Source organism: Streptomyces sp. LUP30 (genome assembly GCF_001746365.1).
Classification (GTDB): domain Bacteria; phylum Actinomycetota; class Actinomycetes; order Streptomycetales; family Streptomycetaceae; genus Streptomyces.
Genome location: NZ_MJAJ01000003.1, coordinates 115343 through 172853, shown reverse-complemented (window position 1 = coordinate 172853; position 57511 = coordinate 115343). Strand labels below are relative to the sequence as shown.

Below are 57511 nucleotides of genomic sequence, written 5' to 3'. Positions count from 1 at the left end.
GGTCCGTGCCCAGGTCGGTGACGATCCGCACGCCGCCGCTCGCCGCGGGGACGACCTCGCGCACCGTGGTGTAGCGGTGTAGCCGGGCGCCCAGTTGTTCGGCACGGGCGGCGGCTGCCTGGATCGACGCCTCCGGCCTGATGACGGTGCCCAACCGGTCGAGGACAGCGGTGTGTCCGTCCGGGAGCCGGTGCTGCGGGTAGCGGCGGCCGAGTTCCTCCCGGTCCAGTACCTCGTGATCCAGCCCATGGGCGGCGCTGGTGGACAGGAGGAGGCGCATGGACGGAGAGGCGCTCTCTCCCATCACGAGACTGCCGCTGCGGCGTCGCAGCGACCGGCCCGTCTCCGCCTGGAGCTGCTCCCACATCCGGTCCGCCAGCCGCAGCAGCGGAATGTACGCGGGCTCGCCGAGGTGGGCGGCTCGGTAGATCCGGCTCTCGCCCCCGGCCGCGCCTCGGTCGTGACCCGGTGCGTAACGGTCGTAGCCGATGACCTCGGCGCCGCGGGCGGCCAGTCGCCACATGGCCTGGCTGCCCATGCTGCCGGCACCGATCACGGCGACGCGCTTCGGAATGCGCATGAGATCGCTCCGCTCGATGGTGTGGTCTGGGTGGAAGTCGCCCCAGCACGCTGCGGATACCGCGCGGACCTTTGCAGTTCGGATCCTGCTGGGGATGGCGTTCACTTTCCGCCCCGCGGAACCCGCAGGTCAACCCACACTGTGTTCCGCTTCAGGGCCTTCTCGAGACGGTCTGTCACTGCGGACGACCGGACCGCTCGAATGACGGCCCGCCTCTTGTCACGATGAGTGGCCGGTGCGAAGGTGAGCCCCATTCCGTCGGATGAAAGACCCCTTATGCCGCCCAGACACCATGCAAGCGGGCACTTTCCTACCCTTAGGGAGGTACTGGGCCTGCCCGTGCTCGCCGAGGGCATGCCTCGCGTGCTGGCCGGCGAGGCACGGCTGGACAGCCCGGTGCGCTGGGTGCATGTCACCGAGCTGCTCAACCCCGCGGACTTCCTGGAGGGCGGCGAGCTGATCCTGACGACCGGCGTGCCGCATCCAGAGGACGCCTCCGAGCTGCGCGGCTACGTCGACCAGCTCGCGGACGTCGACGCGGCCGGCCTGATCGTGGAGCTCGGCTACCGGTACCAGAAGGTGCCCCAGGAGCTCGTGGCGGCGTGCCGTGCCCGTGATGTTCCGCTGGTCGAACTGGCCCGTGGCGTCCGGTTCGTCGACGTCACGCAGACGGTGCACGCGCTCATTCTGGACGCCCAGGGGGCCCTGCTGCGCCGCGGGCGGGACATCCAGGACATCTTCACGGCCTTGACGCTGCGGGGCGCGGACCCCGAGCAGCTGGTGCACACCACCGCGGAGCTCACCGGAGCGCCCGTGGTGCTGGAGGATCTCACCCACCGGGTCCTGATGTGCGAGCTGCTCGGCCGGCCGTACGAACCGGTGGTGTCGGCCTGGTCGCGGCGTTCGCGGGCCGCCCCGACGCCGGAGAGGCTCACGCCGAGCGGCCCGGAGGGGTGGCTGATCGCGCCGGTGCAGGACCACCACGGGCCGTGGGGACGGCTGGTCCTGCTGGAGGACCGGCTGAGCGCCGAGCCCGACCCGGAGCACGTCCTGGTGCTGGAGCGTGCGGCGGTCGCGCTGACCATGGCGCGTCTGGCGGGGCAGGCATGGTGGGAGCGCCGGGCCCACCGCTCCGTACTGCGGGACCTGTACGAACGGCGTTTCCGCTCCCCCGCGGACGCCCGCGCCCGCGCCGAGGCACTGGGACTGCCCACCCTCGGACACCGCCTCTTCGCCGCGGTCATCCGCCACCCGTACACCGGCACCGCGGGGGAGCACCTCGACGAACGGATCGCGAAGGCGCTGACGCACACCGGTGTCCGCGCCCTGGTCGGCGAGACGGCCCCGGGCCGCATCGGTGTGCTCATGGCTCTGGCACAGGCGAGCGCCTGGCAGCCGGTCGCCGAGCAGATAGGCCGTCTGACCCGGGAGGAGCTCGGACCGCGGGCCGTCGTCGCCGTCGGCCCCGGGGTGACCGACCTCGGCGGGATCGCCCGGTCGTGGCAGGAGGCGGAGCAGACGGCCGAGGCCATCACACCGGCCTCCCCGGAGCGGTGGTTCTACGTCCCCGCCGACGTCCGGCTGCCGGAGTTGCTGGGCGTCCTTCGGGAGGACACCCGTCTTCAGCGGTACGCGGAACGGCAACTGACCCGCCTCATCGAGCACGACGACCGCAACAACGGCGATCTGCTCCCGGCACTGCGCGCCTATCTGGCGGCGGCCGGGAACAAGTCGGTCGCGGCGAAACGCGCCGGCATGTCCCGGCAGGCGTACTACCAGCGTCTGCACACCATCGAACGGCTCCTCGGCTGCGACCTGGAATCAGGTCTGGAGCGCACGTCCCTGCACGTCGCGGTGCTGGTTCTGGACGCGGGAGAAGCAGCGGCAGAGGGCGCGCGGGGATGACTGGTGGGCGGCGGCGTCGTTCCTGCCGCCCACCGCGGAAGAACTTGGTTCAGAGAAGCGCGATCAGCCGGTCGGTGAACTCGGCGGTGGTCGCGGCTCCGCCCAGGTCACGGGTGCGGGTATCGGTCTTGGCCAGGACCGACGCGATCGCGTCCGTGATGTCCCTGGCCGCGGCCGGGTGGCCGAGGTGGTCGAGCATCATGGCCGCGGACCAGATCGCGCCCAGCGGGTTGGCGATGCCCTGGCCCGCGATGTCGGGCGCTGAGCCGTGCACCGGCTCGAACATCGAGGGGAAGTCACCCTCCGGGTTGAGGTTGGCCGCCGGGGCGACGCCGATGGATCCGGCGACCGCGGCCGCGAGGTCGCTGAGGATGTCGCCGAAGAGGTTGGAGGCGACGACCACGTCGAAGCGGGCGGGGTCCAGGACGAACTTGGCCGCCAGAGCGTCGATGTGCTCCTGGTCCCAGGTGACGCCGGGGTGTTCGGCGGCCCGCTCGGCGATCAGCTCGTCCCAGAACGGCATGGTGTGAATGATGCCGTTGGACTTGGTTGCGGAGGTGACCTTCCCTCTGCGGCGCGCGGCGAGCGAGAACGCGTAGTCGGCGACACGGGTGACCCCGGCCCGGGTGAACACCGCTTCCTGGACGGCCAGCTCCTCGGGCGTGCCCTGGTTCAGCCGGCCGCCGATCTCGCTGTACTCGCCCTCGACGTTCTCCCGCACGACGACGAGATCGACCTCGCCCGGCCGTGCGCCGCGCACCGGACTGTCGATGCCCGCGAAGACACGGACGGGCCGGAGGTTGACGTACTGGCGGAAGCTGCGCCGTATCGGGATCAGCAGCCCCCACAGCGAGACATGGTCCGGGACCCCCGGGTAGCCGACGGCGCCCAGCAGGATCGCGTCCTTGTCGCGCAGCTGGTCGATACCGTCGGCGGGCATCATGGCGCCCTCCCGCAGGTACCGCTCGCACGACCAGTCGTACGACGTGTAGGAGAGGCTGAAGCCGTGGCGGCGGCCGAGGACGTCGAGCACCTGCTGGGCTGGGGGCAGTACCTCGGCGCCGATGCCGTCGCCGGGGATCAGGGCAATGCGGTGGTTGGTCGTCATGCCGTCGATTGCAGCAAGGCGGTCCGCGGGGCGTCCAAGACGCAAAGCGGATATCCCTGATAAGCGGCGCCTATCAGCTGCCGGCAGCCGGGATGGCGGCCGCCAGGAACGCGGCAGCCGCCGGCGACAGGCTGCCGCGGCGGCTGACGAGAGCGATGTCCAAGGTGGTCTCCGGCTCGATGTCCAGCACGCGGGCGCCCAGCCGCTGGGCGAGGTCCCGCCAGGAATCCATGATCACCGCGAGCCCGACACCGGCCAGCACCAGGGGCATGAGCGACACCCGGTGCTCGGTCTCGGCGGCGATGGTGAACTCGATGCCCTGGTCCAGCAGCGCGTCGACGTAGGCGCGCATCCCGGTGCCCGGCTGTCCGACGATCAGCCGCTGTCCTGCGAGCTCCTGGCACTCCACCGCCGTCCGGCCGGCGAACGGGCCGTCGGTCGGCACCATCAGCACGAAGCGCTGCCGCTCCAGCGCGTGGGAGACGACCTCCTTGTCGGAGAACGGCCCGGTGGATGCCAAGAGCCCTAGCTCCACGGCACCCGTACGCACCATGTCGGTCACCTCACGCGCGGTGAACGCCGCTTTGATGGCCACGGACACGCCGGGATACCGGTGGGTGAAGGTACTCACCAGATGCGTAAGCGGCTCCACCGCCTGCGACGGCACGGATGCCACGTCCAGGCGCCCCTCACGCAGCTCGTGCACCGCCGCGACACTCGCCCGCGCCGTCTCCAGACTCCGCACGGCCTCCCGGGCAGGCTCGATCAGAGCCCTCCCGGCCTCCGTCAACACTGCCCTGCGCCCGATGCGACGGAACAACTCGGAACCGAGATCACGCTCCAGTGCACGCACGGCCTGCGACAGCGACGGCTGCGACACGTACAGAGCCGAGGCCGCACGGTTGAACCCCCCACGATCAACGATCGCAAGGAAGTACTCCAGCTGCCGAATGTCCATTACGCACACTCTGCCCCTCGATAAGGCAGCCGACGACTCGATGGGTCCGGACCAACGTTCCCTGAGCGCCGTGTTGCCCTCTCACCGCGGTGATGGGCATGGACGAGGCGATCGTCGCCACCACGCAGGCCCGCCACGGCCCGGACGCGAGGCAGCGGTGTCGAGGCCTGTGCGCTCGCCACCAGACGGACCGTCGCCGCGGTGACGACCGCACAGGAGCCCTCGGTGCGGTGGGTCTGTCATCGCCGCGCCGCTCCCGATGTGCCGGCCTCCACCGCGGCCGCCCATGCCTGGAGTCCCTGGTCCACCGCCGTCTCGTCGATCACCAGGGCCGGGATCATCCGCACGACCTGGTTCCAGGCGCCGCACAGAAGCAGCAGCAGGCCCTGGTCGACAGCGGCACGCTGCACGCGGGCGGCGGTCTCGGGGTCCGGGCTGCCGTCCTCGGTGACGAACTCGGTGGCGAGCATGAGGCCGAGGCCGCGTACGTCGCCGATGCCTGCGGTCCGGTCGGCCACCGCCTCCAGGCCCTGGCGAAGGCGCTTGCCCATCGCCTCGGCGTTCTCGACGAGCTTCTCGTCGTGGACGATGTCGAGGGTGGCGCAGGCCGCCGCGCAGGCGACGGCGTTGGCGCCATACGTACCGCCCTGCGATCCCGGCCACGCCTTGGCCATCAGCGCCTCGGAGGCGGCGATGCCTGCCAGCGGGAAGCCGCTGGCCAGTCCCTTTGCGGTGACGAGGATGTCGGGTGTGACCTCGAAGTGCTCGTGTCCCCAGAACCGGCCGGTGCGGCCCACTCCGGTCTGCACCTCGTCGAAGATCAGCAGAAAGCCGTGCCGGTCGGCCCGCTCCCGCAGGCCCTCCAGAAAGGCGCGGGTCGCGGGCACGTAACCCCCCTCGCCGAGCACCGGCTCGACGATGACGGCGGCCGTGTCAGCAGGTGAGGAGATCGTCTGGAGTGTGTAGTCCAGCTCCTGCAGGGCGAATCGTGTCGCGGTCTCCTCGTCCCAGCCGTAGCGGAAGGCGGCAGGGAAGGGGGTGACCACGACACCGCTCATCAACGGGGAGAAGCCGGACCGGAAGCGGGTGCCGGAGGTCGTCATCGAGGCGGCGGCCACCGTACGACCGTGGAAGCCGCCATGGCAGACCAGGATGTTCGGCCGACCGGTGGCCTGCCGGGCCAGCCGCAGCGCCGCCTCCACCGCCTCGCTGCCGGAGTTGGTGAAGAACAGGCTGTCGAGCCCCTCGGGAAGGACCTCGCCCAGTTTGCCGACCAGCCGCTGCAGCGGCTGGTGCATGACCGTCGTGTACTGGCCGTGGACGAGGGTGCCCACCTGTTCCCGGGCAGCCGCCACGACCCTGGGGTGGCAGTGCCCGGTGCTGGTCACGCCGATGCCGGCGGTGAAGTCGAGGTAGCGGCGGCCGTCCTCACCGTAGAGGTGGACGCCCTCTCCCCGGACCGCCACCACGGGCGTGGCCTGGCGAAGGTGCGGCGACAGTGCAGTCATGTTCGTCTCCCGGCGGATCGTCGGTCTGGCTCCGGTCCGGTCGAGCATCTCCGCGTACCTCGATGACACCAATGCTCGATCTGTCCGCCCGCGCCGCGGCATCTGGACGTTGTGTCAGCCGCACCGGGCAGCACGCCCCGCTCACCCTGCTCAGCGGCCCTTACATAGCTCTTGCGCAGGTCAGTGAGGCTTGTCAGGGTGACGGAGCACCCAGGGAGGTCCCATGCGCGAGAAGCACCACACGGCTGCGAGGCCCGTCGCCGACGGTCCTGACGCCTCCCTGGCAGGCCCGGACATGGCCACCGCCGGCCGTCCGCTCACCGTGGCCGACGTTCTGACCCTTCCCGTCCTGTCCGCCGGGCAGCCGCAGGTCGTCACCGGAACAGACCTGCTCGACCGCCCCGTCCGCTGGGTTCACATGACCGAGCTGACCGACCCTGCCTCTTTCCTCAAGGGCGGCGAGCTCGTACTGACCACCGGTATGCCCCTCCCGGAGGAGCCGGCCGGAGTACGCCGCTACGTGAACGAACTCGCCGACATCGGTGCGGCGGCCTTGGTCATCGAACTGGTCCGCCGTTACCACCGCCCGCCCGACGCCCTGGTCCGTGCCTGCGAGGCCCGCGGGCTCCCCCTCGTGACCCTGGCAAAGGACGTCAACTTCCTCGAGGTCACGCAGGTCGTCCACGCTCTCATCCTCGGCAACCAGGCCGAGGAGATGCGCCGGACCCAGCGCATTCACGAGGCGTTCACCGCCCTCACCCTGCGCGGCGCCGTGCCCGAGGAGGTCGTACGTGCCGCCGCTGAGATGAGCGGCCACACCGTGGTACTGGAGAACCTGGCCCACCAGGCACTGATCTGCGCGCCCTCCGCAGGCACGGTCGAGGCAGCTCTCAGCGACTGGGAACGGCGCTCACGAGCGACACCTCCCGCCGGTCACGCATCCGTGTCCGGACCGGACCGCTGGCTCGCGACATCCGTGGAGTACCAGGGCGAGAGCTGGGGCCGGGTGGTCATGCTGCCCGCCCCTTCGGGCCGGCCCACCCCCTCGGCATTCGGCCCCACGGCCGTGACGGTCCTGGAGAGAGCTGCGATGGCCCTCACCATCGCCCGCGTCATCCAGCCCGTGCCCTGGGAACGCACCGCACAGCGCAATCTCCTGCGCGACCTCGTCGGACAACGTCACCACTCTCCTGCGGACGCCGAGGCCCGGGTCGCCGCACTGGGTCTGTCCACCAAGGACTGCAGCTTCATGGCCGTGCTCGCGGACTTCCCTCAAGAGACCGACGCGACGGAAAGCGAGGCCCTCCTCTGCGAAGAGCTGAAGAAGCAAGGGACACAGGCCCTCGTCGGCGTTCTCGGCCCCACGCGCCTCGGCATCCTCCTGTCCCTGCGCCCCGGCCGGTCCTGCCCACCCGTGGTCGAACACTTGAGCCGCACCGTACTCGAGTTGGCGCCGGGGGCCACCGTCAGCGCAGGCAGCGAGGCGACAGACCTCTTCGGTGTCGCCCGGTCCTTCCGCGAGGCGACCCGCGTCACCGAAGCCACCGAGCCCGGCCAGCCGCTCCCGCCGGGACGCGCCTACCACAAGCCATCCGACATCGGCCTGCGCCGCCTGCTCTTCGCACTCCGGGAAGACACCCGGATCCAGGACTTCACCGAGCGCCGGCTCAGCCGGCTCCTCGACCATGACGCCCGCCACGGGACGGACCTGCTGACGACCTTGCGCCACTATCTTGACGCGGCAGGCAACAAGACCCAGGCAGCCCGCTCCGGCTGTCTGTCCCGCGAGACCGTCTACCAACGTCTGCGCAGCATCGAGCGGATACTCGACTGCGATCTCGAGTCCGGCGAACACCGCACCGAACTGCACGTCGCACTCACCGCGCTCGACGTCCTACGGGTGAGGTGAGCCGGAAGGACGAAGCGGTCCGCACACGACACGTGGACCGCGTCTCCACGGTCGGCTTCAGGCGCCCCCGACAGGGTCAAGCGGACCCGTCCGCGCCGTCGCGCTCCTTCATCGAGCGGGGGTTCGATGCACTGGACCCACAAGGGAGCGGAGGACGCCCGAGGGCGATCAGTGAGCGGCTGCGCGAAGACATCCGCCTCGCAACAACCAGCCTCAACTTCGTGAGGGCCGGCATGACACGCCCGCAACAGATGAGCAGCAGGTCAGACGCCCTTAGCCACAGGCTCCAGAACAGCCACGCACTCCACGTGATGCGTCATCGGAAACAGATCGAAAGCCCGCAGTGTCCGCACCCGGTATCCGCCGTCGCGGAAGTACCCCAGGTCACGGGCCAGGGCCGCCGGGTCGCAGGCCACGTAGGCGATCTTCCGTGCGCCCAGGGACGACAGGTGCTCCACCGTCTTCTTGCCCGCGCCGGCCCGCGGCGGGTCCAGGACGATGAGGTCGACCTCGGTGATCCCGGTGCGCGGGAGGACGCTCTCGACCTTGCCCTGCTCGATCCGCACCCGGTCGAAGCCCGCGAGGTTGTGCCGGGCGTCCTCGACCGCGCGCTTGCCGGACTCGATGCCGAGCACCGCGCCCTTCTCCCCGAGGCGGTCGGCGAGCGCTCCGGCGAAGAGGCCGACGCCGCAGTACAGGTCGAGCGCCATGTCGCCCTTGCGCGGCAGCAGGCCCTGCATGACGGCCTTCACGAGGGTGTCGGCGGCCTGCGGGTGGACCTGCCAGAAGCCGCCGCTGCCGACGCGGTACGTCCGGCCGTCGGCACGCTCACGGACGAAGGCGCGGCCGTGGACGCGGTGGATGCCGCCGTCGTGCTCCTCGACGCGCATGACGGAGACGGGCTTGTCGAGCTCGACGAGGGGCAGACGGGCGCCGGGCCGGGGTTCGAGGATCACCATGCGGTCCTGGGAGCCCGTCGCGGCGATGGCGTCGACGGACTCCATCCCCGCCCAGTCACGCTGCTCGATGCCCAGCTCGCTGACGCCCTCCGCGGCGATCATGCAGTGCTCGATCGGCTCGACCTCGTGCGAGCGGTGGCGTCGCAGGCCGGCGTTGCCGTCGGCGTCCACCGCGTACTGCACGCGGGTACGCCACTGCGGCACCTGTCCGGCGGGCAGCTTGTCGCCCTCGGCCGGCATCACGGTGCCGTCCCAGCCGGCCTCCTCGGGCGTGAGGCCCGCGAGCCGCTGGAGCTGCTCTGCGATCACCTCGCCCTTGAGGCGGCGCTGCGCGCCGGGCTTGGCGTGCTGCCAGTCGCAGCCGCCGCAGCGGCCGGGGCCGGCGTAGGGGCAGGGGGCCTCGACGCGGTCCTTGGACGGCTCCAGGATCCGTACGGCGTCGGCCCGCAGGAAGCGGGCGCCCTCCTCGCCGTCGGTGACCCGGGCCACGACCCGCTCGCCGGGCAGCGTGTGCCGGACGAACAGCACCTGTCCGGCCTCGGTGCGGGCGATGCAGTGGCCGCCGTGGGCGACGGGGCCGATCTCGACCTCGTACTCCTCGCCGACGAGGGACACCGCCTGCGACTTCTTCGGTTCTGCCTGCATGGCGGGGAGACTCCACAACGTCGAACGAGGAACGGCCGGACAACAGCCCACCAGTCTACGTGGCTGTCGTCCGGCCGTTCACCACGCGCCGGTGCGCGGGGCGGGGGTCAGTGCTTGTCGTCCGGCCCCGGGGCGCCCGGCGAGCTGCCGGAACCCGACGCGGAACCCGACGGCTCCTTGGGACGGCCCACGTGTGCGGGGCCGCGGCGCACGGAACCCGGGGCGTTCCACTCCTGCCGCTTGCGCGCCCGCTTCCTCGCCGCCTCGGAGGACTGCAGCTGGTAGGGGACGGACGTGACCATGACGCCCGGCGTGAACAGCAGCCGGCCCTTGAGCCGCAGTGCGCTCTGGTTGTGCAGCAGGTGCTCGTACCAGTGGCCGACCACGTACTCGGGGATGATCACCGACACCGCGTCGCGCGGCGACTCCCGGCGCAGGCTCTTGACGTACTCGATGACCGGCCGTGTGACCTCGCGGTAGGGCGAGTCCAGCACCTTCAGCGGCACGTCGATCCCGCGCCGCTCCCACTCCGCGCGCAGCGCCTTGGTCTCGGTCGGGTCGACGTTGACGGTGAGCGCCTCCAGGGTGTCGGAGCGCATCAGCTTGGCGTAGGCGAGGGCGCGCAGCGTCGGGCGGTGGATCTTGGAGATCAGCAGCACCGAGTGGACGCGCGAGGGGCGGACGCTGTCGTCGCTGGGGCCCTCGGGAGCGGCGATCTCGGCGGCGACGCCGTCGTAGTGGCGGCGGATCGCGGTCATCGTCCCGTAGAAGATCACCATGCCGAGCAGGGCGACCCAGGCGCCGTGCGTGAACTTGGTGAGGAGGACGACGACCAGCACCAGGCCGGTGAAGAAGGCGCCGAAGGTGTTGATCGCACGCGAGCGGACCATGTGACGGCGCTTGGCCTGGTCGGTCTCGGTGGCCAGGAGGCGGTTCCAGTGGCGGACCATGCCGGTCTGGCTCAGCGTGAACGACACGAACACGCCGACGATGTAGAGCTGGATCAGCCGGGTGGAGTCGGCGCCGTAGATGACGACCAGCAGCATGGCCGTGCCGGCGAGCAGCACGATGCCGTTGGAGAAGGCGAGACGGTCGCCGCGGGTGTGCAGCTGGCGGGGCAGGTAGCGGTCCTGGGCGAGGATCGAGCCGAGCACCGGGAAGCCGTTGTAGGCGGTGTTGGCGGCCAGGAACAGCACCAGGGCCGTGGCGGCGGCGAGCACGACGAAGAAGAAGCTGCCCTTGCCGAAGACGGCCTCGGCGACCTGGGTGATCACCGGGTTCTGCACGTAGTCGGCGCCGACGCCGACCCCGTCCTTCAGCAGGTCGGTGGCCGGGTTCTCGGCCATTCGGACCTTGGTGACCAGGGCCAGGACGATGATCCCGCAGAACATGGTGACGGCCAGCAGCCCCATCGCCGCGAGCGTGGTGGCCGCGTTCTTCGACTTGGGCTTGCGGAAGGCCGGGACGCCATTGGAGATCGCCTCGACGCCGGTGAGCGCGGCGCAGCCGGAGGAGAAGGCGCGCAGCAGCAGGAAGACCAGTGCGAAACCGGCCAGGCCCTGATGCTCGGCCTTGATCGTGTACTGGGAGGTGGGGGCATGCATCGTGTCGCCGAGGACCAGCCCGCGGAAGGCCCCCCAGGCGATCATGATGAAGACGCCCGCGACGAAGACGTAGGTGGGGATCGCGAAGAGCTTGCCGGACTCCTTGACGCCGCGCAGGTTCATCAGCGTCAGCAGCACGATGACGGCGACGGCGCAGGCCACCTTGTGCTCGACGACGAACGGGATCGCGGAGCCGAGGTTCTCGATGCCGGAGGAGATGGAGACGGCGACGGTGAGGACGTAGTCGACGAGGAGCGCGCTGGCCACCGTCAGCCCGGCCTTGGGGCCGAGGTTGGTGGTGGCGACCTCGTAGTCGCCGCCGCCGCTGGGGTAGGCGTGGACGTTCTGTCGGTAGGAGGCGACCACCGTGAACATCAGCACGACGACCGCGAGGGCGATCCACGGGCTGAAGTGGTAGGCCGACACGCCCGCGATGGACAGGACCAGCAGCACCTCCCCGGGCGCATAGGCCACGGAGGACAGCGGGTCGGAAGCGAAAACGGGTAGGGCGATGCGCTTCGACAGGAGCGTTTCTCCTAGTCGATCACTGCGCAGTGCACGCCCGATCAGAATCCGTTTGGGCACGTCGGTCAGTTTGGACACAACAGAGGATCGTAGGCCTTCGAACACGGGACCGCCCACCCTCCCCCGGGCTCAGCCGGGTGACAGGCCGCCGCGTCTGCCTCCCGAGTGAAATCGGCCGGCCCCGAGTTGCGGTTTCCGCAGCCTCGTCGATCGTCATGTCTATATGACAATCCCCCGCCCGCTGACGCCCTTCGGAGGGTCCATGCACACGACCGCGGAGATCATCGGCGCCGTCGGCACCCTCGTCGGCCTCGGAATCCTTACCTTCCTCAGTCTCTGGAGCATCAGCCGCCGTTAGATCGGGCCCTGGATCGGGCGAACCGCGCGTCGACCGTGCACGGGGGGTGCCCTGCAAGGACCGCGCCTGTGTAGCTTGGGCGGCGGTCTGAGACCCTGTTCAGGGCCGAGCGCCATGGCCAGGCCAGAAAACTTATGGACTTCTTTACTTCTTGACCTCGGAAGGACGGTCGTGCACATCGTCATCATGGGCTGCGGCAGAGTGGGTTCCGCTCTCGCGCAGACCCTGGAGCAACAGGGGCACACGGTCGCCGTGATCGACCAGGACCCCACCGCCTTCCGACGACTCGGCTCCGGTTTCGGCGGCCGTCGTGTCACCGGGGTCGGCTTCGACCAGGACACCCTGCGCGAGGCCGGCATCGAGGAGGCCGGCGCGTTCGCCGCCGTCTCCAGCGGCGACAACTCCAACATCATCGCCGCCCGCGTGGCCCGCGAGATGTTCGGCATCGAGAACGTCGCCGCCCGTATCTACGACCCGCGCCGCGCCGAGGTCTACCAGCGTCTGGGCATTCCCACCGTCGCCACCGTGCGCTGGACGGCCGACCAGATGCTGCGCCGGCTGCTGCCCTCGGGCGCGGAGCCGCTGTGGCGCGACCCCACCGGCGGCGTCCAGCTCGCCGAGGTGCACGCCGCCGCGTCCTGGGTCGGCCACAAGATCAGCAAGCTGCAGGAGGAGACGGGCGTCCGCGTGGCGTTCCTGACCCGCCTCGGCGAAGCGATCCTGCCCACCTCGCAGACGGTCCTCCAGGAGGGCGACCTGGTGCACGTGATGCTGCGCACCGACGAGGTCGAGAAGGTCGAGGCCTCGTTCGCCGAGGGCCCGAAGGAGGACGGTCACTGATGAGGGTCGCCATTGCCGGAGCCGGCGCCGTCGGCCGTTCGATCGCCGGCGAACTGCTGGAGAACGGCCACGAGGTCCTGCTCGTCGACAAGGCGCCGACCGCCATCTCGGTCGAGCGCGTCCCCCAGGCGGAGTGGCTGCTGGCCGATGCCTGCGAGATCACCTCGCTGGACGAGGCCGCGCTCCAGCGCTGCAACGTGGTGATCGCCGCCACCGGCGACGACAAGGTCAACCTGGTCGTCTCGCTGCTGGCCAAGACGGAGTACGGCGTCCCGCGCGTCGTCGCACGCGTCAACAACCCGAAGAACGAGTGGCTCTTCAACGAGTCCTGGGGCGTTGACGTGGCCGTCTCGACCCCGCGCCTGATGTCGGCCCTGGTCGAGGAGGCGGTGAGCGTCGGCGACCTGGTCCGGCTGCTCCGTTTCAGCCACGGCGACGCCAACCTGGTCGAGCTGACGCTGCCCGAGGAGTCGGCGCTGGCCGGCACCCAGGTCGGCGACGTGGAGTGGCCGGAGGACACGTCCCTGGTCACCATCATTCGCGGTACCCGGGTCCTGACCCCGACCCGCGAGGACTCGCTCGAACCGGGCGACGAGCTGCTCTTCGTGGCCGCCCAGGCCCGGGAGGAGCAGCTGGAGGACCTGCTGTCGGTCCGCAAGGACGCAACCGACACCGCCGGCTGAGCCTCGGCGGTCCGGCCCGGACCCGTGCGGCCCGGACCGGACCGAGGGATACGACGATGGGGGCGCCCGGAGATCTCCGGGCGCCCCCATGCGGTTGCCATTTGCTCAGCCCGTCCGGCGTTCGAGAACGAGGCCCGTTCAGAACCGAAGCGGGGGCCGGGGGCGGCAGCCCCCGAGGCGGTCACCCCGGCACCGGGACTACCCCTCCCGACGGTGTCGCCCACCGGCCTCCGACGCCTCGGCGTCCCCGGCGGCGTCCCCGGCGGCGGCAGCGGCCTTCTCCTCCGCCTCCATCTCCGCGAACACGTCGATCGGCGCGGGCGCCTTCGCCAGGAACACCCAGGTCAGCCAGACGGCGAGCAGGAACGGCGGGATCTTCAGCGCCACGAGCACCCAGCCCAGCTGCGCGGTGTTCGCCCACCAGTAGAGCGGGAAGAGGATCGCGCACTTGGCGAGCAGGATCAGCCCCCACGCCCAACTGGCCTTGGCGTACGCCTTCTTGCGCCCCGGGTTACGGGTCCGCCAGGAGAGGTTCTCCTTGAAGACCGGGCCCAGGATCAGCCCGATCAGCGGCACCCCGCACAGGGTCGTGATGATGTAGGCAAGGGCCAGGCCCAGCGTGTAGAGCATGCCCGGCAGGTAGAAGTCCTTGGCGTTGCCGGTCATCATCGCGAAGACGACGCCGAACGCGACGCCGAAGACCCCGCTGAACGCGTGCTTGACGGTGTCCTTCATGGCCAGGCGGACCACGACCAGGACCAGCGACACCGCGAGCGCGGCGATCGCGGACATGTGCAGGTCCTTGTTGATCGTGAAGATCGTGACGAAGAGCAGGCCGGGCACCACCGTCTCGACCATTCCGCGGACGCCGCCGAACGCCTCGAACAGCGCGGCCTCGGTCACCGCCCGGGCGTCGGCCGCGGCGGTGTCCTCCGCGGTCGTGTCTTCGGTCGGCTTGTCGAGCGACGTCACCGGCTACTCCCTACCCAGGGGTCTCAGTTCGTACTTGGGGTTGAACAGCACCCGGCGGCCGCGGCTCATGGAGACCCGGCCCGATGCGATGAGCCTGCGCCCCGGTTCTATGCCCACGATGGAGCGCCTGCCCAGCCACACGACGTCGAGTGCCGCGGTGCCGTCGAACAGCTCGGCCTCCAGGGCCGGGACTCCGGCGCGCGGTCGCAGGGTGACCGTGCGCAAGGTACCAGTAACGGTGACGATCTGCCGGTCCTGGCAGTCTCCGATCCGCGTGCAACCGGCCGTCTCGGCGTCCTCTCGCAGCTCCTCGGACTCCAGGTCCTCCTGCGACGAGGAGAGCCGGTCCAGCATGCGCCGGAACCGGCCGACCGGCTTTTCGGAACGAGGAACAGCGCTCATATCTGAAGCGTACCGGGGCCCGCCGACAGAGCCGTAACCGCGGCGGTACCTGTCCGCCCGACCGGCGGCCGTCGACATGGCCGCTCGCCGTTCTCCGTACCCGCGGCCGTGCCCGAGGCCGTTCCGGGGCCGTGCCCGAGGCCGTTCCGGGGCCGTGTCCGAGACCGTCCCGGGGCCGTTCCGGGGCCGTCCCAGGGCCGTGTCCGCGCCGCGTCGGCCTCCCGGCCCGGGGCCACCTCCTACCGCTCGAACCGGTACCCCATCCCGGGCTCCGTGACGAAGTGCCTCGGATGCGAGGGATCCGCCTCCAGCTTGCGTCTGAGCTGTGCCATGTACACCCGCAGATAGTTCGTCTCCGTCCCGTACGACGGCCCCCACACCTCCTGCAGCAGCTGCTTCTGGCCGACCAGGCGGCCGGAGTTGCGCACCAGCACCTCCAGCAGATGCCACTCGGTGGGCGTCAGCCGTACGTCCTTCCCGGCCCGGTTCACCTTCTTCGCGGCGAGGTCCACGGTGAACTCGTCGGTCTCCACGAGGACCTCGTCCTCGCCGCCGCCGGCGGGTTCGGCGCGGCGGACGGCGGCCCGCAGCCGGGCCAGCAGCTCGTCCATGCCGAACGGCTTGGTGACGTAGTCGTCGGCGCCCGCGTCCAGCGCCTCGACCTTCTCGTCGGAGGAGTGGCGGGCGGACAGCACCAGGATCGGCACCCTGGTCCAGCCGCGCAGCCCCTTGATGACCTCCACCCCGTCCATGTCCGGCAGCCCGAGGTCGAGGACGACGACGTCCGGGTGGCGGGCGGCGGCGAGCCGGAGGGCGGTGGCGCCGTCATGAGCGGCGTCGACGTCGTACTTGCGGGCCTTGAGGTTGATCACGAGGGCGCGCACGATCTGCGGCTCGTCGTCGATGACGAGCACCCTCGTGGGAGCCTGGGGTGTCCCCCCCGCCGGGCTCAGCATGAGGCCTGCCTTTCGGGTCTTGCGGGTTGCGGCTCGGGGTCCGGGCCGGCGGGTGGCTCGGCGTCCGGGCCGGGTTGCGGCTCGGCGAGTGGTCCGGCCGCGCGAAGGGTGAGGACCATGGTGAGTCCCCCGCCGGGGGTGTCCTCCGCGTCGAGGGTGCCGCCCATGGCCTCGGCGAAGCCGCGGGCGACCGCGAGGCCCAGCCCCACCCCGGCACCGCGCGGAGCGTCGCCGTACCGCTGGAAGGGGGCGAATATCCGCTCCTTGGCCTCGTCGGGGACGCCGGGCCCGCGGTCCACGACCCGCACCTCCACCCGGTCGGACAGGGCGCTCGCCGACACCAGCACGGGTGCGCCGCCCGGGCTGTACTTGACGGCGTTCTCCACCAGGTTGGCGACCGACCGCTCCAGGAGCCCGGCGTCCACGGCGACCATCGGCAGCGTCTCGGGGATGTCCAGCTCGACGCTCACCTGCGGGTCGGGCACCCCGCCGAGCGCCATCGGCACCACCTCGTCGAGGTCGGTCTCGCGGATGATCGGCGTGACCGTGCCCGTCTGGAGGCGGGACATGTCCAACAGGTTGCCCACCAGGTGGTCCAGACGGTCCGCGCCGTCCTCGATGCCTTCCAGGAGCGCTGCCCGGTCCTCCTCGGACCAGGCCACGTCGTCGGACCTGAGGCTCGAGACCGCGGCCTTGATCCCGGCCAGCGGCGTGCGCAGATCGTGGCTGACGGCGGCCAGCAGCGCCGTGCGGATGCGGTTGCCCTCGGCCAGCGTGCGCGCCTGGTCGGCCTCCTCCTGCAGACGCCGCCGGTCCAGCACGACGACGGCCTGCGCGGCGAACGCGGCCAGCACCCGCCGGTCCTCCGCGGGCAGCACCCGCCCGGTGAGCGCCAGCGCCGTGCGGTCGCCGACCGGCACCTCCACGTCCGCGTCGTCGGGCCGTTCGACCGGCGTCCCGAAGCCGACGTGGCCGGCCCGGGTCCACGGCTCGTGGTCGCCCGCCCGCTCCAGGAGCGCCGCCGACTCCATCCCGAAGGTCTCCCGCACCCGCTCCAGCAGCGCCTCCAGACTGGTCTCGCCCCGCAGGACGTTGCCCGCCAGGTAGGACAGGATCTCCGACTCGGCCCGCAGCCGGGCCGCCTGGTGGGTGCGCCGGGCGGCCAGGTCCACCACCGACGCCACCGAGATCCCCACACCGACGAAGATCACGATGGCGACGATGTTCTTCGGGTCGGCGATGGTCCAGCGGTGCAGGGGCGGTGTGTAGAAGTAGTTCAGCAGCAGCGAGCCCACGGCCGCCGAGGCCAGCGCGGGCAGCAGGCCGCCCAGCAGCGCGGCCGCCACCGTGAGGGCCAGGAACAGCAGCATGTCGTTGGCGAGACCGAGGTGGACGGTGCTCAGCAGCAGCGCCAGCAGCACCGGCCCGGCCACCCCGACCAGCCAGCCCCAGACGATCCGGGCCCGCCCGAGCCGGGCACCGCGGGCCACGGGCAGTCCACGCCCCTTTGCGGCCTCCTCGTGGGTGACGATGTGGACGTCGAGGTCGGCCCCGGACTCCCGGGCCACGGTCGCGCCGACCCCGGGGCCGAAGACGTACTGCCAGGCCTTGCGGCGCGAGGAGCCGAGCACGATCTGGGTGGCGTTGACCCCGCGGGCGAAGTCGAGCAACGCGGCCGGTATGTCGTCGCCGACCACGTGGTGGAAGGTGCCTCCGAGATCCTCCGCGAGGGTGCGCTGCACCGCCAGTTCCTTGGGCGAGGCCGAGGTGAGCCCGTCGCTGCGCGCTATGTACACGGCGAGCACCTCGCCGCCGGCGCCCTTCTCCGCGAGCCGCGCCGCCCGCCGGATGAGCGTGCGCCCCTCCGGGCCGCCGGTCAGCCCGACCACGATCCGCTCGCGCGAACCCCAGATCGCCGACACCCGGTGCTCGCTGCGGTACTGCTGCAGGTACTCGTCGACCCGGTCGGCGACCCACAGGAGGGCCAGTTCCCGCAGGGCCGTGAGGTTCCCGGGCCGGAAGTAGTTGGACAGGGCCGCGTCGACCTTGTCCGGCTTGTAGACGTTGCCGTGCGCCATCCGCCGGCGCAGGGCTTGCGGCGACATGTCCACCAGTTCGATCTCGTCGGCGCGCCGGACGAACTCGTCGGGCACCGTCTCCTGCTGGCGGACGCCCGTGATGAACTCGACGACGTCCCCCAGGGACTCCAGGTGCTGGATGTTGACCGTGGAGATCACGTCGACGCCGACGGCGAGCAGTTCCTCCACGTCCTGCCAGCGCTTGGCGTTGCGGGACCCCGGAGCATTGGTGTGGGCGAGTTCGTCCACCAGGGCGACCTTCGGAGCGCGGGTGAGGACGGCGTCCACGTCCATCTCGGTGAAGACGGCGCCCCGGTGGCGCAGCTCGCGGCGCGGGACCTCCTCCAGCCCGTGCAGCATCACCTCGGTGCGTGGGCGGCCGTGGTGCTCCACGAACGCGACCACGCAGTCCGTGCCCCGTTCCACCCGGCGATGGGCCTCGGACAGCATGGCGTACGTCTTGCCCACGCCCGGTGCGGCGCCGAGGTAGATCCGAAGCTTGCCGCGTGCCATGGCCTCATTGTCTTCCTGTCATTACTGCCTACGCAGCGTCGACCTTACGGCCAACCCTTCCGGGACGAGGGGCGAGCCGAGGGGCGGGGCGCGCCTTTGACGCAACCCTGACGCGTGACGGACAGCGGCGCCCCTCAGCCCTTCATCGGACGATCCCCCCGCATCGGTTCACGCGGGATTGTCCCCGTGGGTCAGCGTCTCCCAGGCGACGAAGAGGTTGTTGCTGCCGGCCGGACGGTTTCGCAGGGTCAGCGTCTGCGTGTTGCTCATCGCGATGCCCAGCCGGTTGTGCAGCGCGTTGTAGCCGACCTCCGTGACAGGACCTAGCCCCAGGTTCAGCGAGCCGCCGCACAGCCAGCCCGGGACGGCAGCGCCGAGCTGGTATCTGGCCTGGAAGCCGAGGGCCTGCCGCAGCCGCTCCCCCACATCGGTGCCGTACAGATCCTGGCCCTGGATCCGGCTGGTCTCGGCGACGTGCGAGATCGCGGAGATACCGTACCCGGTGTGGGTGAGATCCCGGCAGGTCTCCTGGGTCAGCCCGGTCACGAAGGTGCCCTGCCCCTGCCAGTAGGCGACGATCTTCTCCCGGGTGTTCAGGTTCTGGCCGGGCACGGTCTTCGGGAGCTCGCCGTCGGAGGCCAGGTAGACGTAGGCGGCGGTGCGGGCGCGGAACTTCGCCATGGCCTTGTCGTACGACGTCCTGTCCTCGAGGAAGACGGAGATGCCGATCGCCGCCTCCGTCATCGACAGCTCCCAGTTGCCGTTGGAGTTCGAGCCGTTGATCACCTCGGGCAGGTACACGTCGCGCAGCATGGCCGCGAAGCGGCCGGAGTTCGTCCAGCTCCCCGAGTACGTGTACTTGACGATCTCGGCGGCCCGCGGCCAGGTGGAGCCCGCCCAGCCGGTCTGCAGCGGGGCGTTGCTGTCGGTGTGGTCCTTGATGACGCCCGACCAGGCGTCCATCAGCGCGATGGCCTTCTTGGCGTACCGCTCGTCCCGCGTGACGTACCAGGCGAGGGCGTCGGTGTAGGCGGCGAGGGCGTCCTCGCGCTCGTCCGTGCAGCCGTGGTTCGGGTTGGAGTAGGACCCGCACTCGACTACGGCACGGGGTGCGGGGGTGCGATTCAGGTCGGCGTACTTGCTGGCCAGGAGTTGGTCGAAGGCTCCCTTCCACGGCTGGGCCGCGGCGTTGACCTTGTCCCGGACGAAGTCCAGTTGCGCCCGGGAGACGGCGACTCCGGGGTGGACGAAAGCGGTGGGAGCGGCTTGGGCCCGTGAGGCGTTCGGGGACGCCAGGGCGCCCACGACCAGCGAGGTGACGGTCACCAGGAATGCGGCTCGACGCACGAAGGCTCCGTTTCCCGTTCTCGTATGTGAACTCGGAGCGCCCTTATGAACTCGGGCGTTGAGCGGAGACCGTAGGTCCGGACCAATGGACCGTCAAGCCTTCACGCACGGAAAACCGGGAGGGCGGGGAGCATGCCGAAGGGCCGCACCCCGGTGAGGGATGCGGCCCTGTCAGCCGTGCGTTCTCCGCCGACGGATCGAGCGGTCGGCGCTTCAGCGGGTCAGCGGACCTCGGTGATCTCCGGTCCGCGCTGCAGCTGGCCCATGCCGCCGGAGAAGCGGGAGCTCTCGTCCTGCTGCACGCCCTCGGGCACCATCTGGGCGTCGTTCGGCAGCTTGAGGACGATCGGGTCGCGAGGCGCCATCGGGCCCTCGCCGCGCACCACGACCGTGTCCCGGAAAATCTGCTCCAGCAGACCCGCCGCCTGCGGCTGAACGGCGCCCTGACCCGAGATCACCCCGCGCAGGAACCAGCGCGGGCCGTCCACGCCGACGAACCGCACGACATGGAAGCCGCTCGTGCCGTCCGGCAGCTGCACCGGCACCTGGGCCCGCAGCTCCCAGCCCAGCGGGCCCTCGACCTCGTCGACGATGCCACCCTGCTGGGTGATGCCGGAGCCGATCTCCTCGCGCACCTCGCCCCAGATGCCCTCGCGCTTGGGAGCGGCGAAGGCCTGCAGCTGGATGGCGCTGTCGCGCAGCACGACCGTCGCGGCGACGATCGCGTCGCCGGCGACCTCGACGCGCAGCTCCATGCCGTCGACCCCGGGCACGAAGAGTCCGCCGAGGTCCACGCGGCCCTCGGCCGGGTCGCGTACCTCGGAGTCGTCCCAGGGCCCGTCGGGCCGCGGCTCCGGCTCGAGCCGCACGCGCTCGCGCACGCCCTCTACGTCGTCCGCCTCAGTGTCGACACTGTCGACGACCTGCTCGGCCTCGCCGGCCGCGTCCTCGGCGGCACCCTTCTTGTTGCGACGTCCGAACACGTCACTGTCCTTCCCGATCGGATACGACCGAAGCGTATCGATTCCCACCCGTCGCGCCGCCCTCGGCGGCCTGACCGCTTGTATCGCTTGCACCGCCCACAGCGGCATGCCCGCCGGTGGACCCGAAGCCCCCTGCGGCCCGCGCCGATTCGGGAAGCTCCGCCACCTCCTGGAAGCGGACCCTCTCGACCTGCTGGACGACCAGTTGGGCAATCCGGTCGAAGCGCTCGAACCGCACGGTCTCGTGCGGGTCGAGATTCACCACGATCACCTTGATCTCCCCACGGTACCCGGCATCAACCGTCCCCGGGGCATTCACGAGGGCGACGCCGCATCGGGCGGCCAGCCCCGAGCGCGGGTGCACGAAGGCCGCGTACCCCTCGGGCAGGGCGATCGACACCCCCGTGGGCAGTACGGCCCGCTCCCCCGGCGCCAGTTCCCGGCTCCGGGTGGTGCGCAGATCGGCCCCCGCGTCCCCGGGGTGCTCGTACGCCGGAAGCGGTACGTCGGGGTCGACGCGTCGGATCAGGACGTTCAGCGCGTCTCGGCTCACGGGTTCACCTCGAAGGCGCGGGCGCGCCTGATCCGGTCCGGGTCGCTCATCGCGGCCTGGATCTCCTCCTCGCGGCCGTGATGCACGAAGTGCTCGACCGCGACCTCCACGAAGAGCGCCTCGGCACGGACGGCCAGGGGCCCGTCGGGGCCGCCGATCCGGCCGGTGGCACTCGAGTAGATCTTGCGGCGGGCCACCGCCGTCACCTCGGCCGCCAGGTGCAGCGTCGCACCGACGGGGACGGGCCGCAGGAAGTCGGTCTCGAGCCGTCCGGTGACCGCGATCGTCCGCAGCAGCCAGTTCAGCGAGCCGAGGGTCTCGTCGAGAGCCGCCGCCAGGATCCCGCCGTGCGCGAGACCGGGCGCTCCCTGGTGAGCGGGCTGCACGGTGAACTCGGCGGTGACGCTCACCCCCTCGCCGGCCCGCGTCTCCAGGTGCAGCCCGTGGACCTGACCGCCGCCGCATCCGAAACAGTGTTCGTAGTGGGCGCCGAGAAGCTCACCGGGTGCGGGAGCGTCGGGGTGACGCGCGGGTTTCACGGCGTCGGCCGGAGGCTCGAGAGCTGCGGAAGTACCACTCACAGCCGCAGACCTTACCCGCGCGTCCGCGATATCCGGACACCGTGCCAAGCTTGGCTCCATGCAGCTTTCCGCCGCCCCTTACGAAGAACGCCTCACCGCCCCGCGCTCGTGGTGGTTCGTCTCGTTCCTCGTGGGCGTCTCCATGGCCCTGATCATGTTGCCCTTCGGCACCCTGCCGTTGCTCGGCGGCCTGGTCGGCGGCACCGCTGTCGCGGCCGTCGTGGCCAGCTCCTACGGCTCGCTGCGCATCCGGATCGTGGGCGACTCCCTCATCGCGGGCGAGGCGAAGATCCCGGTCGCCGCCCTGGGAGAGACGCAGATCCTGGACGCGGAGGAGGCGCGCGCCTGGCGCACCCACAAGGCCGACACCCGCGCCTTCCTGCTGCTGCGCTCCTACATCCCCACGGCCCTGAAGGTGGAGGTCACCGACCCGGACGACCCCACGCCGTACCTGTATCTGTCGACGCGGGAGCCGGAGCGCCTGGCGCAGGCCCTGGCGGCGGCGCGGGAAACGACGGCGTAAACCGGGAACACCCCTGACCGGGAGAACCCCGGTCGCCGTCGGCGACCCGGGCAGCCCTCGGACGTCAGTGCCCGGGCTCACCGGGGAATCCGGGGATGTCCCCCATGGTCAGCGGGTCCGCGGGTTTCTCCAGCGCCGGGAGTTCCCGCAGTTCGTCCCAGGGCACCTGCATCTTGCGCAGATCGGCCCGGACCTTCGCGGCGACCCGTCTGGTGTCCCGCCGGTTCATGACCGCGCCGACGACGGCGCCCACCATGAAGGGCATCAGGTTCGGCAGGTCGCGGACCATGCGCTTCATGATCTGCTGGCGCAGCTCGCGCTTCATCTGACCGCCGAGGGCCGAGTTGATCGAGGACGGCTTCAGCACGTCGACCCCGCGTTCGCCCGACCACGAGCGCAGATACGCGGTGCTGCGGTCCTTGAGGTTGCCCGCCGGCCGCACGCCGTAGACCTCGTGCAGTTCGGCGATCAGTTTGAGTTCGATCGCCGCGACCCCGGTGATCTCCGCGGCCAGTTCGGTCGGCATCGCGGGCGGCACGGGCAGCATCGCCGCCGCGCCGATGCCCGCGCCGACGGTGGACGTCGCGTTCGCCGCGCCCGCCACGAGTTTGTCGGCGATCTCCTCCGGCCCCAGACCCGGGAACTGCCGGCGAAGCGTCTGAAGGTCCCGTACGGGGACCCGGGGGGCGAGGTCGATGATCCGGTCGGCCAGGTGCCCGAGGGCCGCCCTGGCCCGGTTGCCGCCCTTCCGGGCGCCTTCCCGGGCCAGGCCCGTGGCCTTGTCCCGGATGACCGCCGCCCTCCGCCTTGCGACGGGGGCGGCGCTCTGCGCCGGCGCCGGGTGGTCACTCCGGTCCGCCGCGGGTTCGAGCGAGGCAGATCCCGCCGGGACTGCTCCCGTACCGGATGAGCCTCGCTCGTCGTCACGCACGCCGTGAGGGCCGTCGAGCGACGGCCCTTTGTCCGTTCCCCGCAGGGGGAAGCGGCGCTTCCGAGGAGGGGTCGAGCCAGTCACGGCCGACCCCGCCTCAGTCGCAGTCGCGGCAGATCGGCTGGCCGTTCTTCTCCCGGGCCAGCTGGCTGCGGTGGTGCACCAGGAAGCAGCTCATGCAAGTGAACTCGTCCTGCTGCTTCGGCAGCACCCGGACGGCCAGTTCCTCGTTCGAGAGGTCTGCGCCGGGCAGTTCGAGACCTTCGGCGGCCTCGAATTCGTCGACATCGACTGCGGAGGCGGACTTGTCGTTCCGCCTGGCCTTCAGCTCTTCAAGGCTGTCTGAGTCGACGTCGTCGTCGGTCTTGCGTGGGGTGTCGTAATCGGTAGCCATTTCGCCTCTCCCCCTCTGGGTGTCTGCGGTGTCTCCAGCGCACGTAACGCGTGAGAGGCCGGACTTGTGCCCGCCTCGAGGCGGAGATTTTGCCTCACATCAAGGTCTGTTACTCAATCGACACCCAACCGAACTCCTCACGAGTGATCGGCTTGGATGGCGATCGGGACCGTACACGGTCCGATTGCCGCACTTCAAAGGCGCCTCACCGTGTACTTCCCGTGATCAGGACCCCCGAAAACCCGGATTTTCCGGGCTTTACACGGACAGTCATGATCACGGAGAGTAGATGGCCGGAAATTCGCCCCTGTGATCGATCACACACGGAGAGAACTGTCGTAAGCCCAGAAAATTCCGCGCAAAGCGAACATCCCCGCGTGTGTCGGCGACATGATCTCAGACAGGGAACGTGACTCGCATCACGAGCCCACCCCCCTCGCGCGGCTGGGCCACGATATGGCCGCCGTGCGCCCGGGCCACGGACCGCACGATGGACAGACCGAGCCCGACCCCCTTGTCGCTGCCCGTCCGCTCCGTACGCAGCCGACGGAACGGTTCAAACAGATTGTCGATCTCGTACGCCGGCACGACCGGGCCGGTGTTCGACACGACCAGAACCGCCTGGCCGTGCCGGACGTCGGTGGTCACCTCGACCCAGCCGTCCTCGGGCACGTTGTACCGCACGGCATTCTGCACGAGATTCAGCGCGATCCTCTCCAAAAGGACGCCGTTGCCCTGAACGATCGCGGATTTCTGCTCCCCGCGGATCACCACGCCCTTGGCCGTCGCCTCTCCGTGCACCTGGTCGACCGCCTGCTCGGCGACCTCCGCGAGATCCACCGGCTTGCGCTCCACGATCTGGTTGTCGCTGCGGGCGAGCAGCAGCAGGCCCTCCACGAGCTGCTCGCTGCGTTCGTTGGTCGCCAGCAGCGTCTTGCCCAGCTGCTGCAGCTCCACCGGCGCTCCCGGATCGGAGAGGTGCACTTCCAGCAGGGTGCGGTTGATCGCCAGCGGTGTTCTCAGCTCGTGCGAGGCGTTGCCCACGAAACGCTGCTGAGCGGTGAACGCGCGCTGCAGGCGCTCCAGCATGTCGTCGAAGGTGTCGGCCAGCTCCTTGAGCTCGTCGTCCGGGCCGTCCAGCTCGATACGACGGGACAGGTCCGAGCCCGCCACCGCGCGCGCGGTGCGGGTGATCCTGCCGAGCGGGGACAGCACGCGGCCGGCCATGGCGTAGCCGAACGCGAAGGCGATGATCGCGAGGCCCAGGAGGGCGAGCAGGGAGCGGCTCAGCAGATCGTCGAGAGCGTGCTGGCGCTGGATGGCGTCGCACTGCTTAAGCACCGAGTTGATGTCTTCCTCGGGCGCGGAGTTCACGGCGGGACAGCTCAGGCTGCTGACCTTGAGGTTGAGTCCGCGAATCTGCAGGGCCTGGCCGCCGCCGCCCTCGTGCAAGGCCTGCGCCGCCAGCAGGTAGATGATCGACAGCAGCATGATGCCGGCGATCAGGAACATGCCGCCGTACAGCAGGGTCAGCCGTATGCGGATGGTCGGGCGGAGCCACGGGAAGGGCAGCTGCGGGCTGCGGGGGTCCCAGGTGGGCTTGGGGGGCGCCTGGGGCGGCGCGGGTGTCGATGCCACGGCGGTCAGATCCGGTAACCCGAACCGGGGACGGTGACGATCACCGGCGGTTCGCCCAGCTTGCGGCGGAGCGTCATCACGGTCACCCGCACGACGTTGGTGAACGGGTCTGTGTTCTCGTCCCACGCCTTCTCCAGGAGCTGTTCCGCGGAGACCACCGCGCCCTCGCTGCGCATCAGCACCTCCAGGACGGCGAACTCCTTGGGCGCGAGCTGCACCTCCTTGCCGTCGCGGAAGACCTCGCGGCGGTTCGGGTCGAGCTTGATGCCGGCCCGCTCCAGGACGGGCGGAAGCGGCACGCTGGTGCGCCGGCCGAGCGCACGCACGCGTGCGATCAGCTCACTGAAGGCGAAGGGCTTGGGGAGGTAGTCGTCGGCGCCGATCTCCAGGCCCTCGACCCGGTCGCTGACGTCGCCGGAGGCCGTGAGCATCAGCACGCGCGTGGGCATGCCGAGTTCGACGATCTTGCGGCAGACGTCGTCGCCGTGCACCAGGGGGAGGTCGCGGTCGAGGACGACCACGTCGTAGTCGTTGACTCCGATGCGCTCCAGGGCGGCCGCACCGTCGTACACGACGTCGACGGCCATGGCCTCCCGGCGCAGTCCGGTGGCCACCGCATCGGCGAGCAGCTGCTCGTCCTCGACGACGAGTACGCGCACGTCGCAGTCCTTCCTGTGTCCACCCGCGTAGCGTCCGTGGACGCACGCGGGTGGGGGTCTCGGTGAGTGTTGCGTCCATCCTGCCCTTTTCGGCCATAAGTCGGCGGTAAGACGGGTGGGCGGTACATGAAGGGCGGGTGTGAGGCCCGGGAATGCGAGATTTTCTCGTCCGGTTGAGGTTTCCGCGGAAGGGAGCGAGGGGAGGACGGCTTTACACCCCGCGATCACGCTCTGCATGTGCCGCTGCACCATGTGGCACTCCGCGGTCCGCTTGCCGCAGAGCGGGCGTGGGTGTCCGGCACCGTCGCCGCCCGGCAGGGCAGCGCTGGGCACCTGTGAGAGACGTGATCGCCCCTTCCCAACCCGGCACACCCCCGTGCCATCGACCCACGACCCAGGACGAGGGGGCGCAGCATGGACGCATTCACCGCAGGACTTCTGCAGCGCATAAGGGCGACGGAGACCGACCTGACGCGGGCTCGCGACGAGGGCGACGACTTCCTCGTCGAGGTGGAGCAGGCCGAGCTCGACGACCTGCGTCGCCTCGCCGCCGAGCACGGTGTGGAGGTCGGCGCGACGAGCGTCTAGCGGTAGGCGCGTACGCGAAGGGGCCCCGGCGAATCCAGCGCCGGGGCCCCTTCGCGTGTCCGCGCGACGGCGGCTCGGCCTGCTCAGTCGTGCCAGGCCCCGAAGTCCTCCAGCAGGCGCTGGAGGGGCTCGAAGACGCCCGGGGTGGCGGCGATCGCGAGATCCCGTCCGGGGCGCTCTGCGGGCCGTCCACCGGTCAGCGCGCCCGCTTCCCGGGCGATCAGGTCGCCCGCGGCGAGGTCCCAGGCGTGCAGTCCGCGCTCGTAGTAGCCGTCGAGCCTGCCGACGGCCACGTCGCACAGGTCGACGGCGGCCGAGCCGCTGCGCCGGATGTCCCTCAGCAGCGGGATCAGCCGCTGCGCGACGTCCGCCTGGTGGGAGCGGACCTCGGTGACGTAGTTGAAGCCGGTCGAGACCAGGGCCTGGTCGAGGGGTGCCGTCGGACGGCAGGCCAGGACGCGTTCCCCGTCCCAGGCGCCGGTTCCCCGGGCGCCGCCGCCGCGCACGGCGTGGAACGTCTCCCCGCGCATGGGGATTTCGACGACGCCGACCACGGCCTCGCCGTCCTGTTCGGCCGCGATGGAGACGGCCCACGTGGGCAGCCCGTAGAGGTAGTTGACCGTGCCGTCGAGGGGGTCGATCACCCAGCGGACGCCGCTGCTGCCCTCGCTGGAGGCGCCCTCCTCGCCGAGGAAGCCGTCGTCAGGGCGACGCTCGGCGATCAGACCGGTGATCAGTTTCTCGGCCGCGATGTCCATCTCGGTCACGACGTCGATGGGGCTGGACTTGGTGGCGGCGACCGCGAGGTCGGCCGGGCGGCCGTCGCGCAGCAGCTCACCGGCGCGGCGGGCGGCCTCCCGCGCGAGCGCGAGCAGTTCCGTGTGCAGGTGGTCCGTCACGCCGTTCCTCCCGCGTAGGGGCTGTCGGCGCCCGCGGCGGCGGGCCTGGGCGCGCGGGCGGGGCAGCAGCCGACCGGGCACAGGTGGTGGCTCGGCCCGAGCGCTCCGAGGGCGCACGGGGTGGCCGCCAGGCCGCTCTCCACCGCGGCGCGCTCCAGCACGAGCTCGCGGACCGCGGCGGCGAAGCGGGGGTCGGCTCCGACGGTGGCGGAACGGCGCATCGGCAGGCCCAGCTCGCGCGCCTTCGCCTCGGCCTCCGTGTCGAGGTCGTAGAGGACCTCCATGTGGTCGGAGACGAAGCCGATGGGTGCGACGACGACCGCCGGGACTCCGGCCGCGTGCCGCTCCTCCAGGTGGTCGCAGATGTCCGGCTCCAGCCAGGGGATGTGCGGGGCGCCGGAGCGGGACTGGTAGACGAGCTGCCACGGGTGGTCCACGCCGGTGCGCTCGCGCACGGCGTCGGCGACCAGCCGCGCGGTCTCCAGGTGCTGCTTCACGTACGCGCCGCCGTCGCCGTGGTCCTCGACCGGGCCGGAGGCGTCCGCGGCCGCGATCGGGATGGAGTGGGTCGAGAAGGCCAGGTGCGCGCCGTCGCGGACGTCCTCGGGGAGGTCGGCCAGCGACCGCAGCACGCCGTCGATCATGGGCTCCAGGAAGCCGGGGTGGTTGAAGTAGTGCCGCAGTTTGTCGACCCGGGGCGGTTCGAGGCCCTCGGCCTCCAGCGCGGCCAGCGAGTCGGCGAGGTTCTCGCGGTACTGGCGGCAGCCGGAGTAGGAGGCGTAGGCGCTGGTGGCGAGGACGAGGACGTGGCGGCGGCCGTCGGCGACCATCTCGCGCAGGGTGTCCGTGAGGTACGGGGCCCAGTTGCGGTTGCCCCAGTAGACCGGCAGGTCCAGGCCGTGTTCGGCGAAGTCCTTGCGCAGGGCGTCCAGCAGGGCGCGGTTCTGGTCGTTGATGGGGCTGACTCCGCCGAACAGGAAGTAGTGCTGCCCCACTTCCTTGAGGCGTTCCTTGGGGATGCCGCGCCCGCGGGTCACGTTCTCCAGGAACGGGACCACGTCGTCCGGGCCTTCCGGGCCGCCGAACGAGAGCAGGAGCAGGGCGTCGTAGGGGGTGGCATCGAGCGCGTCTGGCATGAGTCGATCCTGCCACCCGACTCCGACAGCCCGGAAACGAACGGGGGCCGGGCGTGCCCCGGGCGCGAGCCCGGCGCGCCAGGGTGCGTTAGGGTTGCCTAAGTTCGATCGTCAGCTGTATGAGCTGTATTCACGCCTTACCGGTTCTGCCGGGCCGGTGCACCCCGCCGAGTCCTGCCGAGCCGCCTTCCCTCGCGCCGCGCCGAGCCGTCACGCGCGCGTGAGCCGGACCACCGGAGAACCCAGTGCCCAGCCCGTACCGCGCTCTGTTCGCAGCCCCCGGCTCCAAGGGGTTCTCCGCCGCGGGATTCCTCGGCCGGATGCCGCTGTCGATGATGGGCATCGGCGTGGTCACGATGGTCTCCCAGCTCACCGGCCGTTACGGGCTCGCGGGCGCGCTGTCGGCGACCATCGCGCTGGCGGCCGCGGCCCTCGGTCCGCAGATCTCGCGCATGGTGGACCTGCACGGGCAGCGCCGGGTGCTGCGCCCCGCGACGCTGGTCGCGCTGGCGGCCGCGGCCGGGCTGCTGCTGGCCTCGCACTTCGCGTGGCCGGACTGGGTGCTCTTCGTGTGCGCCGTCGGCATCGGCGCGGTGCCCAGCCTCGGTGCCATGGTCCGGGCCCGCTGGGCGGCCGTGTACCGGGGCACCCCGAAGCTGCACACCGCGTACTCCTTCGAGTCCGTGGTGGACGAGGTGTGCTTCATCTTCGGGCCGATCATCTCCATCGGACTGTCCACGGTGTGGTTCCCGGAGGCCGGGCCGCTGCTGGCGGCCTGCTTCCTCGCCGTCGGCGTCTTCTGGCTGACCGCCCAGCGGGCCACCGAGCCCGAGCCCCATCCGCGCGGGCAGCGCGACAAGGGCTCGGCGCTCCGCTCGCCGGGGCTGCAGGTCCTGGTGTCGACCTTCGTGGCGACCGGAGCGATCTTCGGGGCGGTCGACGTGGTCACCGTGGCCTTCGCCGACGAGCGCGGTCACAAGGGCGCGGCGAGCGTGGTCCTGGCGCTGTACGCGGCCGGTTCCTGTCTGGCGGGGCTCGTGTTCGGTCTGCTGCGGCTCAAGGGGGCGCCGGAACGCCGCTGGCTGCTGGGCGTGTTCATGATGGGCGTGAGTATGATCCCCCTCCTACTGGTCGGAAACTTGCCGTTCCTGGCCGTGGCGCTGTTCGTGGCGGGCCTGGCCATCGCTCCAACGATGATCACCACCATGTCCCTCATCGAACAGCACGTACCGCGCGCGCAACTGACCGAGGGCATGACCTGGATTAGCACCGGGCTCGCGGTCGGGGTCGCGCTCGGCTCCTCCGTCGCCGGCTGGGTCATCGACGCGGCCGGGGCGCGGGCCGGGTACGGGGTTCCGGCGGTGTCCGGAGCCGTCGCGGTCGCGGTCGGTTTCCTGGGCTACCGCCGGCTGAGCAGGCCGGCTCCGGGTCGGGGAGGCACCGTTGAGCAGCACAGCGAGCGCGAAGAACGGCACGTGGCGTAACTGGGGCGGCAACGTCGTCGCGCGCCCCGCGCGGGAGGTCACGCCCGCCTCCGTCGACGAGCTGGCCGAGGCGGTGCGCCGGGCCGCGGAGGACGGTCTGAAGGTGAAGGCGGTCGGCACCGGCCACTCCTTCACGTCGATCGCGGCGACCGACGGGGTCTTGATCCGCCCTCAACTCTTGACCGGCATTCGCAAGATCGACCGCGACAACATGACCGTCACGGTCGAGGCCGGAACGCCGCTCAAGAGACTCAACCTGGCCCTGGCGCGCGAGGGTCTGTCGCTCACGAACATGGGCGACATCATGGAGCAGACGGTCTCCGGAGCCACCAGCACCGGCACCCACGGCACCGGCCGCGAGTCCGCGTCCATCGCCGCCCAGATCAAGGGCCTCGAACTCGTCACCGCGGACGGCTCGGTGCTCGTCTGCTCCGAGAAGGAGAACCCCGAGGTCTTCGCGGCCGCCCGGATCGGCCTGGGCGCCCTCGGTGTCGTCACCGCCCTCACCTTCGCCGTGGAGCCCGTGTTCCTGCTCACCGCGCGCGAGGAGCCGATGCCCTTCGACAAGGTCCTCGCCGAGTTCGACGAGCTGTGGGCCGAGAACGAGCACTTCGAGTTCTACTGGTTCCCGCACACCGGCAGCACCAACACCAAGCGCAACAACCGCAGCGCCGGCCCGGCCGAGCCGGTGAGCCGGGTCGCGGGCTGGATCGAGGACGAGTTCCTCTCCAACGGCGTCTTCCAGGCCGCCCAATGGGTCGGCCGGGCGGTGCCCGGCACGATCCCGGCGATCGCCCGGCTCTCCAGCAAGGCCCTGTCGGCGCGCACCTACACCGACATCCCCTACAAGGTGTTCACCTCGCCGCGCCGGGTGCGGTTCGTGGAGATGGAGTACGCGGTCCCGCGCGAGGCGGTGACCGAGACGCTGCGCGAGCTGAGGACGATGGTCGACCGTTCGGGGCTGCGGATCAGCTTCCCCGTCGAGGTGCGCACCGCTCCCGCCGACGACATCACCCTGTCCACCGCCTCCGGCCGCGACAGCGCGTACATCGCCGTCCACATGGTCAAGGGGACGGCCTATCAGGGGTACTTCACCGCGGCGGAGCGCATTTTCACCGCGCACGAGGGCCGTCCGCACTGGGGAAAGGTGCACACGCGGGACGCGGAGTACTTCGCCGGCGTCTATCCGCGCTTCGAGGAGTTCACTGCGCTGCGGGACCGGCTGGACCCCGATCGCCTGTTCCAGAACGACTACCTGCGGAGGGTCCTGGGCGCGTGACGGGCCGCGCGGGCGCGCCGGACGGCAGGGCCCTCGCCCCCGTCGCGCGGCCCGAACCATGGCGTCTCCGGCCCGACCGGAACCATCGGCAGCTTTTCCGGAGGCGCGCGGAGTGTGCCACGGCCAAGATCGGGAAGGCTCGTGACGGAGGGCCAGAACGCCTCTCTTGCCAGAAGTTGGGTGGCGCGCCAATCCACGCACGTGGCCCAAATGGAGTACTGTTGCGAGCCCTGGGCCCGGTCTCCCACCAGGACGTCCGGGGCCTCGCTGGACCGCCTGGAGGGGACTAGTTGCACAGGGTGACGGTGTTGGTCACTTAGCGTGGCGAATAGGTAACCGTGCCATAACGGCGACGCAGGGCCTGTGCCCGACACGCCGGGCAACTCGGCAAGGTTGTGGCAGGCTGCACCCGGGCAGGCCACACTCGACTAGCGGAAGCAGCGACGCACGTGACGTCGGCAGGCACCACCCGGGAGGTCCCCATGCCCGAACTGCGTGTCGTGGCCGTCTCGAATGACGGCACACGGCTGGTGCTGAAGGCTGCGGACAGCACGGAGTACACGCTTCCGATCGATGAGCGTCTGCGCGCCGCCGTACGCGGCGACCGTCCGCGCCTCGGCCAGATCGAGATCGAGGTGGAGAGCCATCTCCGCCCCCGCGACATCCAGGCGCGTATACGTGCCGGCGCGACAGCCGAAGAAGTCGCGCAGATGGCCGGCATCCCCGTCGACCGCGTGCGCCGATTCGAGGGTCCCGTGCTGGCCGAGCGCGCCTTCATGGCCGAGCGCGCCCGCAAGACCCCGGTCCGTCGGCCCGGCGAGAACGCCGGTCCGCAGCTCGGCGAGGCCGTCCAGGAACGGCTGCTGGTCCGCGGGGCCGAAAAGGACACCGTCCAGTGGGACTCGTGGCGCCGCGACGACGGCACCTGGGAGGTCCTGCTGGTCTACCTGGTCGCGGGCGAACCGCACTCGGCGAGCTGGACGTACGACCCGCCCCGGCGGCTCGTCCAGGCCGTCGACGACGAGGCGCGCTCGCTCATCGGGGAGTCCGACGACCTGGCCGCCCCCGAGCCCAGCTTTCCGTTCGTCCCGCGCATCGCCCGGCTGCCCCGCGACCGCCCGCTGGACCGCACGCTCGACCGGCCGAGCCTGCCGGCCCCGCCGTCCGAACCGGACGAGGAGAGTGCCGGCGAGCGCGAACGCGACTCGCTGACCAGCCTGTTGGAGGCGGTGCCGAGCTTCCGCGGCGACATGGTCGTCCCGGAGCGCCCGACGACGGAGCCCGCCACGGAGGACCCCGACGAGCAGGAGGTCGTCGCCGAGGAGCCCCCGGCGCCCGCCGCCTCCGCCGGTTCCGCGTACGCGGACGTCCTCATGCCGCGTTCCGTCGGCAGTCACCGGGATCGTCTGGTCGGCGCCACCGACCGTCAGGCCGAGGCGGACGGCGTCCGTCCCGGTCGCCGGGCCGCGGTGCCGAGCTGGGACGAGATCGTGTTCGGCACCCGACGGAAGAAGCAGGAGTGAGCGGCCCCCGGGGCGGCAACTCCCCCGGGGCGCGCGCCGGTTCGCGCGTTCCTGCGTAAGCGCGAAGGGCCGCGCCCTGCCGGGGTGCGGCCCTTTTCCCGGGCCCGCCCTCCACCCGTCCGTGCAACGGGTCGGGTGGGGCGGGTCAGGTGCGACGGGTCACTGGGGGTCGGGGCCCACGGCGACCGGCCGGGCCGGGTCCGCGGACCACTCCGACCAGGATCCGACGTACAGCGCCGCCGGGATCCCCGCCACCGCCAGGGCCAGCACCTCGTGAGCACCGGAGACGCCCGAGCCGCAGTACACGCCCACCTCGACGCCGTCCGCCGCCCCCAGCGCCTTGAAGCGGCCCCCCAGCTCCTCCGCGGGCAGGAAACGGCCGTCCGGAGCGACGTTGTCGCTGGTGGGTGCGGACACCGCGCCCGGGATGTGCCCGCCGACCCGGTCGATCGGCTCGACGTCGCCCCGGTACCGCTCCCCCGCGCGGGCGTCGAACAACACGCCGGAGCGGGCGAGGCTCGCCGCGCCGTCCGCGTCGAGCAGACCCGTGGCGCCCGGCGCCGGCGCGAAGTCGCCCTCCCCGCGCGCGGGGACGTCGACCGAGAGTCCGCCCCGCCACGACGGCAACCCCCCGTCGAGGACTCGCACGTCCGGGTGACCCGTCCAGCGCAGCAGCCACCACGCGCGTGCCGCCGCCCAGCCCTGCCCGCCGTCGTACACGACCACCGGCGTGCCGGCCGACACGCCCGCCCGGCGCATGGCGGCGCCGAACTCCGCGAGGTCCGGCAGCGGGTGCCGGCCGCGGTCACCGGCCGGTCCCGCCAGTTCCTTGTCCAGGTCCACGTAGACCGCGCCGGGCACGTGCCCGGCCTCGTACGCGGCCCGGCCGTCGAACGGCGGCTCCCCGGCCGCCTTCGCCACGCTGAGCTGCCAGCGGACGTCGAGGACCACGGGCGGTCTGTCCCCGGCCAGCTCGCCGGCCAGTTCCGATGCGGTGATGATGGCGTTCATGTCCCCCATCCTCGCGTACGGGGTGGCCCCGTCGCTCATGTCCGGCTACTCTGCTCGGCCGGACACGCTCGATCACGAGGCGTGCGGGAACGAACACGTGCCGTACAGGCGATCGACATACGGCGACAACCGCGCGTGAACCGATGAGAACCCCCCATCAGGCATCCTCCGAGGGCCGAAGCGACACGGCCACCACGAGTGGCCGAGGAGAGAGTGACGATGACCGAGGCAGGTGGGCCGACCGGCCCGATCGGCGCAGCACACGCACACTATGCGTCCGGTACACCCTGCTGGGTGAGTCTGATGGCGCACGGGTTGACGGCGACTCAGGATTTCTACGGTGAGCTGTTCGGCTGGGAGTTCCAGCCCGGCCCGCAGCAGCTCGGCCCCTATGTGCGGGCGCTGCTCGACGGCCGTGAGGTGGCCGGCATCGGCCAGCTTGCCCCGGACCGGCATCTGCCCGTCGCCTGGACGCCCTACTTCGCCTCGGACGACGTGGACTCGACCGCCGAAACGGTCCGGCTGTGCGGCGGCACGATCGGGGTCGGCCCTCTGGAGGCCGCCGAGGCAGGGCGTCTGGCGATCGGCTCCGACCCCTCCGGCGCCGTCTTCGGCGTCTGGCAGGCCGGCGCCCACGTGGGCACCGAGATCACCGGCGTTCCCGGCACGCCCGTCTGGTACGAGCTGACGACCTACGAGACCGCGAGCGTCCGCAAGTTCTACGCCACGGTGTTCGGGTACCAGGAGGAGGCCGCGCCGGCGGCCGACTTCGACCATGTGACCCTGCGCGTCGGCGGCCGCCCGGTCGCCGGCGTCCACGGGGTGGGCGCCGCACTGGCCCGGGACCTGGGGCCGCACTGGACGACGTACTTCGAGGTGGCCGACGTGGACGCGGCACTCACCCTCGTCGTGGACCTCGGCGGGCACGTCCTCGAGCCGGCGCACGACGGCGTGCACGGGCGCGTGGCGGCCGTGGCCGATCCGGAGGGGGCCCACTTCTCCCTCATCCAGGACGCACGCTGACCACGCGCCCCCTGACCTGTCGACGCGCCGGGGCTAGGCGTGCTGCACCGGCAGCACGTCGGGCGACAAGGCCGCCGCCCGCGCCGACGACGCGGTCATCCGGCGCCGGTGGTGGCGTCTGCACAGGACCTCGTAGCCGATCGTGTCGGCCTGGTCGACGTCGCCGACGACGACCTGTGCGCCCTCGACGACCATGACGCCGCCCACCGTGCGGGCGTTGTGCGTGGCGCGGGCGCCGCACCAGCACAGCGCCTCGACCTGCAGCACCTCGACACGGTCGGCGAGTTCGACGAGCCGCTGGGAGCCGGGGAACAGCTTGGAGCGGAAGTCGGTGGTGATGCCGAAGGCGTAGACGTCTATGTCCAGGTCGTCGACCACGCGCGCGAGCTGATCGATCTGCTCCTCGGCCAGGAACTGCGCCTCGTCCGCGATCACGTAGTCCGCGCGACCGCCCTGCGAGAGGTGCTCCACCAGGTAGGCGTAGAGATCCTGGCCGTCCTCGACCTCGACCGCGTCGGTGACCAGGCCGAGACGGGAGGACAGCTTCCCCTCGCCCGCGCGGTCGTCACGCGTGAAGATCATGCCCTGCAGACCGCGCGCGGAGCGGTTGTGCTCTATCTGGAGAGCCAGCGTCGACTTCCCGCAGTCCATGGTTCCGGAGAAGAACACCAGCTCGGGCATGGGGAGTCGAGCGCCTTTCGGTCAGGGAGAGGGGGCAGCGGGAGGAAACGGTTCGGGCTTCAGGAGCGTACTTCGAGCAGAGGGACGAACTGCTCGGCAGGGGTCATCGAGCCGTGGTTGCCGACCATCGCCGACTCCTTGGGCTCGCGTTCGGAGGCGATGATCAGGACGTCGTCCCGGGCGGCCGCGATCACGTCGCCCAGGCGGGCGTACACCCGCTCGTCGACCTGCGGGCCGAACCAGCCCGCCTCGATCGCCTCGTCGCGCGAGGCCACCCAGAACTGCTCGCCGAGCACCTCGCGCCAGCAGGTCAGCACGTCTTCCGCGGCGCCCGGCACGGCGTAGACATGGCGGGCGCGGCCCTCGCCGCCCAGCAGGGCGACCCCGGCGCGCAGCTCCCAGTCCGCGTCGAAGTCGATGCGGTGCTCCTCGTCGAAGGGCACGTCGACCATGCCGTGGTCGGCGGTGACGTAGAGCGCGCTGCGCGGCGGCAGTTGCTCGGCGAGGCGCTGGACGAGCCGGTCGACGTACATGAGCTGACCGCGCCAGGTGTCGGAGGCGACGCCGTAACGGTGCCCCGCGCCGTCGAGTTCGGCGTAGTAGGTGTAGACGAGGGAGCGGTCGCCGGCAGCGAGTTGTTCGGCGGCGAGGTCCATGCGCTCTTCGCCGGTGAGCCTTCCGTGAAACGTTCCGCCGCTGAGCGCGACCTTGGTCAGCGGGGTGTTCTGGAACGTGGGGGACGACACCTGGGCGGCGTGCACGCCCGCCTGGTGGGCGAGCTGGAACACGGTCGGGTACGGCTGCCAGACGCCCGGTGCGGTCCACGGCTGCCAGCGGAGCTGGTTCATCAGCTCGCCGGTGGCCGGGTTGCGCACGGTGTAGCCGGGCAGACCGTGCGCGCCCGGCGGGAGGCCGGTGCCGACGGAGGCGAGCGAGGTCGCGGTGGTCGCCGGGTAGCCGGCGGTCAGCGGGCGTCCGGTGCCGCCGCGCGAGCTGCCGAGCAGTGCGTGCAGATAGGGCGCCTCGTCTGGGTGGGCCTTGATCTGCTCCCAGCCGAGGCCGTCGACGAGGAAGACGCAGTTGCGGTCCGCCGGGGCGAGCTCAGGGATCGCTGCGGTCATACCGGGCACGGCCATGCCCGCCGCCAGCGTGGGCAGCAGGTCGGCGAGTGAGCCGGAGCCGTACTCGGGGGCGGGGGCGGACCCCACGGCGAGCGGTTCGGGGTAGTCCCAGGGGGCGGACCGATCCATCAGCGGGTGACGTCCGCGGTGGCTTCGGAGAGCGACTGCGCGAAGGCCAGGGCCTGGCGCACCGTCTCCGGACCGTCCCCGGCCTCACTGACGCGCAGGCTGAGGTCGTCCGCCGTCGAGCTGCCCGTGTAGCCGTGGTCGGCGTCGCAGTTGGGGTCGCCGCAGGCGGCCGGCTCCAGGTCGATGCGGGATACGGCGCCCCAGCCGATGGTGAGCACGACCTCGCGCGGCAAGGCGCCCGGCGTGTACGACTCGGGGTTGGCGACCACACGGCTGAGCACGACCGACGAGATCCTGCCGAGCTTGACGGACTCCGTGGACGTCGTGGCGTACGGCGTCGGGGAGGTGCTGTCGGCGGCCTGCTCGTCGGTGTGGCTGACGATGAAGCGGTTGCCGGTGAGCACCAGCACCGTCACATGCCGGCGCACCTCGTTCTGGTCGAACGTGGTCTCCTGGTGGACCAGGAACGACCGGATCGGCTCGCCGCCCACGGCGGCCTCCACCGCCTCGGCCACGAGGGCCGGGTAGTAGCCGCTGCGCTCGATCGCCGCGCGCAGCCCCTGGGTCGTCGTACTGGTCTTGGCCATGCCCTCCATCCTACGGGGACCCACTGACTCTGAGGCACCGCTCGGGCGGGGTCCGACGGGCCGGGAACGCCCGCGGCCCGTTCGGTCGGCACATCGGCGCTCAGTACGTCGGCACTGAGTACGTCGGCACTGAGTACGTCGGCGCTCAGTACGTCGGCAGGGTCCTCGGTCCGAGGTCGTCGCGCGCGGGCGGGGGCGCCAGGCGGACCGAGGCGCCGAGGACGCTGACTCCGTGCGGGGCGACGACGACCGGCTCCAGGGTGACGGCGACGACCTCGGGGTGGTCGTCGACCAGCCGTGAGACGCGCAGCAGGAGTTCCTCCAGCGCCGGGGTGTCGACGGGGGTCGAGCCGCGCCAGCCGAACAGGAGCGGTGCGGTGCGGATGGAGCGGACCAGCGACGTGGCGTCGCGGTCGGTGACCGGGACCAGTCGGTGCGCCATGTCCCCGAGCAGCTGCGAGGCGGCCCCGGCGAGCCCGAAGGACAGCACCGCTCCCGCGGCCGGGTCGATCACCGCGCGCACGACCGTGTCGACCCCGCGCGGCGCCATCGCCTGGACCACCGGACGCAGTTCCTGTGGCTTGCCGAAGAGTTCCGTCAACTCGGCGTACGCCCGGCGCAGTTGCTCCTCGTCGGCGAGATCGAGCCGTACGCCGCCGAGGTCGGCCCGATGCCGCAGGTGCGGGGCGGTCGCTTTGAGGGCGACGGGGTAGCCGAGGGCGCCCGCGGCCCGGGCGGCCTCGTCGGGGGTGGGCGCGGGGAGCGCCCGGCGGGTGCTGATGCCGTAGCGGCCGAGCAGCTCGCAGGTCTCCTCGGTGCCGAGGGTGAGGCCCTGCCCGCGCGCGAGGAGCCCGCCGATCAGCCGGGCGGCGCCCTTCTCGTCGATGTCCTCGTACTCGGGGACCTTGCCGGGGTCGGCCGCCTCACGTCGCCACTGGGCGTATCTCACCGCCTCGGCGAGGGCGCGGACGGCGCGTTCGGCGGCGGGGTAGGCGGGGATGAGGTGCGCTCCCTCGGGCGCCTCGACGGCGGCGGGCTGGGGCGCCGTGGCGTTCTCGGCCGCCGCACGCGCGTGTGCGGCGCCTTCGGGGCGTGGTGCGGTGCTCGTGGCGGCGGACAGGGCGGCCGCGAGGCCGCCGAGTTCCACGTGCACGACGAGGACCGGTTTGGCGGGAGCCGCGGCGGCCGCCGAACGCAGGGCCTGTGCGAGTTCCGCGTCTCCGGGCGAGCGCTCCCCGATCGCGGGGATCGCCGTGACGACGACCGCGTCGCACGTGTCGTCGGCCAGCGCCCGCGCCAGTGCCGCGTGGAAGTCCTCCGCCGAGGCCTCCGTCGTCAGGTCGGACGGCGGCAGGGGGCGCAGCCCCTCGGAGAGGCAGGCGTCGTAGGTGAGCAGCCCGAGCGACTCGGAGTTGCCGAGGATCGCCACCCTCGGTCCCGGCGGCAGCGGCTGGCGGGCCAGCAGCAGGCCCGCGTCGACCAGCTCGGTGATGGTGTCGACCCGGATCACTCCGGCCTGCCGCAGGAGGGCCGACACGGTCGCGTGCGGCAGCCGGGTCGCCCGCACGGCGTGACCTTGCGGCGCGGAACCGGAGCCCTGGACGACGACCAGGGGTTTGGCCGCCGCCGTGCGCCGGGCGAGGCGGGTGAACTTGCGGGGGTTGCCGATGGACTCCAGGTACATGAGGGCGACGTCGGTGTCGGGGTCGTCGTACCAGTACTGCAGGACGTCGTTGCCGGAGACGTCCGCGCGGTTGCCGGAGGAGACGAAGGTGGACACGCCGGTGACGCCGGTGACGCCTCCGCCGCGCCGGTGGAGGCGGGACAGCAGGGCGATGCCGATGGCGCCCGACTGGGCGAACAGGCCGATGCGGCCGGCTCTCGGCATCTCCGGGGCGAGGGAGGCGTTCAGGCGCACCTGTGGGGAGGTGTTGATGACGCCGAAGGCGTTGGGCCCGATGATCCGCATGCCGTACGCGCGTGCCTGGCGCACGAGTTGGCGCTGGCGCTCGCGCCCGTCGGGGCCGCTCTCGGCGTAGCCGGCGGAGAGGACGACGAGCCCCTGGACGCCGTGCTCGCCGCACTCGGCCACGGCCTCGGGCACGTACTCGGCGGGGACGGCGACGACCACGAGGTCGACGGGCTCCGCCACGTCACGCAGCGAACGGTGGGCGGGCACCCCGTCGAGTTCCTTCAGGTCCTCGGGGAAGGCCTTGTTCACGGCGTACAGGCGGCCGGTGAACCCGGCCCCACGGAGGTTGCCGAGGACGCTGCGGCCGACGCCGCCCGGGGCGCGGCCGACACCGACGACGGCGACGGAGCCCGGCGCCAGCAACCGTCCCACGGAGTGCGCCTCGGCGCGCTGCTCCCGCGCGCGCTGGACCGCGAGGGAGCGCTCGGTGGGTTCGAGGTCGAACTCCAGACGGACGACGCCGTCCTCGAAGCTGCGCTTCTGGGTGTAGCCGGCGTCGGTGAACACCTTGATCATCTTGGTGTTGGCGGGGAGCACCTCGGCGGCGAAGCGGCGGATGTCGCGCTCACGCGCGACGGCCGCGATGTGTTCGAGGAGCGCCGAGGCGACACCGCGCCCCTGGTGGGCGTCCTGCACGAGGAAGGCGACCTCGGCCTCGTCGGCGGGCGCGGAGGCGGCCATGCCGTCGGGCCCGATGCGGTCGTAGCGTACGGTGGCGATGAACTCGCCGCCGACCGTGGCCGCGAGTCCCACCCGGTCCACGAAGTCGTGGTGCGTGAAGCGGTGGACGTCCTTCGCGGACAGGCGCGGGTAGGGCGCGAAGAAGCGGTAGTACTTCGACTCGTCCGACACCCTCTCGTAGAAGCTGACCAGGTGCTCGGCGTCATCGACGGTGATGGGGCGGATGCGTGCGGTGCCGCCGTCGCGCAGCACCACGTCGGCCTCCCAGTGGGCGGGGTACTCGTGCCGGTCCGACGCGCTCTGCATGGGGCCCAGAGTACGGCTCGCGTACGACAACGGCGCCAGGCACTCTGTGGAGGACGGACGTCGGGTCGGGGCCGCGATCCGACGACCACACCGGGAGAGGACGATTCGGACTCTCCCCCACACGCTTCACGTGTGGAACACTGGTCTAGACAACCTGAACACTGAAGGGCAGCATCACATGGCTGAGCGCCGCGTCAACGTCGGCTGGGCCGAGGGCCTTCACGCCCGCCCCGCTTCCATCTTCGTCCGGGCCGCCACGGCCGCAGGCATCCCCGTGACGATCGCCAAGGCCGACGGCAATCCCGTCAACGCGGCCTCCATGCTGGCCGTCCTCGGCCTGGGCGCCCAGGGCGGCGAGGAGATCGTCCTCGCCTCCGACGCCGAGGGCGCGGACGTCGCCCTCGACCGACTGGCCAAGCTGGTCGCCGAGGGCCTCGAGGAACTCCCCGAGACCGTCTGAGCGCGTCTTCATATTCAGCTAAGGGCTCGCCCGAATTATCGGGCGAGCCCTTGGTATTTCCCGTCGACGGCAGCGGAAATAATCCCCCGCGAATTATCCCCTTCTTTGTATACGGCCCCCGTGTTAATGCCGCAGACCCGACATGTTTACGGGAGGTTGCGAAGTTCTCACACGGTCTACGCGCTCCGCGCCGCCGGTGAAGCGCAGTCGGTGCGCCGGGGTCGAGCGCTCGGTGTGCAGCGCGGTGATGGCTCGCGCGCGTTCCCCGTCCCCGCGCGTCACCGCGTCCACGATCGCGCCGTGCTCCGCCCAGGACTCCATCGGGTCGGCCGGGGCGTCCACCGTGTACATCCAGGCGATCTTGTGGCGCAGCTGGGTGAGCATCGACGTCAGGGCGGGGCTGCCGGAGGCCTGGGCGAGCGTCTCGTGGAACCAGCCGCCCAGGGAGCGCAGATCGTCGCTGCTGCCCCTCCTGGCCCGCTCCTGACCCAGCCGGACGAGTCCGCGCAGCACCTTGAGATGCGCCTCGGTACGCCGCTGGGCGGCCCGGGAGGCCCCGAGCGGCTCCAGCAGCATGCGCATCTCCAGCAGGTCGCCGGCCTCCTGCTCGGTCGGCTCCGCGACGCACGCGCCCGCGTGCCGCCGCGTGACCACGAAGCCCTCGGCCTCCAGCGTGCGCAGCGCCTCCCGGACCGGGACACGGGAGACGCCGTAGCGGCGGGCGAGGAGTTCCTCGGTGAGGCGGCTGCCGCGCTCGTAGACGCCCGCGACGATGTCGTCCCGGACGGCCGTGCACACCGAGTGCGCCGGAATACGCATGACGGACCTCCGCCTTAATCCCCGTGAAACGTCGACGATTGACGTGTGTTCAGTGACTCTATTGCAATGAACGGGAATTTCCGATGGCGGGCCGGAATCCATGGATATTTTTTGGACAGCATGCGCCGGGAAACGGCAAAGCCCCGGCCGAAGGGCCGGGGCCGGGCGTTCTGCCGTCGGGCGTCGTCAGACGTTCACGCCGTGCTTACGGAGATAGGCGACCGGGTCCATGTCGGAGCCGTACTCCGGGGTGGTGCGGGCCTCGAAGTGCAGATGCGGCCCGGTGACGTTGCCGGTCGCACCGGAGAGGCCGATGCGCTGCCCCGGGGTGACGTGCTGTCCCGCCGACACCTCGATCGACGACAGGTGACCGTACTGGGTGTACGTCCCGTCGTTCATCCGGATGACCACCTGGTTGCCGTAGGCCCCGCCCCAGCCCGTCTCGACCACGGTGCCGGAACCGACCGCGTGCACGGTGGTGCCGCTGGCGGCGTGGAAGTCGATGCCGGTGTGGCTGCCGGAGGACCACAGCGAGCTGCTGGCCTGGTAGCCGGTGGACACGTAGGAGCCGGTGATCGGGATCACGAAGGTGTTCAGGCGCTTGCGTTCGGCTTCGCGGGCGGCACGCACGCGGGCCTCGCGTTCCTCCACGGCCTTCTTGACGGCGGCCTGGCGGGCGGCCTCCTCGAAGGCCGCCTGCTTCTGCACGGCGACCTGGTCGTCGAGCTGCTCGACGACGGCCTCTCCGGCGGTGACGACGGGGATCAGCCCGGTCTGTTCGGGGGTGGGCTCGGCGGCGAATGCCGGGGTGGAGGCGACGGTGGCCATCACACCGGTGGTGGTGAGCGCCGCGACGCCCGCCGCGCGGGCCGTGGTGCGCTGCATCCGGCTGGGCCGACGATGCTTCCCGGTGGCGCAGGTGAACGCCATGAAGTCAGCGGTGTCCTTTCCTTCCCTCTCGCCTACCGGGTTAGCTGACGGGTTCGGAGCAGGAAGGTCTCCTACGGACCCCCTCGCGTGCGCGCGGGCGTCCGATTCACCCCAGGGACTTCACAAGTGGGTCCCCGGCTCCCCTGGCTCGCGCCATGCGGGGACTCGGCGATGACTGTCCGGTGCCGCGGGTGCGGCGCAGTGCCTGACGAACAGCCCGGATGACGCTAAGCCGCAGGGGTTTCAATCCTCAAACGAATCACGGGTTTTGTAGCGCATCCCACAGCACAGACGGGTGACTCCGCCCCAATTCGGACACACGAAGGTCTCAATTCCCCCACACGGGGGCCCTGGTGACGCTCGCGTCGACCAGGGCCCCCGCACGCGCGTGCCGTTGCCGGACTACTCCGCGGGGACGACCTTCACCTCGCCGATGCCGAGGGCCTCGACCGGCTCCTTGATCTGCGCCGCGTCACCCACCAGGACCGTCACCAGCCGATCCACCGGGAAGGCGTTCACGGCCGCCGCGGTGGCCTCCACGGTGCCCGTCGCGGCGAGCTGCCGGTACAGCGTCGCCTGGAAGTCGTCGGGCAGGTACTGCTCCACCTGGTCGGCGAGCGTGCCCGCCACGGCCGCGGCGGTCTCGAACTTCAGCGGCGCCACCCCGACCAGGTTCTGCACGGCGACGTCCCGCTCGGCGTCGGTCAGACCGTCGGCGGCCAGGGTGCGCAGCACCTTCCACAGGTCGTCCAGTGCGGGACCGGTGTTGGGGGTGTCCACGGAGCCGCTGATGGCGAGCATCGCGGCGCCCGAGCCGTCCGGCGCGGACAGCAGGACCTGCCCGAAGGCGCGGACGCCGTAGGTGTAGCCCTTCTCCTCGCGCAGGACGCGGTCCAGGCGGGAGGTGAGGGTGCCGCCGAGGCAGTACGTGCCGAGCACCTGGGCGGGCCACACGCGGTCGTGCCGGTCGGCGCCGATCCGGCCGATCAGCAGCTGCGTCTGGACGGCGCCGGGACGGTCCACGATGACGACCCGGCCCCTGTCGTCGGCGGTCACCGGCGGTACGGGCCGCGGCTCGGCCGAGGAGCCCGTCCAGGCGCCCAGGCTGTCGCCCAGGAGCGCTTCCAGATCGATCCCGGTGAGGTCCCCGACGACCACCGCGGTGGCCGTCGCCGGGCGGACGTGCCGGTCGTAGAAGGCGCGTACGGCGGCGGAGTCGATCTTCTCGACCGTCTCCGCGCTGCCCTGGCGCGGGCGCGAGATGCGCGCGGTGGCCGGGAACAGCTCCTTGGAGAACTCCTTGGCGGCGCGCCGGGCCGGGTTGGCCAGCTCGTGCGGGATCTCGTCCAGACGGTTGCGGACGAGGCGTTCCACCTCGCTGTCGGCGAACGCGGGCGCGCGCAGGGCGTCGGCGAGCAGGCCGAGACCCTTGGCCAGGCGCGAGACCGGCACCTCGAGACTGAGGCGGACTCCGGGGTGGTCGGCGTGCGCGTCCAGGGTGGCGCCGCAGCGCTCCAGTTCGGCGGCGAACTCCTCGGCGGAGTGCTTGTCGGTGCCCTCGGAGAAGGCGCGCGCCATGATCGTGGCGACGCCGTCGAGACCGGCCGGTTCGGCGTCCAGGGGGGCGTCGAGGATGATTTCGACGGCGACGACCTGCTGGCCGGGGCGGTGGCAGTGCAGGACGGTCAGGCCGTTGCCCAGCGTGGCGCGCTCGGGCGCCGGGAACGCCCACGGCTTGGCCTCGCCCGCCCGGGGCTGGGGGTGGAAGTCCATCGTGGCGAGCTCGGTCACCGGGCCGCCTCCTCGTTCTCGTCCTGGTCGGCGGGGGCTTCGGCGGCGGTCGGCTCGTAGACGAGCACCGCACGGTTGTCGGGGCGCAGGCGGGCCTTGGCGACCTCCTGCACCTCCTCGGCCGTCACGTCCAGCACGCGCTGGACGGCGGTGAGGGCGAGCTGCGGGTCGCCGAACAGAACGGCGAAGCGGCACAGTTCGTCGGCGCGGCCGGCGACCGTGCCGAGGCGATCGAGCCACTCGCGCTCCAACTGGGCCTGCGCGCGCTCCATCTCCTCGGCCGTGGGGCCCTCCTCGGCGAACCGGGCGAGCTCCTCGTCGATGGCGGCCTCGATGACGGGCACCTCGACGTCGCCGGACGTCTTCACGTCCAGCCAGCCCAGGGAGGGGGCGCCGGCGAGCCGCAGCAGGCCGAAGCCGGCCGCCACAGCCGTACGGTCACGGCGCACCAGCCGGTTGTACAGGCGGGAGGACTCGCCGCCGCCGAGGACGGTGAGCGCCAGGTCCGCGGCGTCGCACGCGCGCGTGCCGTCCTGCGGCAGCCGGTAGGCGGCCATCAGGGCGCGGGCCGGCACCTCCTCCTCGACGACCTCGCGGAGCTGCTCGCCGATGACGTCGGGCAGTCCGCCGTCACGGGGAGCGGGCTTGCCGTCGTGGCCGGGAATGGAACCGAAGTACTTCTCGACCCAGGCGAGGGTCTCCTCCGGGTCGATGTCGCCCACCACGGAGAGCACCGCGTTGTTGGGCGCGTAGTACGTGCGGAAGAACGCGCGCGCGTCCTCCAGCGTCGCCGCGTCCAGGTCGGCCATCGAGCCGATCGGCGTGTGGTGGTACGGGTGGCCCTCGGGGTAGGCGAGGGCGGTCAGCTTCTCGAAGGCCGTGCCGTAGGGCACGTTGTCGTAGCGCTGCCGGCGCTCGTTCTTGACGACGTCGCGCTGGTTCTCCATCGACTCGTCGTCGAGCGCGGTGAGCAGGGACCCCATGCGGTCCGCCTCCAGCCAGAGGGCGAGCTCCAGCTGGTGCGCGGGCATGGTCTCGAAGTAGTTGGTGCGCTCGAAGCTGGTGGTGCCGTTGAGGGACCCGCCCGCGCCCTGGACCAGTTCGAAGTGTCCGTTGCCCTTGACCTGGCCCGAACCCTGGAACATCAGGTGCTCGAAAAGGTGGGCAAGGCCGGTACGGCCCTTGACTTCGTGGCGTGAGCCGACGTCGTACCAGAGACACACCGCCGCGACGGGGGTCAGGTGGTCCTCCGACAGCACCACGCGCAGGCCGTTGGCCAGGCGGTGCTCGGTCGCTGTCAGGCCCCCGGAGCCTGCCTGGGCTGTGGCCGTGTGACCCATGGGCATGTACGTCCCTTCCGATCGCGGACGCGGTCGTCGAAACCGCGGTTTTCCTGCCGGTCCTGCCACTGTATGCAAGCGTGCGGACGGTCGGCGAAGTTCCCGGGCGACGTACGCCGAGAGCGAGATCGCGTAGCCTGCGGGCAGCCGTGGAGGAGGTGTCTCTGCGCACGGGCCCGGACAGCCGACGCCGGGCCCTCGCCCGCTCTGTCAGTGCCACGGTCCACAATGGTCCGCATCAGATCCCGTCACACGCCCCAGCAAGGAGCCGGCAGCGATGGCCCGCCGCAGCACGAAGACCCCGCCGCCCGACGACTCGTACGAGGAGCGCATCCTCGACATCGACGTCGTCGACGAGATGCAGGGCTCCTTCCTCGAGTACGCGTACTCGGTCATCTACTCCCGCGCCCTGCCGGACGCCCGTGACGGTCTGAAGCCGGTGCACCGCCGCATCGTCTACCAGATGAACGAGATGGGCCTGCGCCCGGAGCGCGGCTACGTCAAGTGCGCCCGTGTCGTCGGCGAGGTCATGGGCAAGCTGCACCCCCACGGCGACGCGTCGATCTACGACGCCCTGGTGCGGATGGCCCAGCCCTTCTCCATGCGGCTGCCGCTGGTGGACGGCCACGGCAACTTCGGCTCGCTGGGCAACGACGACCCGCCGGCCGCCATGCGGTACACCGAGTGCCGTCAGGCCGCGGCGACGAGCCTGATGACGGAGTCGATCGACGAGGACACGGTCGATTTCGCGCCCAACTACGACGGCCAGGAGCAGGAGCCGGTCGCGCTGCCCGCCGCCTTCCCGAACCTGCTGGTCAACGGCGCCTCCGGGATCGCGGTCGGCATGGCCACCAACATGCCGCCGCACAACCTGGGCGAGGTCGTCGCGGCCGCACGTCATCTGATCCGCTATCCGGGCGCGGATCTCGACACCCTGATGAAGTTCGTCCCGGGCCCCGACCTGCCCACCGGCGGCCGGATCGTCGGCCTCTCCGGCATCCGGGACGCGTACGAGAGCGGCCGTGGCACCTTCAAGATCCGCGCCACGGTGGCGGTGGAGACCGTCACGGCCCGCCGCAAGGGCCTGGTCGTCACCGAACTGCCCTTCACGGTCGGCCCCGAGAAGGTCATCGCCAAGATCAAGGACCTCGTCGGCTCGAAGAAGATCCAGGGCATCGCCGACGTCAAGGACCTCACCGACCGCGCGCACGGCCTGCGTCTGGTCATCGAGATCAAGAACGGCTTCGTGCCGGAGGCGGTCCTGGAGCAGCTCTACAAGCTGACGCCGATGGAGGAGTCCTTCGGCATCAACAACGTGGCCCTGGTCGACGGCCAGCCGCTCACGCTGGGGCTGAAGGAGCTGCTGGAGGTCTACCTCGACCACCGCTTCAACGTCGTTCGCCGGCGCAGCGAGTTCCGCCGCACCAAGCGCCGGGACCGGCTGCACCTGGTCGAGGGCCTGCTGACGGCGCTCGTCGACATCGACGAGGTCATCCGGCTGATCCGCTCCAGCGACAACAGCGCGCAGGCCAAGGAACGCCTGATGGAGCGCTTCTCGCTGTCGGACGTCCAGACCCAGTACATCCTGGACACCCCGCTGCGCCGGCTGACCCGGTTCGACCGCATCGAACTGGAGGCGGAGAAGGAGCGGCTCAACGAGGAGATCGCCGAGCTGACCCGGATCCTGGAGTCGGACGCGGAGCTGCGCAAGCTGGTCTCGGCCGAACTGGCCGCGGTGGCGAAGAAGTTCGGCACCGACCGCCGTACGGTGCTGCTGGAGTCCTCCGGCGCCACCGCCGCCGCCGTGCCTCTGCAGGTCGCCGACGACCCCTGCCGCGTGCTGCTGTCCTCCACGGGCCTGCTGGCCCGCACCGCGAACGGCGAGCCCTTCGCCGAGGACTCCGAGGACACGGAAGGCCGGCGCACCAAGCACGATGTGATCGTCTCCGCCGTCCAGGCCACCGCGCGCGGGGAGATCGGCGCGGTCACCTCCTCGGGCCGCCTGCTGCGGATCAACGTCGTCGATCTGCCGCAGCTCCCCGACACCGCATCGGTGCCGAACCTCTCGGGCGGCGCGCCGCTGGCGGAGTTCGTCTCCCTGGAGGGCGACGAGAGCGTGATCTGTCTGACCACGCTCGACGAGTCGTCCCCCGGTCTGGCCATCGGCACGGAACAGGGCGTCGTCAAGCGCGTGGTGCCCGACTATCCGACCAACAAGGACGAACTGGAGGTCATCGGCCTCCGGGACGGCGACCGGATCGTCGGCGCCGTCGAGCTGCGCACCGGCGACGAGGACCTGGTCTTCATCACCGACGACGCCCAACTGCTGCGCTACCAGGCCGCGCAGGTGCGGCCGCAGGGCCGGCCGGCGGGCGGTATGACGGGCATCAAGCTCACCGAGGGCGCGAAGGTCATCTCGTTCACGGCCGTGGATCCCGCGGCGGACGCGGTCGTCTTCACCATCGCGGGGTCGCGCGGAACCCTGGACGACTCGGTCCAGACGACCGCCAAGCTCACCCCCTTCGACCAGTATCCGCGTAAGGGCCGGGCCACCGGCGGTGTGCGCTGCCAGCGGTTCCTGAAGGGCGAGGACTGCCTGTCCCTGGCCTGGGCGGGCCCTGTCCCGGCGAAGGCGGCGCAGAAGAACGGCCTGCCGGCCGATCTCCCGGAGATCGACCCACGCCGTGACGGCTCGGGCGTGTCGTTGCCGAAGACGGTGTCGGTGGTGGCGGGACCGGTCTAGGCCCCGGCCCCTCCGGCCCGCTCGAACGCGCCGTCCCGGGGTTCCGTGGACGGCGCGAGCGCCCCGGGCGCGTCGAACTCCCCGAGGCTCCCGGGATCATCCGGGCCGTCGGGCTCCTCTGGGTCCTCTGGGTCCTCGGGGTCCTGTACGTAGCGCAGGACGCCCCACATCTCGTGTTCGCCGGCGGGTGGGGCGTCGCTCACGCAGGCCTCCAGCGCCCCGCCGAGGGCGGTGGCGTCGATGCCGGAACCGATGAGGACGAGCTCGGTGCGGCGTGAGTCCCCGGACGGCCAGGGCTCGGGGTGGAAGCGGAGGAAGCGTCCGACGGCGTGCACGGCGTACCGGTTGGCCGGATCGTGCGGACCGAAGTCGACATATCCCTTGATCCGGTACAGCCCTTCCGGCCGGCTGTCCAGGAACTCCATCAACCGCCGTGGCCCCAAGGGCGCTTCGGAGGTGAAGGAGACGCTGTCGTAGGCGGTGTGGAGATGGTCGGCGTGATCGTCCGCGCCACGGTCGTGCAGGTCGTCGAAGGTGAGCTGCCCGACGCGCTCCTCGCTCGGCCTGCAGTCGAAGAGGAACTCGGGATCGATGCGGCCGTAGGTGGCGGGGACGACGGCGGCGCCGTCGGCCAGCGAGCGGACCAGCCCGAGGACCCGGCCGGCGCCGGGCGCGCGATCGAGCTTGTTCACCACGACCAGGTCGGCCAGGGCGAGGTGCCGGTCGATCTCGGGGTGCTTCATCCGGGTGTCGTCGAACTCGGCCGCGTCGACGACCTCGACGAGTCCGCCGTACATGATCCGTGGATGCTCGGCGGCCAGCACCATCCGCACGAGTTCCTGCGGCTCCGCGAGGCCGCTGGCCTCGATGACGATGACGTCGATGCCGGCGGCCGGACGGGCCAGCCGTTCGAGGTAGACGTCGAGCTCACTGGTGTCGACGGCACAGCACAGACAGCCGTTGCCGAGGGAGACCGTGGAGTCGCCGAGCGCACCGGCCACGGCCATGGCATCGATCTCGATGGCGCCGAAGTCATTGACGATCGCGCCGATCCGGCTGCCTCCGCTGCGGTGCAGAAGATGGTTGAGCAGGGTCGTCTTGCCGGAGCCGAGGAATCCGGCGAGCACGACGACCGGGATCTGCTGCGGACTGCGGCTGTGTGACACGTACGACCTCTCTTGCGCCTGCGCATGCACCGGTTCGCGGCCCGGCGCACCTACGAGGATGGACTGCGGCCCAGAATACGAGCCGCGGAGAACCCCACGAAGTCCACGCCTGCCGTGCGCCGTCGGCCCGCGTCCCCGCACCGGGACGCGGGCCGACGAGGCACGACCCACGCTCGAACACCGTTGTCCACAGGCACGGAATCCACACCTGCGCTTGTGGATACGGTGACCCCCATGCGCGATCAGGAACCCGGCCCCGGCCACCCCGAACGACGGCTGAGCACCAGGGAGGCCGCCGAGCTGCTCGGGGTGAAACCCGACACCGTGTACGCGTACGTCAGCCGCGGCCGGCTGAGCAGCAGGCGCACGCCCGGCGGCCGGGGCAGCACCTTCGACGCCCAGGAGGTCGAGGCGCTCGCCCGGCGCACCAGGCGCGAGGCCGGTCCGGGTCCGGGGGCGGAGCCGTCCGTGCGCACGCACCTCACCCTCATCGACGAGGACCGGTACTACTTCCGGGGCGTGGACGCGGTCGACCTGGCCGTCCGGCACTCCTACGAGGAGGTCGCGGAGTGGCTGTGGACGGGGCGGTTCCGAGCCGGGGCCGTCTTCACCGCGCCCGAGGCGTCGGTGGCGGCCGCCCGCCGTGTGGTGGACGCGCTGCCCGAACACACCGGCCCCACCGACCGGTTGCGGGTGGCGGCCGTCGCCGCCGCAGCCGCGGACCCACTGCGTTTCGACCTGTCCGAGGAAGCGGTTCTCGCCACCGCGCGCGTTCTGATCCCCACCCTGGTCGCCGCCCTGCCACCGAAGCGACTCACCCATCGCGACGGGGACTCCCTCGCCGGCCGCCTGTGGGGGCGGCTCAGCGGGCGGCCCGCCGGAAAGGCACAGTTGCACGTCCTCGACACGGCTCTCGGCCTGCTCGCCGACCACGATCTCGCGGCCTCGACGCTCGCGGTACGGGTCGCCGCGTCGGCCCGCGCGCATGCCTACGCGGCCGTGTCCGCCGGCCTCGGCGTGATCGAGGGGCCGCTGCACGGCGCGGCCGGCGGGCTCGCCCACCGCATGCTGCTCGACGTACTGGACGTCGGCAGCGCGGGGCCCGTGATCGCGCAGGAGCTGCGGGCCGGCCGTCGCGTCCCCGGTCTCGGCCACCGGCTCTACCCCGGCGAGGACCCCCGCGCACGTGCCCTGTTCGCCCTCCTGGAGGAGATCCCGGAGGCCGCGCCCGCCCTCGCCGCGGCCCGGGACGTGGTGGCCACCACCGCCCGCCACGCGCCGCTGCACGCCAACGTGGACCTGGCGCTCGCCGTCCTCACCGCGTCGAGCGGCATGGAGGCCTCGGCCGCCGAGACGATCTTCGCCGTCGCCCGTACGGCGGGCTGGGTCGCACACGCCCTGGAGGAGTACGGCGAACGCCCCCTGAGGATGCGCCCGAGCGGACACTACGTGGGCCCGAGGCCGCCCCGACCGCTGCCGCTGCCCGGGTGAGGCCGGGCACGCTGACGAGCCGGCCGAGGGGCAGGGACGATGACGAGCCGCCGGAGTGAGGCGGGCACGACGACGTGGCGGATCCCGGCCGACCCTCCGCCACGGCCTGCCGTTCCGGCCGCCGGATCCGGGAGGCCGTTCGTCCCGTCCCGGCGTGAGGTTTGTGCCGGCGGGGCGTCCCTGCACCACGGCACACGCACGCGTACCCGCCCGCACGCGTACCGGCCCACCTGCGTACCGGCCCGCACGCGTCCCGCACGGTCCCGGCGGACGGGCGGCCGTCCGACCGGGCCGTAGGCCATCCCGAGGCGAGTCAGGTTAGGCTCACCTCTGTGAGTACGTGCGCGACCGTCTCGCGGGACCTCGACGAGCCCCTCGCCGGAACCGCGGCCACGGCAACCACCTGGCTGCTCCTGGAACAGCCCGGCCCCTGGGGCGCCAGAGCGCTGGTCTCCAGCCACCTGGACCCCTCCCTGGGCCGCGCCCTGGAAGCGGCCGCGCAGGGCACCGGGGTGCGTATCGCGCTCATCCGGCGTCCGGGACGCCACGCCGACTTCGGCCCTCCGGCGCTGCGGCAGGTCTACGCGGCCCACACCGTTCCCGGGCGGGTGTGGCTGCACGGCGCCACGACCCACGATCCGCACCGGCTGCTGGACCTCGACTTCGCCGCGCTCGGCCGTGGCGAGCACCGCACCTTCGACGACGCGCTTGGGGGCGGGCCTCATACCGGGGACCCGCTCGCGCTCGTCTGCACCAACGGCAGACGCGACCGCTGCTGCGCGCTCCTCGGCCGTCCGCTGGCCGCGCAACTGGCCGCCTCCGGACTGCGGGGGGCCTGGGAGGTCACCCATCTGGGAGGTCACCGCTTCTCCCCCACCCTGCTCGTCCTACCGCACGGATACGCGTACGGCCGCGTCGGAGCACCCACCGTCCAGGAGGTCCTGCACGGTGTCCAGGAGGGCCGGATCGTCCTGCAGGGGTGTCGGGGGAGCTCCGCCTGGGAGCGGCCCGGCCAGGCGGCGGAACTGGCGGTGCGCGCGGCCATCGGCGAGGACGCGGCGGAAGCGCTGAGCGTCGTGCGGACCGCCGGGGGCGCGCCGCGCTGGGAGGTGACCGTCGCGCACACGGACGGACGCCACTGGGAGGTCGTGGTGGACCAGGGCGCCGCGACGCCGCCCCGGCCGGAGAGCTGCGGAACGTCGGTCCTCGGCACGCCCGCGCGGATGGACGTCGTGGCGGTGCGGGAGCTGTCGGGCGCGGCGTGGACGGGCTGAGCGGCCTCTGACCGGTACCGCCCCCTGTGCACGGCCGCGGCTTTCCGGCGGACGGGCAGCGCTACGCGCGGGTGCGGCCGAACCGTTTCCTCTTGAGCGGATCAAGAGATCCACACCACCTGCCCCTACGGTTGCGCGGCCCCGTCCACGTACCGTCTTGGGTATGAGCCCCACTCCCCCCGCTCGTCGCCTGCGCCTCGGAATGCCGCGGCGCATGTTCTCGCAGCTCCTGCTCATGCAGCTGACGATCGCCGCGGGAGTCGTGGTGCTCGCCACCGGACTGTTCCTCGCCCCGCTCAGCAACCAGCTGGACGACCAGGCGATGCGCCGCGCGCTGGCCATCGCACAGACGACAGCGGCGGTGCCGCAGATCGCCGAGGACCTCCAGCATTCGCGGCCGACGGTCGGCGGTCCGGTGCAGCGGGAGGCCGAGCGGATCCGCAAGGCCAGCGGCGCCGAGTACGTCGTGGTCATGGATCTGCACGGCATCCGCTGGTCGCACAAAGACCCCGCCCAGGTCGGCGGCCATGTCTCGACGGACCCGAAGAAGGCTCTCGGCGGCCGGGACGTCATGGAGATCGACAGCGGGACCCTGGGCCGCTCGGCCCGCGGCAAGGTGCCGCTGCGCGACGGCCAAGGCAAGATCATCGGTGCGGTCTCGGTCGGCATCGAGTACGACAGCGTGCGCGCCCGCCTCATCCACGCCATTCCCGGACTGTTCGCCTATGCCGGAGGAGCGCTCGCCGTGGGTGCGCTGGCGGCCTGGCTCATCTCCCGGCGGATCCAGCGGCAGACCCGCGACCTGGCCTTCTCGGACATCTCCGCGCTGCTCGCCGAGCGCGAGGCGATGCTGCACGGCATCCGGGAGGGCGTCGTCGCCCTGGACCGGACCGGCCGCGTCCGCCTGCTCAACGACGAGGCGCAGCGCCTCCTGGGCATCGGCGACGAGGCGGTGGGCGGGCTGCCCGACGAGGCACTCGGCGAGGGACGTACGGCCGACGTGCTGGCCGGCCGGGTGACCGGCACGGATCTGATCGCCGTCCGGGGCCAGCGCGTCCTGGTCGTCAACCGCATGCCCACCGACGACGGCGGCGCCGTGGCCACGCTGCGCGACCGCACGGAGCTGGAGCAGCTCGGCCGGGAACTCGACTCGACGCACGGTCTCATCGACGCGCTGCGGGCCCAGGACCACGAGCACGCCAACCGTATGCACACGCTGCTGGGCCTGCTGGAACTGGAGATGTACGACGACGCCGTGGAGTTCGTCGGCGAGGTGGTGGGCGATCACCGGGCCACCGCGGAGCAGGTGACCGAGAAGATCGGGGATCCGCTGCTCGCCGCCCTGCTCGTGGGCAAGGCGACCGTCGCGGCCGAGCGGGGCGTCGCCCTGTGGGTCTCCGACCGGACCCGGCTGCCCGACCGGCTGATCGACCCGCGCGGACTGGTCACCGTCGTGGGCAACCTCGTGGACAACGCGCTCGACGCCGTCGCGGGCAAGCCGCACGCGCGCGTGGAGGTCGAACTGCGCGCCGAGGGCCGTACCGCCGTACTGCGGGTGCGGGACACCGGCCCCGGCATCCCTGCCGAGCAGCACGAGTTGATCTTCACCGAGGGCTGGTCCACCAAGAAGCCTCCGGCGCACGGCAAGCGCGGGATCGGGCTCTCCCTGGTGCGCAGGCTCGCCGAGCGGCAGGGCGGCAGCGCGTCCGTGGGCGATGCGGCCGGCGGGGGCGCCGAGTTCACCGTCGTCCTGCCGGAGGCGCTCACCGAGCCCGGCCCGCGGCCGGGCCCACCGGGTCAGCGGTCCGGATCGGAACCCGTCCTGTCCGCACCGGCGGGCGCCGCCGAGGAGGGATCGCGATGATCGAGGTCCTGGTCGTGGACGACGACACCCGGGTCGCCCGCGTCAACGCCGCCTACGTCGAGAAGGTGCCCGGCTTCCGTGTCGCGGGCGAGGCCCACAGCGCGGCCGAAGCGCTGCTCCGGCTGGAGACGCTGCCCCGCGTGGACCTCCTCCTGCTGGACCACTACCTGCCCGACGAGACGGGGCTGGCGGTCGTCCAGGAGATGCGCCGACGCGGACACCAGACCGACGTGATCATGGTGACCGCCGCGCGGGACGTCGGGACGGTGCAGGCGGCCATGCGCCAGGGCGCGCTGCAGTACCTGGTGAAGCCGTTCGCCTTCGCCGGTCTGCGGGCCAAGCTGGAGGCGTACGCGGATCTGCGCCGCACCCTGGACGGCGGCGGCGAGGCCGAACAGGCCGACGTCGACCGGATCTTCGGCGCGCTGTCCGCCCGTTCGGAGCCCGGCCTGCCCAAGGGGCACTCCCCCACCACCGCCGAACTCGTACGCCAGTCGCTGATGAGCGCCGAGGGGCCCTTGTCCGCCCAGGAGATCGCCGATCGGACGGGGGTGAGCCGGCAGACCGCGCAGCGTTATCTGAAGCTTCTGGAGCGCACGGGGAGGGCCCGTCTGACCCTGAAGTACGGCGACGCGGGCCGCCCGGAACACCGTTACGTGTGGGCGACCCGCGCCTGAGGCGCTCGAGCGTCAGCCCGTCGCCTTCTGGACGAACTCGGTCGTGTAGGTCTTGCCGAGGTCCACCTTGGCGTTCTGGATGTTCGGGTTGAACGCCTTGAGGACCTTCTCCACGGTCTCGGGGCCGTTCTTGGGCATCACGCCGTCCTTGGTGAACATGGGCAACGTGTTCTTGATGGCCACGGAGTACAGCATCTTGTTGCCCTGCGAGTAGTCGGCAGGCATCTTGTCGGCGATGTCGCTCGCACTGTGGGTGGACATCCACTTGAGCGTCTTGACGAACGCATTGGCCAACTTCTGGACGGTGTCCTTGTGGCCGTTGACCCAGCTCGTCTGCATGTACAGGCTCGACGACGGGTACGGTCCGCCGAGCGCCTCCTGGGAGCCTTCCGGCGTCCGCATGTCGAGGAGGATCTTGCCGGCCTTCTTGTCCAGGATCGTCGCCACGGTCGGGTCGGTCGTCATACCGCCGTCGATGGCGCCCTGCTGCAGCGCCGCGATGAAGGTCGGCCCGGCGCCCACGGCGACGGGGGTGAACTCGCTGACCTTCACGCCGTTCTTGACGGCGAGGTACTTGGTGAGGAAGTCGGTCGAGGAGCCGAGGCCCGTGATGCCGAGCTTCTTGCCCTTGAAGTCCTTGGGCGAGGTGATGTCGTCCTCGGCCTTCGTCGACACGATCTCCACCTCGCCGGGCGCCTGCGAGAACTGGACGACGGACTCCACCTCCTTGCCCTTCACCTGGAGGTCGAGGGTGTGGTCGTAGAAGCCCACGGCGCCCTGCACCTGGCCGGAGACGAGCGCGGTCTCGGCCTGCACACCGGCCGGTTCGCTGAGCAGCTCGACGTCGAGGCCCTCGGCGTCGAAGTAGCCCAGCCGCTGGGTGAGCATGGCGGGCAGGTAGATGACCTTGTCCAGGCCGCCGACCATGATCTTGACCTTGGTGCCCTTGCCGTCGCCCTTGATGTCGGCTCCGCTGGACGCCGAGCCGGCGGCGTCGTTGGCACAGGCGGTGAGCGAGGAGAGGGCGAGCAGGCCGGCGGCGGCCACGGCCGTGTATCTGGCGGTTGTGCGCATGGCGGGGTTCACGTCCTTGTGAGAGGGCGATGCGGGGATGAGGAACGGCGCGCGGAACGAGCGGCGCGCGAAGAGCCGGGGGGGGTGGGAAGGAGGGCTCGCCAGGTGGCGACCCGGGGGCGTTCGAGGAGGGATCAGCCGTCCGAGCCCGACGGCTTCCAGCGGAAGATGCGGCTCTCGGCGAAGGTCAGCAGCCCCTCGGCGACCAGGGCGACGACGGCCAGGATGACCATCGCCGCGTACACACCGGCCGCGTTGAAGGTGCCCTGGGACTGGGCGACGAGGAGCCCGATGCCCTTGGTCGCGCCGATGTACTCGCCGACGATCGCGCCGATGAGTGCGAAGCCGAAGCTGACGTGCAGGCTGGTGAAGATCCAGGAGGTGGCGGAGGGGATGACCACCTGAAGGGTCACCCTGCGGTCGCTCGCGCCGAGGATGCGGGCGTTGGCGACCAGGTTGCGGTCGACCTCGCGGGCTCCCTGGAAGGCGTTGAAGAAGACCGGGAAGAACACCAGGACGACGGCCGAGGCGACCTTGGAGGCCGGTCCGAGCCCGAACCAGATCACGAAGATCGGGGCCAGCACGATCCTGGGTATGGAGTTGAGCACCTTGATGTATGGACCAAGGATGTCGGCGAGGAAAGTGATCCGTCCCAGCGCGATCCCGCACACGACACCGGTGACCACGCCGATGATCCAGCCGAGTAGCGCCTCGTAGAGCGTGTACCAGATCTGTTCGCCCAGGGAGCCGAGCGCGGTCCCGTGCGTCAGCCAGGTGTAGATCTGGTCCCAGATCTTGCTCGGCATCGAGAAGTTGAACGGATCGATGACCTCGGCGCGGGACAACCCCTCCCACAGGGCGAGCACCGCCACCAGGAGCAGGACCCGGAACACCATGACGACGATCTTGCGTCTGCGTGCGGCACGCGCGCGTGAATGGGCGCGGTCGGGGGCCGGGACCGCGTCGGCCACCGGCGTGCTGAGGAGATCAGGCGACATGGGCGGCACTTCTTTCGCGGGTGATGCGGACCTCTTCACCGAGGGACTCCCAGATCTCGCGGTAGATCTCGATGAACCGTGGCTCCAGGCGTACCGACTCGACCTTGCGCGGCCGCGGCAGATCGATGTCGAAGACCTGCTTCACGGTCGCGGGACCGGCGGTCATCACCACGACCTTGTCGGCCAGCGCGATGGACTCCTCCAGGTCGTGGGTGACGAACACGACGGACGCGCCCGTGCCCTCCCACAGTTCGAGCAGCTCGTCCGACATCAGGGCCCTGGTCTGCACGTCGAGCGCGGAGAACGGCTCGTCCATGAGAAGGATCTCGGGATCGTTGACGAAGGTCGCGGC

49 protein-coding genes and 1 riboswitch (2 of these 50 cut by a window edge) are annotated in these 57511 nt (G+C 71.3%); of the genes, 16 read left to right on the top strand and 33 right to left on the bottom strand.

Going from position 1 to position 57511, the window contains the following annotated elements:
• On the bottom strand, positions 1–580 hold the 5' portion of the coding sequence (solA, locus tag BG482_RS04275; RefSeq protein ID WP_069767488.1) for an N-methyl-L-tryptophan oxidase. It extends 557 nt beyond the left edge of the window; the window shows 580 of its 1137 coding nt (coding positions 1–580); it begins with the start codon at positions 578–580; its stop codon lies off the left edge, out of view.
• 276 nt (positions 581–856) lie between these two features.
• Here solA and BG482_RS04270 point away from each other — a divergent pair, with 276 nt between their 5' ends.
• Complete coding sequence (locus BG482_RS04270) at positions 857–2485, top strand: PucR family transcriptional regulator (protein ID WP_079141569.1); 1629 nt, start codon at positions 857–859, stop codon at positions 2483–2485.
• A gap of 49 nt (positions 2486–2534) precedes the next feature.
• Here BG482_RS04270 and BG482_RS04265 read toward each other — a convergent pair whose 3' ends face one another.
• From BG482_RS04265 to BG482_RS04255, 3 genes are all read right to left on the bottom strand, one after another.
• Positions 2535–3593 (bottom strand): tartrate dehydrogenase, encoded by a 1059-nt coding sequence (locus tag BG482_RS04265; protein WP_069767486.1) that lies wholly within the window; start codon positions 3591–3593, stop codon positions 2535–2537.
• A gap of 73 nt (positions 3594–3666) precedes the next feature.
• Positions 3667–4551: a LysR family transcriptional regulator gene (locus BG482_RS04260; protein WP_069767485.1), complete on the bottom strand. Its 885-nt coding sequence runs from the start codon at positions 4549–4551 to the stop codon at positions 3667–3669.
• A gap of 239 nt (positions 4552–4790) precedes the next feature.
• Positions 4791–6059, bottom strand: coding sequence for an aspartate aminotransferase family protein (locus tag BG482_RS04255; RefSeq protein WP_069767627.1), 1269 nt, complete (start codon positions 6057–6059; stop codon positions 4791–4793).
• A 223-nt stretch (positions 6060–6282) separates the two neighbouring features.
• Here BG482_RS04255 and BG482_RS04250 point away from each other — a divergent pair, with 223 nt between their 5' ends.
• Complete coding sequence (locus BG482_RS04250; RefSeq protein ID WP_079141568.1) at positions 6283–7968, top strand: PucR family transcriptional regulator; 1686 nt, start codon at positions 6283–6285, stop codon at positions 7966–7968.
• Positions 7969–8231: 263 nt separating this feature from the next.
• Here BG482_RS04250 and BG482_RS04245 read toward each other — a convergent pair whose 3' ends face one another.
• On the bottom strand, positions 8232–9572 hold the full coding sequence (locus tag BG482_RS04245) for a class I SAM-dependent RNA methyltransferase (RefSeq protein WP_069767484.1): 1341 nt from the start codon (positions 9570–9572) through the stop codon (positions 8232–8234).
• A gap of 107 nt (positions 9573–9679) precedes the next feature.
• Positions 9680–11779: an APC family permease gene (locus BG482_RS04240; protein ID WP_069767483.1), complete on the bottom strand. Its 2100-nt coding sequence runs from the start codon at positions 11777–11779 to the stop codon at positions 9680–9682.
• Positions 11780–12230: 451 nt separating this feature from the next.
• On the opposite strand from BG482_RS04240, the gene BG482_RS04235 reads away from it, so the two are divergent.
• Both BG482_RS04235 and BG482_RS04230 read left to right on the top strand, forming a co-directional pair.
• Positions 12231–12899 (top strand): TrkA family potassium uptake protein, encoded by a 669-nt coding sequence (locus tag BG482_RS04235; protein ID WP_069767482.1) that lies wholly within the window; start codon positions 12231–12233, stop codon positions 12897–12899.
• Positions 12899–13582: a TrkA family potassium uptake protein gene (locus BG482_RS04230; RefSeq protein ID WP_069767481.1), complete on the top strand. Its 684-nt coding sequence runs from the start codon at positions 12899–12901 to the stop codon at positions 13580–13582. Before BG482_RS04235 ends, BG482_RS04230 begins: the two co-directional genes overlap by 1 nt.
• A gap of 198 nt (positions 13583–13780) precedes the next feature.
• Here the strand turns inward: BG482_RS04230 and BG482_RS04225 are convergent, their stop codons facing one another.
• From BG482_RS04225 to BG482_RS04190, 8 genes are all read right to left on the bottom strand, one after another.
• A complete protein-coding gene (locus BG482_RS04225; RefSeq protein ID WP_069767480.1) occupies positions 13781–14554 on the bottom strand; it encodes a DUF3159 domain-containing protein in 774 nt (257 codons plus the stop codon).
• Positions 14555–14557: 3 nt separating this feature from the next.
• A complete protein-coding gene (locus BG482_RS04220; RefSeq protein ID WP_078615454.1) occupies positions 14558–14956 on the bottom strand; it encodes an OB-fold nucleic acid binding domain-containing protein in 399 nt (132 codons plus the stop codon).
• A 239-nt stretch (positions 14957–15195) separates the two neighbouring features.
• Positions 15196–15912, bottom strand: a complete 717-nt coding sequence (locus tag BG482_RS04215) for a response regulator (RefSeq protein ID WP_069767479.1) — start codon at positions 15910–15912, stop codon at positions 15196–15198.
• Positions 15906–18503 (bottom strand): sensor histidine kinase KdpD, encoded by a 2598-nt coding sequence (locus BG482_RS04210; RefSeq protein WP_069767478.1) that lies wholly within the window; start codon positions 18501–18503, stop codon positions 15906–15908. Before BG482_RS04210 ends, BG482_RS04215 begins: the two co-directional genes overlap by 7 nt.
• Positions 18504–18671: 168 nt before the next feature.
• On the bottom strand, positions 18672–19850 hold the full coding sequence (locus BG482_RS04205; RefSeq protein ID WP_069767477.1) for an alginate lyase family protein: 1179 nt from the start codon (positions 19848–19850) through the stop codon (positions 18672–18674).
• A gap of 221 nt (positions 19851–20071) precedes the next feature.
• On the bottom strand, positions 20072–20833 hold the full coding sequence (locus tag BG482_RS04200) for a DUF3710 domain-containing protein (protein ID WP_069767476.1): 762 nt from the start codon (positions 20831–20833) through the stop codon (positions 20072–20074).
• Position 20834: 1 nt separating this feature from the next.
• Entirely contained in the window at positions 20835–21386 is a 552-nt protein-coding gene (dut, locus tag BG482_RS04195) for a dUTP diphosphatase (protein ID WP_069767475.1), read from the bottom strand.
• Complete coding sequence (locus BG482_RS04190; protein WP_069767474.1) at positions 21383–21967, bottom strand: PaaI family thioesterase; 585 nt, start codon at positions 21965–21967, stop codon at positions 21383–21385. The genes dut and BG482_RS04190 overlap by 4 nt, the downstream gene beginning before the upstream one ends.
• A gap of 58 nt (positions 21968–22025) precedes the next feature.
• Here BG482_RS04190 and BG482_RS04185 point away from each other — a divergent pair, with 58 nt between their 5' ends.
• The gene (locus BG482_RS04185; protein ID WP_069767473.1) at positions 22026–22490 is read left to right on the top strand and encodes a DUF3093 domain-containing protein; all 465 of its coding nucleotides are present in this window, start codon (positions 22026–22028) and stop codon (positions 22488–22490) included.
• A 64-nt stretch (positions 22491–22554) separates the two neighbouring features.
• Here the strand turns inward: BG482_RS04185 and BG482_RS04180 are convergent, their stop codons facing one another.
• The 4 genes from BG482_RS04180 to BG482_RS04165 all read right to left on the bottom strand — a co-directional run bounded on the left by BG482_RS04180 (position 22555) and on the right by BG482_RS04165 (position 26112).
• Positions 22555–23505, bottom strand: coding sequence for a hypothetical protein (locus BG482_RS04180; RefSeq protein ID WP_107450346.1), 951 nt, complete (start codon positions 23503–23505; stop codon positions 22555–22557).
• Positions 23506–23518: 13 nt separating this feature from the next.
• A complete protein-coding gene (locus BG482_RS04175; RefSeq protein ID WP_003993510.1) occupies positions 23519–23815 on the bottom strand; it encodes a DUF4193 domain-containing protein in 297 nt (98 codons plus the stop codon).
• A gap of 396 nt (positions 23816–24211) precedes the next feature.
• Positions 24212–25453: a HAMP domain-containing sensor histidine kinase gene (locus BG482_RS04170; RefSeq protein ID WP_069767471.1), complete on the bottom strand. Its 1242-nt coding sequence runs from the start codon at positions 25451–25453 to the stop codon at positions 24212–24214.
• A 5-nt stretch (positions 25454–25458) separates the two neighbouring features.
• On the bottom strand, positions 25459–26112 hold the full coding sequence (locus BG482_RS04165; RefSeq protein ID WP_003993508.1) for a response regulator transcription factor: 654 nt from the start codon (positions 26110–26112) through the stop codon (positions 25459–25461).
• A 414-nt stretch (positions 26113–26526) separates the two neighbouring features.
• On the opposite strand from BG482_RS04165, the gene BG482_RS43750 reads away from it, so the two are divergent.
• A complete protein-coding gene (locus BG482_RS43750) occupies positions 26527–26700 on the top strand; it encodes a hypothetical protein (RefSeq protein WP_167467697.1) in 174 nt (57 codons plus the stop codon).
• Positions 26701–26783: 83 nt separating this feature from the next.
• Here BG482_RS43750 and BG482_RS04160 read toward each other — a convergent pair whose 3' ends face one another.
• Together BG482_RS04160 and BG482_RS04155 are read right to left on the bottom strand one after the other, a co-directional pair.
• Positions 26784–27599, bottom strand: coding sequence for an inositol monophosphatase family protein (locus BG482_RS04160; protein WP_069767470.1), 816 nt, complete (start codon positions 27597–27599; stop codon positions 26784–26786).
• Positions 27596–28735: a ferrochelatase gene (locus BG482_RS04155; RefSeq protein ID WP_069767469.1), complete on the bottom strand. Its 1140-nt coding sequence runs from the start codon at positions 28733–28735 to the stop codon at positions 27596–27598. The genes BG482_RS04160 and BG482_RS04155 overlap by 4 nt, the downstream gene beginning before the upstream one ends.
• A gap of 245 nt (positions 28736–28980) precedes the next feature.
• Here BG482_RS04155 and BG482_RS04150 point away from each other — a divergent pair, with 245 nt between their 5' ends.
• From BG482_RS04150 to sepH, 3 genes are all read left to right on the top strand, one after another.
• On the top strand, positions 28981–30219 hold the full coding sequence (locus BG482_RS04150) for an MFS transporter (protein ID WP_069767468.1): 1239 nt from the start codon (positions 28981–28983) through the stop codon (positions 30217–30219).
• Positions 30179–31498 (top strand): D-arabinono-1,4-lactone oxidase, encoded by a 1320-nt coding sequence (locus BG482_RS04145; RefSeq protein ID WP_069767467.1) that lies wholly within the window; start codon positions 30179–30181, stop codon positions 31496–31498. The genes BG482_RS04150 and BG482_RS04145 overlap by 41 nt, the downstream gene beginning before the upstream one ends.
• A gap of 482 nt (positions 31499–31980) precedes the next feature.
• On the top strand, positions 31981–33021 hold the full coding sequence (sepH, locus tag BG482_RS04140; protein WP_069767466.1) for a septation protein SepH: 1041 nt from the start codon (positions 31981–31983) through the stop codon (positions 33019–33021).
• 159 nt (positions 33022–33180) lie between these two features.
• On the opposite strand, the gene BG482_RS04135 is transcribed toward sepH, so the two are convergent.
• Positions 33181–34032, bottom strand: a complete 852-nt coding sequence (locus BG482_RS04135) for a sulfurtransferase (RefSeq protein ID WP_069767465.1) — start codon at positions 34030–34032, stop codon at positions 33181–33183.
• 219 nt (positions 34033–34251) lie between these two features.
• Between BG482_RS04135 and BG482_RS04130 the strand changes: the two genes are divergently transcribed.
• Positions 34252–35055, top strand: coding sequence for a VOC family protein (locus BG482_RS04130; protein ID WP_069767464.1), 804 nt, complete (start codon positions 34252–34254; stop codon positions 35053–35055).
• A gap of 33 nt (positions 35056–35088) precedes the next feature.
• Here BG482_RS04130 and BG482_RS04125 read toward each other — a convergent pair whose 3' ends face one another.
• From BG482_RS04125 to BG482_RS04110, 4 genes are all read right to left on the bottom strand, one after another.
• On the bottom strand, positions 35089–35736 hold the full coding sequence (locus tag BG482_RS04125; protein ID WP_069767463.1) for a thymidine kinase: 648 nt from the start codon (positions 35734–35736) through the stop codon (positions 35089–35091).
• A 59-nt stretch (positions 35737–35795) separates the two neighbouring features.
• Positions 35796–36986, bottom strand: a complete 1191-nt coding sequence (locus BG482_RS04120; RefSeq protein ID WP_069767462.1) for an alkaline phosphatase family protein — start codon at positions 36984–36986, stop codon at positions 35796–35798.
• Positions 36986–37582 carry a DUF5998 family protein gene (locus tag BG482_RS04115; RefSeq protein ID WP_079141567.1) on the bottom strand — a complete coding sequence of 199 codons (597 nt, stop codon included), beginning with the start codon at positions 37580–37582 and terminating at the stop codon, positions 36986–36988. The genes BG482_RS04120 and BG482_RS04115 overlap by 1 nt, the downstream gene beginning before the upstream one ends.
• A gap of 136 nt (positions 37583–37718) precedes the next feature.
• On the bottom strand, positions 37719–40532 hold the full coding sequence (locus BG482_RS04110) for a bifunctional GNAT family N-acetyltransferase/acetate--CoA ligase family protein (protein ID WP_069767460.1): 2814 nt from the start codon (positions 40530–40532) through the stop codon (positions 37719–37721).
• A gap of 178 nt (positions 40533–40710) precedes the next feature.
• Between BG482_RS04110 and BG482_RS04105 the strand changes: the two genes are divergently transcribed.
• Positions 40711–40992: an HPr family phosphocarrier protein gene (locus BG482_RS04105; protein ID WP_069767459.1), complete on the top strand. Its 282-nt coding sequence runs from the start codon at positions 40711–40713 to the stop codon at positions 40990–40992.
• Between the two features lie 123 nt (positions 40993–41115).
• Here BG482_RS04105 and BG482_RS04100 read toward each other — a convergent pair whose 3' ends face one another.
• From BG482_RS04100 to BG482_RS04085, 4 genes are all read right to left on the bottom strand, one after another.
• A complete protein-coding gene (locus BG482_RS04100) occupies positions 41116–41811 on the bottom strand; it encodes a GntR family transcriptional regulator (RefSeq protein WP_069767458.1) in 696 nt (231 codons plus the stop codon).
• A 186-nt stretch (positions 41812–41997) separates the two neighbouring features.
• Positions 41998–42741 (bottom strand): M23 family metallopeptidase, encoded by a 744-nt coding sequence (locus BG482_RS04095; RefSeq protein ID WP_069767457.1) that lies wholly within the window; start codon positions 42739–42741, stop codon positions 41998–42000.
• A gap of 14 nt (positions 42742–42755) precedes the next feature.
• Positions 42756–42922: riboswitch (cyclic di-AMP (ydaO/yuaA leader) on the bottom strand.
• A gap of 221 nt (positions 42923–43143) precedes the next feature.
• Positions 43144–44532, bottom strand: a complete 1389-nt coding sequence (locus tag BG482_RS04090) for a pitrilysin family protein (RefSeq protein WP_069767456.1) — start codon at positions 44530–44532, stop codon at positions 43144–43146.
• Positions 44529–45878, bottom strand: a complete 1350-nt coding sequence (locus tag BG482_RS04085; RefSeq protein ID WP_069767455.1) for a pitrilysin family protein — start codon at positions 45876–45878, stop codon at positions 44529–44531. Before BG482_RS04085 ends, BG482_RS04090 begins: the two co-directional genes overlap by 4 nt.
• A gap of 271 nt (positions 45879–46149) precedes the next feature.
• Between BG482_RS04085 and BG482_RS04080 the strand changes: the two genes are divergently transcribed.
• Positions 46150–48615, top strand: coding sequence for a DNA topoisomerase (ATP-hydrolyzing) subunit A (locus BG482_RS04080; protein ID WP_069767454.1), 2466 nt, complete (start codon positions 46150–46152; stop codon positions 48613–48615).
• On the opposite strand, the gene BG482_RS04075 is transcribed toward BG482_RS04080, so the two are convergent.
• Positions 48612–49781, bottom strand: a complete 1170-nt coding sequence (locus BG482_RS04075) for a GTP-binding protein (RefSeq protein ID WP_107450345.1) — start codon at positions 49779–49781, stop codon at positions 48612–48614. The two genes, BG482_RS04080 and BG482_RS04075, sit on opposite strands and share 4 nt — an antisense overlap.
• A gap of 234 nt (positions 49782–50015) precedes the next feature.
• Here BG482_RS04075 and BG482_RS04070 point away from each other — a divergent pair, with 234 nt between their 5' ends.
• The 4 genes from BG482_RS04070 (at position 50016) to BG482_RS04055 (ending at position 55087) form a co-directional block, all read left to right on the top strand.
• The gene (locus BG482_RS04070; RefSeq protein ID WP_069767452.1) at positions 50016–51272 is read left to right on the top strand and encodes a citrate/2-methylcitrate synthase; all 1257 of its coding nucleotides are present in this window, start codon (positions 50016–50018) and stop codon (positions 51270–51272) included.
• A 332-nt stretch (positions 51273–51604) separates the two neighbouring features.
• Positions 51605–52546, top strand: coding sequence for a sucrase ferredoxin (locus tag BG482_RS04065; protein ID WP_069767451.1), 942 nt, complete (start codon positions 51605–51607; stop codon positions 52544–52546).
• 163 nt (positions 52547–52709) lie between these two features.
• Positions 52710–54410, top strand: coding sequence for a sensor histidine kinase (locus BG482_RS04060; RefSeq protein WP_069767450.1), 1701 nt, complete (start codon positions 52710–52712; stop codon positions 54408–54410).
• Positions 54407–55087 (top strand): response regulator, encoded by a 681-nt coding sequence (locus BG482_RS04055; protein WP_069767449.1) that lies wholly within the window; start codon positions 54407–54409, stop codon positions 55085–55087. The genes BG482_RS04060 and BG482_RS04055 overlap by 4 nt, the downstream gene beginning before the upstream one ends.
• A 12-nt stretch (positions 55088–55099) precedes the next feature.
• On the opposite strand, the gene BG482_RS04050 is transcribed toward BG482_RS04055, so the two are convergent.
• The 3 genes from BG482_RS04050 to BG482_RS04040 all read right to left on the bottom strand — a co-directional run.
• Entirely contained in the window at positions 55100–56161 is a 1062-nt protein-coding gene (locus BG482_RS04050) for an ABC transporter substrate-binding protein (RefSeq protein ID WP_069767448.1), read from the bottom strand.
• A 134-nt stretch (positions 56162–56295) separates the two neighbouring features.
• Positions 56296–57159, bottom strand: coding sequence for an ABC transporter permease (locus BG482_RS04045; protein WP_069767447.1), 864 nt, complete (start codon positions 57157–57159; stop codon positions 56296–56298).
• Positions 57149–57511: the end of an ABC transporter ATP-binding protein gene (locus tag BG482_RS04040; protein WP_069767446.1), read on the bottom strand. It continues 453 nt past the right edge of the window; only the last 363 of its 816 coding nucleotides appear in the window; its start codon lies off the right edge, out of view; its stop codon occupies positions 57149–57151. Before BG482_RS04040 ends, BG482_RS04045 begins: the two co-directional genes overlap by 11 nt.

Bases quoted from the DNA above. Each gene is read 5' to 3' on its own strand.
- BG482_RS04105 (WP_069767459.1), top strand. From the start codon at position 40,711: ATGGCTGAGCGCCGCGTCAACGTCGGCTGGGCCGAGGGCCTTCACGCC.
- BG482_RS04270 (WP_079141569.1), top strand. From the start codon at position 857: ATGCCGCCCAGACACCATGCAAGCGGGCACTTTCCTACCCTTAGGGAG.
- BG482_RS04080 (WP_069767454.1), top strand. From the start codon at position 46,150: ATGGCCCGCCGCAGCACGAAGACCCCGCCGCCCGACGACTCGTACGAG.
- BG482_RS04070 (WP_069767452.1), top strand. From the start codon at position 50,016: ATGCGCGATCAGGAACCCGGCCCCGGCCACCCCGAACGACGGCTGAGC.
- BG482_RS04265 (WP_069767486.1), bottom strand. From the start codon at position 3,593: ATGACGACCAACCACCGCATTGCCCTGATCCCCGGCGACGGCATCGGC.
- BG482_RS04055 (WP_069767449.1), top strand. From the start codon at position 54,407: ATGATCGAGGTCCTGGTCGTGGACGACGACACCCGGGTCGCCCGCGTC.
- BG482_RS04050 (WP_069767448.1), bottom strand. From the start codon at position 56,161: ATGCGCACAACCGCCAGATACACGGCCGTGGCCGCCGCCGGCCTGCTC.
- BG482_RS43750 (WP_167467697.1), top strand. From the start codon at position 26,527: ATGGACGCATTCACCGCAGGACTTCTGCAGCGCATAAGGGCGACGGAG.
- BG482_RS04175 (WP_003993510.1), bottom strand. From the start codon at position 23,815: ATGGCTACCGATTACGACACCCCACGCAAGACCGACGACGACGTCGAC.
- BG482_RS04095 (WP_069767457.1), bottom strand. From the start codon at position 42,741: ATGGCGTTCACCTGCGCCACCGGGAAGCATCGTCGGCCCAGCCGGATG.
- BG482_RS04255 (WP_069767627.1), bottom strand. From the start codon at position 6,059: ATGACTGCACTGTCGCCGCACCTTCGCCAGGCCACGCCCGTGGTGGCG.
- BG482_RS04060 (WP_069767450.1), top strand. From the start codon at position 52,710: ATGAGCCCCACTCCCCCCGCTCGTCGCCTGCGCCTCGGAATGCCGCGG.
- BG482_RS04110 (WP_069767460.1), bottom strand. From the start codon at position 40,532: ATGCAGAGCGCGTCGGACCGGCACGAGTACCCCGCCCACTGGGAGGCC.
- BG482_RS04120 (WP_069767462.1), bottom strand. From the start codon at position 36,986: ATGGATCGGTCCGCCCCCTGGGACTACCCCGAACCGCTCGCCGTGGGG.
- BG482_RS04260 (WP_069767485.1), bottom strand. From the start codon at position 4,551: ATGGACATTCGGCAGCTGGAGTACTTCCTTGCGATCGTTGATCGTGGG.
- BG482_RS04210 (WP_069767478.1), bottom strand. From the start codon at position 18,503: ATGGCACGCGGCAAGCTTCGGATCTACCTCGGCGCCGCACCGGGCGTG.
- BG482_RS04135 (WP_069767465.1), bottom strand. From the start codon at position 34,032: ATGAACGCCATCATCACCGCATCGGAACTGGCCGGCGAGCTGGCCGGG.
- BG482_RS04130 (WP_069767464.1), top strand. From the start codon at position 34,252: ATGACCGAGGCAGGTGGGCCGACCGGCCCGATCGGCGCAGCACACGCA.
- BG482_RS04045 (WP_069767447.1), bottom strand. From the start codon at position 57,159: ATGTCGCCTGATCTCCTCAGCACGCCGGTGGCCGACGCGGTCCCGGCC.
- BG482_RS04185 (WP_069767473.1), top strand. From the start codon at position 22,026: ATGCAGCTTTCCGCCGCCCCTTACGAAGAACGCCTCACCGCCCCGCGC.
- BG482_RS04115 (WP_079141567.1), bottom strand. From the start codon at position 37,582: ATGGAGGGCATGGCCAAGACCAGTACGACGACCCAGGGGCTGCGCGCG.
- BG482_RS04250 (WP_079141568.1), top strand. From the start codon at position 6,283: ATGCGCGAGAAGCACCACACGGCTGCGAGGCCCGTCGCCGACGGTCCT.
- BG482_RS04220 (WP_078615454.1), bottom strand. From the start codon at position 14,956: ATGAGCGCTGTTCCTCGTTCCGAAAAGCCGGTCGGCCGGTTCCGGCGC.
- BG482_RS04215 (WP_069767479.1), bottom strand. From the start codon at position 15,912: ATGCTGAGCCCGGCGGGGGGGACACCCCAGGCTCCCACGAGGGTGCTC.
- BG482_RS04125 (WP_069767463.1), bottom strand. From the start codon at position 35,736: ATGCCCGAGCTGGTGTTCTTCTCCGGAACCATGGACTGCGGGAAGTCG.
- sepH (WP_069767466.1), top strand. From the start codon at position 31,981: ATGCCCGAACTGCGTGTCGTGGCCGTCTCGAATGACGGCACACGGCTG.
- BG482_RS04230 (WP_069767481.1), top strand. From the start codon at position 12,899: ATGAGGGTCGCCATTGCCGGAGCCGGCGCCGTCGGCCGTTCGATCGCC.
- BG482_RS04085 (WP_069767455.1), bottom strand. From the start codon at position 45,878: ATGCCCATGGGTCACACGGCCACAGCCCAGGCAGGCTCCGGGGGCCTG.
- BG482_RS04155 (WP_069767469.1), bottom strand. From the start codon at position 28,735: ATGCCAGACGCGCTCGATGCCACCCCCTACGACGCCCTGCTCCTGCTC.
- BG482_RS04245 (WP_069767484.1), bottom strand. From the start codon at position 9,572: ATGCAGGCAGAACCGAAGAAGTCGCAGGCGGTGTCCCTCGTCGGCGAG.
- BG482_RS04100 (WP_069767458.1), bottom strand. From the start codon at position 41,811: ATGCGTATTCCGGCGCACTCGGTGTGCACGGCCGTCCGGGACGACATC.